This window comes from Paracoccus pacificus, assembly GCF_042680785.1.
Classification (GTDB): Bacteria; Pseudomonadota; Alphaproteobacteria; order Rhodobacterales; family Rhodobacteraceae; genus Paracoccus; species Paracoccus pacificus.
This window is the reverse complement of record NZ_JBHUEN010000003.1, coordinates 1-55800: the sequence shown is the minus strand read 5'-3', so window position 1 is coordinate 55800 and position 55800 is coordinate 1. Positions and strand designations below refer to the sequence as shown.

The following is a 55800-nucleotide window of genomic DNA, read 5'->3' as shown; positions in this document are numbered from 1 at the left end:
ACCGGGCCACAGAACCTGAAGCCGCGCTTTTTCAGTGCCTTTGACATGGCGATGGATTCGGGGCTGTCGACCGGATAGGGCTGGTCGGCGCGCAGGCCGTTCTGGATCGGCTGGCCGCCGACGAACGACCACAGATAGTCGGCAAACCCCTGTTCCGCCTCGATCTCCTGCCATATTTTCGCATTCGAAACGGTTGCTTCGATCTTGCCGCGATGGCGGATGATCCCGGGGTTCGCAAGGGCACGCTCGACCCGATCGGGGCCCCATTCGGCGATCATGTTGGGGTCAAACCCGTCGAATTCCTGCCAGAAGGCGTCCCGCTTGCGCAGGATGGTGATCCAGCTCAGCCCAGCCTGAAACCCGTCTAGGACAAGCTTTTCCCACAGCGCGCGGCCGTCGCGTTCGGGCACGCCCCATTCGGTGTCGTGATAGGCGACATAAAGCGGGTCGGTCCCGCACCAGGAACAGCGTTCGTTCATCTGACGTTAACCGGAAGTTGCAAAACTTCATCCGGTTTACCCGGAATTAGGACAAAATGGCCAGACTGCGCGAAAGTGACTGGAGGCTGGGATGTCCCGTTTTGATTCGACCGATGACCGAAAGTCATCTCCATTGGATTTCGCGATAGACCGTCAATCGCGCACCACGCTCGATTCCGTGCGCAGCGCGATCGACCGTGGCGACGCCTTTCTCGCCTATCAGCCCGTGGTGCAGGCGGACCGGCCGCAACGCCCCGCGTTTTATGAGGGGTTGATCCGGATCAGCGACGAAACCGGGCGCATGGTGCCGCTGCGCGATTTCATGCCGCAGGCGGAAACCACCGATCTGGGCCGGGAAATCGACTGTCTCGCGCTGGGGCTGGGGCTGCGCACACTGGCCGAAGAACCCTCGATGCGGCTGTCGATCAACATGTCGGCGCGGTCCATCGGCAACCCGGACTGGATGTCGACCCTGCGGCAGGGGATTCGCCGCGATGAGCGTCTGGCCGAGCGGCTGGTGCTGGAAATCACCGAAAGCTCGGCGATGGACATGCCCGACTTGACCCGCAATTTCATGACCGAATTGCAGGCACGCGGCGTGTCTTTCGCATTGGACGACTTCGGCGCCGGCTATACCTCGTTCCGCTATCTGCGCGATTTCAATTTTGACATGATCAAGATCGACGGTCAGTTCATCCGCGAAATCTCGGAACACCCGGACAATCAGGTGCTGACCCGCGCCCTGATGGCCATCGCGCATCATTTCGACATGTTCACCGTCGCCGAATCGGTCGAAACGGCCGAAGACGCCGCCTATCTGATCAATCTGGGCATCGACTGCCTGCAAGGCTATTACTTCGGCGCCCCGACCATCGTTCCGCCTTGGAAAGCGCCGGCCTCGGCGGCGGCGCTGAACCGCGGACGCTGAAATTCCGCGATGGGCCCCGACCCAGCAGCGGACCCGTTGGCCAACGTGGTGACCGACGCGGCGGACGGCGGATCTGCTGGACGGCGCGCGGCCCGCGCCAGGAAAAGCGCCATCGCAATGCCGCGTCACGGAAGGGCAGGTGACAGGCACCTTTGCCCCGGGCGGGGGTTCCATCTGCCAACCGGATCTGCCGGGCGCGGAGCCGACTGAGGGCGCCGTTACCGCGATCGGGGGAAAATTTCTCTGGCTATGGCGCGCTTGACCTCGGCAGCTTATATCGCATTGTCAAGGTGACGTCGGGTCCACAGGGCCATTTCAGCCGGAGGTAGGAGCTTACATGTCCAATATCGTTATCGTATCCGCAGGCCGCACAGCGGTCGGAAGTTTTCTGGGCGCCTTTGCCAATGTCCCGGCCCACGATCTGGGCGCGGCCGTTCTGAAGGCCGTCGTCGAACGCGCCGGCATTGATCCGGCCGAGGTTGACGAGACCATTCTGGGTCAGGTCCTGACCGCCGGTCAGGGTCAGAACCCCGCGCGTCAGGCGCATATCCACGCCGGTCTGCCGATCACCTCGCCGGCATGGTGCCTGAATCAGGTTTGCGGCTCGGGCCTGCGCTCGGTGATGCTGGGTGCCCAGCAGATCATGTGCGGCGACGACCGTATCGTCCTCGCGGGCGGTCAGGAAAGCATGTCGCTGTCGCCCCATGCGGCCTATCTGCGCGCCGGTCAGAAGATGGGCGATCTGGCGATGGTCGACACCATGATCAAGGATGGCCTGTGGGACGCCTTCAACAATTATCACATGGGGCAGACGGCGGAAAACGTCGCCGACCAGTGGAAGATCAGCCGCGAGATGCAGGACGAATTCGCGCTCGCCAGCCAGAACAAGGCCGAAGCCGCCCAGAAAGCCGGCCGTTTCGCCGATGAAATCGTGCCCTTCGTGGTCAAAAGCCGCAAAGGCGACGTGACCGTCGATCAGGATGAATACATCCGCCACGGCGCGACCATCGAGGCGATGCAGAAGCTGCGCCCGGCCTTCAAGAAAGACGGCTCGGTCACCGCCGGTAACGCCTCGGGGCTGAACGACGGCGCCGCCGCCGTCCTGCTGATGACCGAGGAAGAGGCCGCAAAACGCGGGCTGACCCCGTTTGGCCGGATTGCCGGCTATGGCACCACCGGCCTTGATCCGGCGATCATGGGCACTGGCCCGATTTCGGCAAGCCGCAAGGCGCTTGAAAAGGCCGGCTGGAAGGCCGCCGATCTGGATCTGGTCGAAGCGAACGAGGCTTTCGCCGCCCAGGCCTGCGCCGTCAACAACGACATGGGCTGGAACACCGATCTGGTCAACGTCAACGGCGGCGCGATCGCCATCGGCCACCCGATCGGCGCCTCGGGCGCGCGCATCCTGAACACGCTTCTGTTCGAGATGAAGCGTCGCGACGCCAAGAAAGGTCTCGCGACGCTCTGCATCGGCGGCGGCATGGGCGTCGCCATGTGCATCGAACGCGACTGATTTGACAACGGGTGCGCAACTATCTTGCGCACCCGGCCCACTCGCGCAATGCTGCCGGTTACAGGTTCTCAGGTAACCTGGCTCATAGAGGGGGGAAGTTATGTCCAAGGTAGCAATCGTCACCGGTGGTTCCCGCGGGATAGGGGCGGCCATTTCAACGGCCTTGAAGGACGCGGGCTATACGGTTGCGGCGAATTACGCCGGCAACGACGACGCGGCGGCCGCCTTTACCAAGGAAACCGGCATCAAGACCTATAAATGGTCCGTCGCCGACTACGACGCCTGCGCCGCCGGGATCAAACAGGTCGAGGCGGATCTGGGTCCCGTCGCCGTTCTGGTCAACAACGCCGGCATTACCCGTGATGCGATGTTCCACAAGATGTCCCCCGCGCAGTGGAAAGAGGTCATCGACACCAATCTGACCGGTCTTTTCAACATGACGCATCCGGTCTGGGGCGGCATGCGCGACCGCAAGTTCGGGCGAATCATCTCGATCAGCTCGATCAACGGCCAAAAGGGTCAGGCCGGTCAGGCGAATTATTCGGCGGCGAAGGCCGGTGATATCGGGTTCAGCAAGGCGCTGGCGCAGGAAGGCGCGCGCGCCGGAATCACCGTGAACGTCATCGCGCCCGGCTATATCGGTACGGAAATGGTCCGCGCCATCGACGAAAAAGTGCTGAACGAACGCATCATCCCGCAGATTCCAGTTGGCCGTCTGGGCGAACCGGAAGAGATCGCGCGCTGCGTGGTGTTTCTTGCCTCGGAGGATGCGGGCTTCATCACCGGATCGACGATTTCGGCCAATGGCGGGCAATATTTCAGCTGATCTTCGCCATCACTGAACAGACAGGGCCCGCAGCGATGCGGGCCCCTTTTTTGAACGGCGGGACTCTCGCGGTCCGGATGTCACAAGCGGAATTTCTCGGGCAGGATTTTCACGGGCAGGATAACGGCATGAACCGCGCCACACTTATCGGTTTTTCGGCGGTCCTGCTGTGGGCGCTTCTGGCGCTGTTCACCGTCGGCACCTCGCCCATGCCGCCGTTTCAATTGGCGGCGCTAAGTTTTGCAATCGGCGGGCTGGTCGGGCTGATCTGGACCGTCGCCCGGTCGAAGCTTTCGGCATTACGGGACGTGCCGCCGGGCGCCTATGTCTTTGGCACGCTGGGGCTTTTCGGCTATCACGCGCTGTATTTCTCGGCCCTGCGGCTGGCCCCGCCCGCCGAGGCGAGCCTGATCGCCTATCTGTGGCCATTGCTGATCGTACTGGGATCGGGGTTGCTGCCGGGCGAGAAGCTGCGGGTGCGGCATGTAGCCGGCGCGGTCATCGCATTCACGGGCGCGGCGCTGATCGTCGGGGGGCGCGAAAACGCCGGCGGCGGTATCTCCGCCGGGCACCTTCTGGCGCTGGGTGCCGCCGTGACATGGGCCGGCTATTCATTGGGTTCCCGGCGCATGACCAGCGTCCCGACCGAGGCGGTCACGGTCTACTGCCTGCTGACAGCCGTGCTTGCCGCCGGCGTGCATCTGACGGTGGAAACCCCGGTGTGGAATCTGACCACCGCCGGCTGGCTAAGCGCGCTGGCGCTTGGTCTGGGGCCGGTGGGACTGGCGTTCTTCACATGGGATATCGGCGTCAAACGCGGCGATATCCAACTGCTGGGAACGCTGGCCTATGCCTCGCCGCTTTTGTCGACATTGGTTCTGGTGACGGCGGGAATCGCGCCTGCGACAACTAAGCTTCTGGTTGCGGCGCTGCTGATCACGCTTGGCGCGATTCTGGCGGCGGGGCTGTTCGGCGGCGGAAACCGGGGCGGCCGCCGCCCCGATTCGCAAAAGACCCGCTAACTGGACAGGCGCCCGATTTCTTCCTTGAGCCGCAGCTTCTCTCGCTTCATCTGTGCCAGTTGAAAATCGTCGCAATTCGGGTTCCGTTGCTCTCTCTCAACGGCCGAGGATAGGTTTTCGTGCTTACGGCGCAATTCTTCGACATGCGATGCCACTGACATCAGGTCCTCCTGTGATAAAGCGGTCCATCGGGTGATTGCACCATATTGCCATCAATCTGTCATCTGATTTTCGGGACGATGTGCAATCCTTCGCCAACATGGCTTACGCCCATAGGTTGAGAGGCGCGCCGTCGCGCAAGATCGCGCTGGCCTGCGGGCTCAGGTCCTCGCCGTCGCGCAAATGCCGCTCGGCCGCATGCAGAACCAGCGGCGAAAGCAGTTGCAGCGCCCCCCGCGCGCCTTTGACCGCGCCCAGAATGACCCGCCCCGCCGGATGCCCCTGCCGGGCGGTCAGCGGCAGGATGCGAATCGCCCCGGCGCGGGTCTGGACCGCGGCAAGCAGGTCCGCCATACGCGCCGCCCTGTGGATCATGATCAGGCGGCCGCCCGGACGCAGCCGGCGCAGCGTCGCGTCCGCCCAAGCCGTCAGCGACAGCGATTCGCGGCGGGCGAGATCCCGCCCCTGACCCGGCGAGGCGGTATCGCGCCCATCGAAATAAGGCGGGTTCATCATCGCCAGATCGAAGGTTTCGGCGCGAAGCCCGGCCGGCAGATCGGTCAGATCGGCGGTTACGACCCGCAAATCTATGGCATTTCGTGCGGCATTCTGACGCGCAAGCGCCGCGTATTCGGGCTGAAGCTCGATCCCGGTCAGCGCCAGACCGGGCACCCGGTGGCCAAGGCACAGGCTGACCGCACCGGCGCCGCAACCGGGCTCCAGCACCCGGTCACCGGTTCGCGCCGGCACAGCGGCGGCAAGCATGACGGCATCCGCACCGGCGCGATAGCCGCTGACCGGCTGTTCGATCGCCAGCTTTCCGCCCAAAAAACCGTCGACCCGGGTTTCCGGCCCGGTTTTCTCAACTTTCGATGCCATGGTCGCGCAAGATCGCCTTGCCCCGGAAATGATCGCGGTCGGCGACCATAAGGCGTTGCTGGATGGCGCCGATACTGCCCTCCAGAATGCTGGCATGCTGGTCCAGATGGAACACCTCGATCCCTTCGCCGCGCAGGATGCTGGTGGCGATGGACAGGGTGACCGGATCGTTGCTGCGCAGCAGTTCTTTCATGCCGTGAACCTAGGCGACGGTTGCGGCCAAGTCGATACCGTGGCAATGGCATTGCATAGCGAAAGGTGAGACGCATGGGCGTAAGCGAAACTGTTGCAAAGCCGTTGGATCGGTTGGCGGCGACGCTGGGCGATGACATGGCGGCGGTGAACACGCTGATCCGGGACCGCATGGCCAGCCGCCACGCCCCCCGCATCCCCGAGGTGACGGCGCATCTGGTCGAGGCCGGCGGCAAGCGCCTGCGGCCTTTGCTTACGCTGGCGGCGGCACGGATGCTTGGCTATGAAGGCCCCTATCACGTCCATCTGGCCGCAACGGTTGAATTCATCCATACCGCCACGCTTTTGCATGACGATGTGGTCGATGAAAGCAGCCAGCGACGCGGCCGCCCGACGGCCAACCTGCTATGGGACAACAAATCCAGCGTGCTGGTCGGCGACTATCTGTTTTCGCGCAGCTTCCAGTTGATGGTCGAGACCGGCAACCTGCGGGTGCTGGACATTCTGGCCAATGCCAGCGCCACGATATCCGAAGGCGAGGTGCTGCAACTGACCGCCGCGCAGGATCTTGCGACCGACGAGGCGATCTATCTTCAGGTGGTCCGGGGCAAGACTGCCGCGCTGTTCTCGGCGGCGACCGAGGTTGGCGGCGTGATCGCCGGCGCGCCCGAGGCGCAGGTCAAGGCGCTTTACGCATATGGCGATGCGCTGGGGATCGCGTTCCAGATCGTCGATGATCTGCTGGATTATACCGGGACCGCGGAAACCATCGGCAAGAATGTCGGCGACGATTTCCGTGAACGCAAGCTGACCCTGCCGGTCATCAAGGCGGTGGCGAAAGCCTCGGCCGAGGAACGCGCCTTCTGGGTGCGGACCATCGAAAAAGGCGATCAGCAGGACGGCGATCTGGCCCAGGCGATGGCGATCATGAACCGCCACGCCGCGCTGGAGGCGGCGCGGGCCGATGCGCTCGACTGGGCGGCAAAGGCGCGTGACGCCCTGGCGCCCCTGCCCGACAATGCGTTGCGCGGGATGCTGTCCGATCTGGCCGGATTCGTCGTGGCCCGGGTCGCCTGACCGTATCGGGATCTTTGGCGTTGAATGAAAAAAAGCCCGGCATTCGCCGGGCTTTTCCGTTTTCGGTGGGAGGACGTCAGTTATAGGCGCGCTCGCCATGCGTGGTCAGGTCCAGCCCCTCACGCTCGTCCGATTCGGTGACGCGCAGCCCCATCACCGCCTTGATGATCATCAGCGCCACGAAAGACACCACGCCCGACCAGACCACGGCGGTCAGCACGCCGATGAACTGCGCGGTAAGCTGGCCGGAAGTCGAGAAGGCCGCGACCGAATCGGTCGCATAGTCATAGACCCCCGAGCCGCCCAGCGAAGGGTTGGCGAAGATGCCGGTCAGCAGCGCCCCGACGATCCCGCCGACGCCGTGCACACCAAAGACGTCAAGGCTGTCGTCGTAATTCAGCCACATCTTCAGCTTGACGACGGCCCACAGGCAGACAAAGCCCGCGACGACACCGATGAAGATCGCGCCGCCGGCGCCGACAAAGCCGGCGGCCGGGGTGACGGCGACCAGACCGGCCACCGCACCCGAAACCGCGCCCAGCATGCTGGGATGGCCGCGACCGATCCATTCACCCACCATCCAGGCAAGGGCTGCGGCGGCCGGGGCGACGATCGTGTTCAGCACCGCCTGCACGGTCAGGCCGTTCGATTCAAGGTTGGAGCCGGCGTTGAAACCGAACCAGCCGACCCACAGAAGGCATGCGCCGATCATGGTGAAGGTCAGGTTGTGGGGGGTGATCAGCTCCTTGCGATAACCAAGGCGCGGACCGACCACGATGGCGGCGACCAGTCCCGCGACACCGGCGTTGATATGGACCACCGTGCCACCGGCAAAGTCCAGCGCGCCCTTGCTGAACAGGAAACCCGCCGGCGCGTCATAGGCGCTGGGACCGCCCCACCACCAGACCATATGCGCCATCGGCAGATAGGCGAAGATGAACCACAGCACGATGAACACCAGCACCGCTGAGAACTTCATCCGCTCGGCCGTGGCGCCGATGATCAGCGCCGGGGTGATCGCCGCGAAGGTCAGCTGGAACACCACAAAGGCCAATTCCGGAATGACGACGCCTTTCGAGAAGCCTTCGACCACGGATTCGGTGGTGATCCCGGCAAGGAACATTTTGGACAGACCGCCGATGAAGGGCGTCGTCGCCGTCGCATCGGCCGCCGCGCCGACGCCGGTGAAGGCCAGCGAATAGCCGAACGCCACCCACAAAAGCGCCATCACGCAAAAGCCGATGAACACCTGCATCAGCACCGAAAGCATGTTCTTGGCCCGCACCAGACCGCCATAGAACAGGGCGAGCCCCGGAATGGTCATCAGAATGACCAGAATGGTCGAGACCAGCATCCATGTGGTGTCGCCCTTGTCCGGGACAGGTGTGGCGGCGGCAACCTCGGCCGCCGCGACGGTGGCGTCGGCGGCGTCCTGCGCGAATGCCGGCACGGCGGCCAGCGCCAGCATCGCCATCGCCATGAACGGGGCGCCGGAAAGGCGCAGTTGCGGTTTTGGTGTCATGATCATCCTGTCCTCGAATTACCGTCAATCCGGGCCTTCGCCCCCTAAGCATCAGCGCCAGAAGGGGCGGCGGTCCGATCCGCGGCAAGGTCGGCGCCCGGTCGCGGCACGGCCGATGCGGGCAATTGCCCGGCTTAGGGCAATCGCCGGGGGCTTTGCCCGTTTTATCGGCAGTCCGGGAATCACACGACTTCGCGCGCAACCGATGTCGGGACTTCGCTTTGCGCAGAAGATTCTGTAAAGTTGCGCGAAACCGGGCCGCGAGACGCCCGTTACTGGCATCGGCAGGATTAATGACGAAACCGACTACTCCGAAGCGGCCAATGGTCGCGGATCAGCGCTATTCCGGGCAATCAGCGGCGCAGAACTCGACCAAACCGGCGGCCAAACCCCCGGCCAAGCGCCGGCGCGGCACCGCACGGCCCAAGCGCGGCAACATGGTGACCCGTGGCATCACCGGGTTCGTCTCGCTGATCTGGCGGGTGGTCTGGGGGACGTTCTGGCGCACCGCGCTTGTCGTCGCGCTGATCATCGGCGCCGCCACGGCCTGGTACTATTCCCGCCTGCCCGAATTGTCGGCATTGCTGGACGGCCGCGCCCGCGGATCGGTGACCATGCTGGACGCAAGCGGCAACGTCTTTGCCTGGCGGGGGGAAACCTTTGGCGACGTGAGCTCGGACAAGATTTCGCCGGCCCTGAAACAGGCCGTTATCGCGACCGAGGATAAGCGGTTCTATGGCCATATGGGGATCAGCCCGCGCGGTATCGTCAGCGCTGTCCGCATCAACCTTGCCGCCGGCCGCGGCCCGCTTGAGGGCAACGGCGGCTCGACCATTACCCAGCAGGTCGCCAAGCTGCTGTGTCTGGGCGACCAATACGACCCCGCGAAATGGAAGAACGAAGCGGCTTATGAGGCCGACTGCCGCGTCGGCTCGGTCTGGCGGAAGGTCAAAGAGGTGCCCTTCGCTTTCGCGCTGGAAGCCAAGTACAGCAAGGACGAGATCCTGACGATCTACATGAACCGGTCCTATCTGGGCGCCGGTGCCCGCGGCTTCGAGGCCGCCAGCCAGCGTTATTTCGGCAAGGGCGCCAAGGACGTGAACCCGTCCGAGGCCGCGATGCTGGCCGGCCTGCTCAAGGCGCCGTCCTATTTCGCGCCGACGAACAACCTCCAGCGATCGCAGGACCGGGCCAATCTGATCCTTGGTCTGATGGAAGAACAGGGCTATCTGACCCCCGAGCAACTGGCGACCGCGCGTGAAAACCCGGCGGTCTTGTCCAAGGCCGCGGCGGCTCGCGCCGGCGGCTATTTCGCCGATTGGGTGATGGATTCAGGCCCCGGCTTTCTGACCAACGAGACGACCGAGGATGTCACCATCCTGACGACCTTTGACCAGCGCGTGCAGCGGGCGGCGGAACGCGCGCTGAAGCAGGTCCTCGACACCAAGGTCAAGGGCAACTCCAAGGCTCAGGCGGCGGTGGTGGTGATGTCCGCCGATGGCGCGGTCCGCGCGATGATCGGCGGGCGCGGCGCGGCGGCGGACGGGTCGTTCAACCGCGCGACGCAAGCGCTTCGCCAGACCGGATCGTCGTTCAAGCCCTTCGTCTACGCCGCCGCGCTGAACGAGGGGTATTCGCCGAATACCATCGTCGATGACGCGCCGCTGACCATCAACATTCCCGGATCGGGGCCGTGGTCACCCAAGAACTACACCCGAAACTACAAGGGTCAGGTGACGCTGACGCAGGCGCTCGCGGGCTCGCTCAACACCGCGACGATCCGCATTCAGGAAGAGGCCGGCCGCGATGCCGTCCGCCGCGTGGCCGAGGGTTTCGGCGTCGCCAACGACCTTGCCAGCGGCCCCGCCCTTGGTCTTGGCGTGTCGGAATCGACCCTGCTGGAGATGACCGGCGCCTATGCCGGCATTCGCAACGGCGGTTCCTCGGTCACACCTTACGGCTTGGTCGAGCTGCGGATCAAAGGCGATGACCAGCCGCTGATCGGCCAGACCGGCGGCATGGGCCAGCGGGTGATCTCGGAAAAAGCCGCAGGTGAACTGATCTGGATGATGGAAAAGGTGATCCAGAACGGCACCGGCGGACGCGCGAAACTGCCGGGACGAGAGGCCGCGGGCAAGACCGGCACCACCTCGAGCTATCGCGACGCATGGTTCATCGGCTTTACGGAACAATATGTTACCGGCGTCTGGATGGGCTATGACGACAACACGCCCCTGACTGGCGTGACCGGCGGCGGTCTGCCGGCCGAGATCTGGCAGGCGGTGATGGAGGCCATTCACGAAGGCCTTCCGCCCGAGCCCCTAAACGCGCTTGCGCCGAATGGCGGCGGCGACGTGATCGGATCGCGCGCGTCGCCTTCGGACGTGGCCGGCAGCGACCCGCTGGCGCAGGCGTTGGCCGAGGCATTGGGTCAGGGTCAGGCGCAGGCCGCGGCCAACCGGGGCGGCAGCGGTGGCGGCGCGCCTCGAACCCCCGGCAGCGTGACCAGCAGCGACCAGATCCCCGGACAGGCGCCCGCCCCCGCGCCAGCCGCGGCCGAGGATCCATTGACGCGCGCGCTGAATGAGGCCATGTCGGGCGGATGACAGGATGCTCGACCCGGCATTTCTGATCCCGGCAGTAATCTGGTAACTATTTTCAGCTAGACCGTTTGCGTATCGAATCGGGGATTGAATGGCGTTTCGGCCAAATACGGTGATCGGGTTGCGCGAATTGCGGTCGGCGCGGCGCAAGGCGCGGTCGCTCGTCCTGTCGGTCGGGATTTTTTCGGTCGCGGCCAACCTTCTGATGCTGACCGGCCCGCTGTTCATGCTTCAGGTCTATGACCGGGTGCTGTCCAGCCGCTCGGTCGAGACGCTGACCGCGCTGTTCGGTCTGGTCTGCTTTCTGTTTTTGCTGATGGGCCTCATCGACGTGGCCCGCAACCGCATCATGCATCGCGTGGGTGCGCAGTTTCAAAGCGCGATGGAGCTTCGGGTTTTCTCGGCCTCGCTTCAGGATGGCGCGGTCAGCGGGAATGGCGACGTCATTCTGGGCGGCATGCGCGATCTGGACGCGATCCAGCGCTTCATGACCTCGCCGCTGGTGCTCGCGCTGTTCGATCTGCCGTGGGCGCCGCTGTTTCTGGCGGCGGTCTACCTGTTTCACCCGTTTCTGGGCATCGTCGCCACGATAGGCTGCCTGCTTCTGGTGCTGACCACCTATCTGAACCAGCTTTTCAGCGAACATGCGCTGCAACGGGCGATGATCGCCTCGCGTCAGGCCGACCGGATGAACGACCTTTACCGGGATGAGGGTGAGGTCATCCAGTCGCTCGGCATGCGCTCGGCCGCGTTTCGCCGCTGGCGGAAGTCGCGCGACGAAGCGACGGCGGCAACGGTCGAGAACGCCGATCGCAGCACCAGCTTCAGCGTGTTTTCGCGGACCTTCCGGCTGTTTCTGCAATCGGCGATGCTGGCGGCGGGGGCGTGGCTTGTGTTGCGGCAGGAACTGACGCCGGGGGCGATGATCGCCTCGTCGATCCTGATGGGCCGGGCGCTGTCGCCGATCGAACAGATCGTCGGCGGCTGGTCCACCATTCAACGCGCCAAGGACGGCTGGAACCGGTTGGCCGACCTGCTGTCGCGCCGGCCGCCGCAGCCCGACCGCACCGCGCTGCCGCGTCCGCAGGGCGGGCTTCAGGTATCGAGCTTGTCGGTGGTGCCGCCGGGCCAGCAAAGCGCCACCCTGCGCAGCGTGAGTTTCAAACTGGAACCGGGTCAGGCGCTTGGCGTGATCGGACCCTCGGGTGCCGGCAAATCGACGCTGGCGCGGGCGCTGATCGGCGCATGGCCCCCGGCGGGCGGGACGATCCGGCTGGGCGGCGCCACGCTGGACCAATACGACCCCGATGTTCTGGGCCAGCTCATGGGCTATCTGCCCCAGCAGGTGACGCTGTTTGACGGCACGATCGCGGAAAACATCGCGCGCCTGTCCGCCTCACCCGATCCCGAGCGGGTGGTGAACGCGGCCAGGGCCGCCGCCGCGCATGAGATGATCCTTGAATTGCCGCACGGCTATGACACGCCCGTCACCCAGACCGGCGGCCGGCTGTCGGGCGGTCAGATCCAGCGGATCGGGCTGGCGCGCACGCTTTACTCGGACCCGGTGCTGTTCGTTCTGGATGAACCGAACTCGAACCTCGACAACGAAGGCTCGGCAGCGCTGAACGCCGCGATCCGCTCGATCAAGGCGCGGGGCGGGTCGGTGATCATCATGGCCCACCGCCCCGCCGCGATCCACGAATGCGAGATGCTTCTGGTATTGTCCGGCGGCGTGGTGCGCAGCTTTGGCCCGCGCGACGAGGTTCTGCGTCAAAGCACCCGCAACGCCGAGGAAATCGTGCGGTCCAAGGGTCTGGGCGGGGGGGTGACATGAGTGATCCTTCCAATCCGGGCGGCGGTCAGGGTGGCGGCCAGGGCGGCGGGCTGCCGGCCTTTGGCACGGCGCCGGTCGCGAAACTGCCGACGACGACCGGCAACCCGCCACCTCCGGCCAACGCCCCGCCGCCTTCGACCGCGATCCCCAAACCCGAGCCGATCCCCGAGCGGCCGGCTTGGTCGGCACGCGGCGCGGTGTGGCTGGGCATATTGTCCTTGATCCTTTTCGTCGGCGGCTTCGGCGCCTGGGCGGCGATGACCAGCATCGCCGGCGCCGTGGTCGCGCCCGGTCAGGTCGAGGTCGAGCAGCGCCGCCAGGTCGTTCAGCATCCCGAAGGCGGCGTTGTGTCCGAGATTCTCGTGCGCGAGGGGCAGCAGGTTCAGGCCGACGACATCCTGATCCGGCTGGACGGATCGTTGCTGAAAACCGAACTCGCGATCGTCGAGGGCCAGTATTTCGAACTGCTGGCCCGCCGCGGCCGGCTGGAGGCCGAGCGCGCCGACAGCGACACCATCACCTTTCCGCCCGATCTGATCGACAATGCCGCCGAACGGCCCGAGATCCAGACCCTGATGCAGGGCCAGACCAGCCTGTTCGAGGCCCGCCGCGAGACCCTGCGCCAGGCGATCGAGCAGCTGGACAAGCAGTCGGAACAGGTCGCAGCCCAGATCAACGGCATCGACGCCCAAAGCAAGGCGCTGCGTGATCAGCGCGCCTTCATCGACAAGGAACTGACCGATCAGCGCAGCCTGCTTGCAAAAGGTCTGGCGCAGCAGCCCCGTGTCCTTGCGCTTGAACGCGAGGCCGCCTCGCTGGACGGTGAGCTGGGGCAGATGATCGCCGCCCGCGCGCAGGCCGAGACCAAGCGCACCGAAATCGGCATCGTGCGGCTTCAGCAGATCTCCGAGCGGCGCGAAACCGCCGAGACGGATCTGCGCGAGATGGGTTATCGCGAGTTGGAACTGGCCGAGCGTAGACGCTCGCTGACCGATCAGATCGCGCGCCTCGACATCCGCGCGCCGGCATCCGGCATCGTCTATGAACTGAAGGTGACGACCCCGCATTCGGTGATCCGGGCGGCCGAACCGGTGCTTTATATCGTCCCGCAAGACCGGCCGCTGGTGATCAGCGCCCGGGTCGCGCCGATCAACGTCGACGAAGTCAGCGTGGGCCAGCCGGTGACGCTGCGCTTCGCCTCGTTCTCGTCGCGCACGACACCCGAAATCGACGGGCAGGTCAGCCGCATTTCCGCCGACGCGGTGGTCGATGAGGCGACGCGCATCCCCTATTACCGGACCGAGGTGACGCTGCTGCCGGACCAGATCGACAAGCTCGGCGGGTTGCAGCTTGTGCCGGGCATGCCAGTCGAGGTCTATATTCGCACCGGCGAGCGGTCGCCCATCGCCTATCTGCTGAAGCCGTTCACCGATTATTTCGTCCGCGCCTTCCGCGAGACCTGATGCCGCGGATGCCGGGACCGCGCATCGTGGCGGTGCCTCAGACGGAAACAACCTGCCACACGGTGATGCGAACAACCTACCATACGCCGGGGGCGAACAACTTGCCGTGCGGTGGCGCGGGCCAACCCCGCCGATGCCGAGGCGCCGCCTTGCCGACGGACGCCGCGGCGCGTAAAACATGGGCGCAATGAAAGGCACGCCATGACCTCATCCCGCCCGTCCGCGCCCCCTCGCCCCGTGGTTCTTTGCATTCTCGACGGCTGGGGAATTTCGGACCGGCCCGGGACCAGCGCGCCGGATCAGGCCGAGACGCCGAATTACGACCGTTTGCGCGCCACATGCCCCAACGCCACCTTGGTAACGTTTGGCCCGGACGTCGGACTGCCGACCGGGCAGATGGGCAATTCCGAGGTCGGGCACACCAATATCGGCGCCGGGCGCGTGGTCGCCATGGATCTGGGCCAGATCGACCTTGCGATCGAGGATGGCAGCTTTTTCACCAATACCACCCTGGGCCAATTCGTCGAGGCGCTTCAGGTCAGCGGCGGCACCGCGCATCTGATGGGCGTGATCTCAAACGGCGGGGTGCACGGCCACATCACCCATGTCATGGCGGCGGCGCGCGCCGTGGCCGAAAAGGGCGTGCCGGTGGTCATCCATGCGGTCACCGACGGCCGCGACGTGCCGCCGTCCTCGGCGCTTGGCTTCATGACCGAACTGACCGGCGGTCTGCCCGAAGGCGCGCGGGTCGGCACGGTCGTGGGCCGGTATTTCGCCATGGACCGCGACAATCGCTGGGACCGGGTCGAGCGCGCCTATGACGCCATGGTGCGCGGCAAGGGCCTGACGGCGCCCGACGCCGCCGCTGCGGTCGCCCTTGCCTATGATCGCGGCGAAACCGACGAATTCATTCAGCCGACCGTGATCGAGGGCTATGAGGGTGCCAAGAACGGCGATGGTTTCTTTTGCCTGAACTTCCGCGCCGACCGCGCGCGGGAAATCCTTTCGGCGATCGGCGATCCCGATTTCACCGCCTTCGATACCGCGATCCGGCCGAAATGGGCCTCGGTTCTGGGCATGGTCGATTACTCGGACCGCCATAACGCCTTCATGACCGCCGCCTATCCCAAGCGGCAGGTCGCCAATACGCTGGGCGCATGGGTGGCGGGCAAGGGCCTCAGCCAGTTTCGCATCGCCGAGACCGAGAAATATCCGCATGTCACCTTTTTCCTGAACGGCGGCAAGGAAACCCCGGAGCTTCGCGAAGAGCGTTTCATGCCCGCCTCGCCCAAGGTCGCGACCTATGACATGCAGCCGGAAATGGCGGCCGACGAGGTGACCGACAGGCTGGTCGAAGCCATCGACAGCGGGCGGTTCGACCTGATCGTGGTCAATTACGCGAACCCGGACATGGTGGGGCATACGGGCAGCCTGCCCGCCGCGATCCTTGCCTGCGAGGCCGTGGACCGGGGGCTTGGCCACATGCTGGATGCGCTTCGGCGCGCCGGTGGTGCCGCGGTGATCTGCGCCGACCACGGCAATTGCGAGGTCATGGTCGACCCCGTCACCGGCCAGCCGCATACCGCGCATACCCTTAACCCGGTGCCGGTCATCGTCGTGAACGGACCAAACGACGCCCGGCTGCGCGACGGGCGGCTTGCCGATCTGGCGCCGACGGTTCTGGACCTGATGGGTCTGGACCTGCCGCCCGAAATGACCGGAACCAGCCTGATCGTGCAAAACTGATGCGCCGCCTGTCCTTTATCGCCGCAATATGGTGCGTCGCCGCCGGCGCAGTCGCCGCGACCCCGGCGGGCGACGCCTCGGCCACGACCGAAGCCGCGCGCGATGCGATCGCGGCGGCGGAACAGCTTCGCTCGGCCATGGGGATGCTGGATCAGGCCCTGACCGCCGACGATCAGGTCGTCGCGCTGACCCAGATGATCCGCGCCTATGAAACCGGATTGGGCGCCCTGCGCGACGGGCTGCGCCGGGCCGGCGTCCGCGAACAGGAAATCCGCCAATCCTATGAGCTTCACCGCGATCGGCTGAGCCGCACGCTCGGCGCGATGACGGTGATGGAACGCTCGCCCGAGACGTTGCTGCTTTTGCATCCCGACGGCCCCGAGGCGACGGCGCGCGCCGGCATGATCATGGCCGCGGTCACCCCGACGCTGCGTGCCGAAGCCGATCGGCTGCGCGCATCGCTGGAGGAAATCGCCGTGATCCGCTCGCTGGAGCAAGCCTCGGCCCAAACGCTGAGCGAAGGGCTGATTCAGGTGCAAGAGGCCCGGCGCCTGCTGGCCAGCGCCGTCACCGACCGATCCTCGCTGCCCGTCCGCTTTCTGGAGGATCCGAAAGAGGTGCAGCAATTGCTGAGTTCGGCCGATACGCTGGATGCCTTCGCGACCGGGCTTGCCTCGCTTGAAAACGATGTCGGTGCGCCGACCGGGGATTTCGTCAGCGCGAAAGGTGCGCTGTCGATGCCGGTCACCGGCACGGTGCTGCGGAAATACCGCGAACCCGACGCGGCGGGGGTGCGCCGGCCCGGTCTGGTGATCGCGACCCAGCCCCGCGCTCTGGTCACGACGCCCTGGCCCGCAACCATTCGTTACCGCGGCCCCTTGCTGGATTACGGCAATGTGATGATTATCGAACCCGCCAAGGGTTATCTGTTGATCTTCGCCGGCATGGCGCAGGTCTTCGGTGCAACCGGCGACGTGCTTGCCGCGGGCGAGCCTCTCGGTCTTATGGGGGGGACCGAAGGGAAGGCAGAGGAATTCGGTTCGCGCTTTGTCGCGGATGCGGCCGCCGGTGGTGCGGCCGGACAAAGCGAGACACTGTATGTCGAGCTTCGACGCGACAAGGAAACGCTGGATCCCAGCGAATGGTTTACGCAGGCGCCGACGCCGGTCGCCACAAAGCAAAATTAGCAAGGTCAGGATGCCGTTATGAAGAAATACGTTCTTGCCGCGGTCGGCGGCACTCTGGCGGGGGCCTTGGTCACCGCGCAGCTTGCAGCCCCTTTGCTGGCGCAGGAGACGGATGCGAACGCCTCGGTCTATGAACAGCTCGACCTGTTCGGCAGCGTTTTCGAGAAGGTGCGCTCGGATTATGTCGAGCAGGTGGACGACAAGAAGCTGATCGAGGCCGCCATTAACGGCATGCTGACCTCGCTTGACCCGCATTCCTCGTATCTATCCCAGAATGATTACAGCGATATGCAGACCCAGACCCGCGGCAGCTTCGGCGGTCTGGGGATCGAGGTCAGTCAGGAAGAAGGGCTGGTCAAGGTCGTCTCGCCCATGGACGATACGCCCGCATCCGGGGCGGGGATCAAATCCGGCGATTACATCACCCATGTGAACGGTGAATCGCTGATGGGGCTGACGCTGGACGAAGCCGTCGACAAGATGCGCGGCCCGGTCGGCTCCGAGATCACGATCACCATCCTGCGCTCGGGCGAAAAGGAACCCTTCGACGTGACCATGGTCCGCGACACGATCAAGCTGACCGCCGTCAAGGCCCGGGTCGAAGATCACGCGGTCGTGCTGCGCATCACCACCTTCAACGACCAGACCTATGACAGCCTGAAGTCCGACCTTGAAAAATCGGTCAAGGACGCGGGCGGCATGGACAAGATCAGCGGCTTTGTCATCGACCTGCGCAACAACCCCGGTGGCTTGCTGAATCAGGCGATCAGCGTATCCGACGCCTTCCTTGAAAAGGGCGAGATCGTCAGCACGCGCGGCCGCAAGCCCGAGGAAAGCGAGCGTTGGAACGCCGAACCCGGCGATCTGGCGCAGGGCAAGCCGATCGTGGTCCTGATCAACGGCGGCTCGGCCAGCGCGTCCGAGATCGTGACCGGCGCGTTGCAGGATCATAATCGCGCCATCGTCGTCGGCACCAAATCCTTCGGCAAGGGCTCGGTCCAGACGGTCATGCCGATCACCGCCGACAGCGCCATCCGCCTGACCACGGCGCGTTATTACACCCCCTCGGGCCGGTCGATTCAGGCGATGGGCATCAACCCCGACATCGTCGTCGAGCAACCCGCACCCAAGCCCGAGGATGAGGCGAATGCCGACTCGCCGAAAAGCAAGTCGAGCTTTGGCCGCTCGGAAAGCGACCTGCGCGGGGCGCTGAACAACGACTCGATCAGCGATGAGGAAAAGAAGCAGATCGAGGATGAGGCGAAAGCGGCCGAAAACACCGCCAAGCTGCGGGAAGAGGATTATCAACTGGCCTATGCGGTCGATATCCTGAAGGGCCTCGCCGCGATCGACGTGAAGGGCGATCCGACCGAAAAGCGCGCCGATGCGAGCACCGCAAAGGACGCGGCGGCGCCGAAGGTCGAGAATTGAGCAAAAAGGACCGGATGACCGGCTCCGGCGGCCTTCCCTATCGGATGGGCGCCGGGGTGATGCTGATCAACGCCGACGGGCTGATTTTTGCCGGCCAGCGCATCGACGAAGGCCGCGGCAATTCCGGCAAGGGCGCCTGGCAGATGCCGCAGGGCGGTATCGACAAGGGCGAGGAACCGCGTCAGGCCGCATTGCGCGAACTGACCGAGGAAACCGGCGTCACCTCCGATCTGGTCGAGATTCTGGACGAAACATCGGGCTGGCTGACCTATGATCTGCCCGCCGATATTCAGGCGGTGATCTGGGGCGGCAAATACGCCGGCCAGCAACAGAAATGGTACCTGATGCGTTTCCTCGGCCGCGATGATCAGGTGGGGATCGGCACCGATCACCCCGAGTTCTCGGCCTGGAAATGGATCGACGCCGACAGCATGCTGGACACCATCGTCCCCTTCAAGCGCGAGGTCTATGCGCAGGTCATCGCCGCCTTCCGCCAGCACCTCGCCTGAAACGACGATCGCGCGGGACAGGTGCCCGCGCGATCGGATTCCTCCGGTCGTTCCGCCGGATCAGCGCCGCAACTGCCCCAGCAGGATCGAGGTCGGATAGCCGTCCGGCGTCACCCCGATCGAACGCTGATAGGCGCTGACCGAGGCCATGGTGCCCGACCCGAACAGCCCGTCGATCTCGCCCTGATAGAAGCCCTTGGCCATCAGCCGCTGCTGGATTTCCTTGCGCTCGGCGGTGGAAAGCGGCCGGTCGTTGCGCGGCCAGCTGCCCTGAACGCCCGCGCGCCCGGCGATCCTGTCGCCCAGAATGGACACGCCCAGCGCGTAATTGTCGCTGTTGTTATAGCGCAGGATCGCGCGGAAATTATCAAGGATCAGGAAGGCCGGCCCACGCGCGCCCGCCGGCATGATGATCGAGCCGGTCCCGCCCGGCAGACCGCCGCCGCCCATACGCCGCACCCCCTGCGACGCCCATGTGGCGGTCGACTTGCGGGTGCCCTTGCCGATCTGGCCCATATTGAACCCCGCCGGCAGTTGCACCTCGGCGCCCCACGGCTGGCCGCGCTGCCAGCCGCTGCGCGCCAGATAAGCCGCCGTCGACGCGAGTGAATCGGTCGGATCGTCCGACCAGATGTCGCGCCTGCCGTCGCCGTTGAAATCGACCGCATATTCCAGATAGCTGGTCGGCATGAACTGGGTGTGCCCCATCGCACCGGCCCAGGATCCCAGCATGTGCTGCGGATCGGTGTCGCCGGCCTGAAGGATCCGCAGCGCCGCGATCAGTTGCGTCGCGAACATCTCGCCCCGGCGGCCGTCATAGGCCAGCGTCGCCAGCGACGGGATGATCTGCATCTTGCCCCGGTTGGCGCCGAAATTCGATTCCATCCCCCAAACGGCCAGCACGATTTCACGCGGAACCCCATAGCGCGCCTCGATCGCGGCCAGCGTGCGGCCGTGCTGTGCCAGCATCTGCCGACCGGTCGAGATGCGCGCGTCCGAGGCGGCGCTGTCCAGATACAGCCAGACCGGGCGCGAGAATTCCGCCTGCTTGCGGTCCAGCCGGATGACCTCCGGGTTGTAACGCGCAATCGCCATCGCCCGGTCATAGGTCGCCGAGGACACGCCCGAGCCCAGCGCACGCGGCTTGAAGGCGGCGATCCAGCGCTGCAATCCGGCCTCGTCCCCCGGTGCGGCGGCGGGGATCGCGGCGGGCACCACCGGAGCGGCGTTCGAGGGCGTGCGGCTCATCGGTCCACCACAGGCGGACAGCGCCATAAGAATCGAAGTCGATACGAGAATGCGGGATTTGATCATCATGTCACTGCCTGTTGAACTGCGTTTCTTTGCTTGTTGAAAAGCAGTCTAACCCAAGCGATTCGGGATGAACAGACAGAGGACCGGCGCGCCGCGAATGTTTCGTGCCGGAAACGGCGGCGGCTTAATCGCCGTCTTCGGCGCCGGGGCAACCTTTGAAAAACGGTTCCATCTGGGCGATGATCACCGCGTCCTCATTAAGGGCCCGGTCCATCAGGGCGCGTTCCTCGTCGGGGATGTCGTCGCCCCCGGCCAGCCGTTCCTCGATCGTGCCGTGGCCGGTGACATCCAGCGGCGCCAGACCCGCCTCTTTCAGGATCGCGACGGTTTCGCGGACGGCCTCGGCCTCATCCTTGCCCGAGGCATAGCATAAAAGCCCCGCGCCGGTGGCCCCGTCCGGCAATCCGTCGCCCGTCTTGCGACCGACCTCGACCAGCAAAGTGTAAACCTGTCCGCTCATCGCAACTGTCCTTGTCCGCTTCGGCCCCGGCCCGATTACGGGCGGCGGCAAGACCGCGCCGATCAGCTTAACGGCAAACTCCGGCCCATGCACCGCGAAACCGACCGGCTTGAGTTTTTCCCGCATATCCTGTTCCTTGCCCCGGCGCAGGCCCAAACCCGGAGCGATCGTTGATGAGCAAAAGTGTCAAGCGCGTCCAGCAGGCGCTGTCCGAAGCCGGCATCACCGCCGATATCGTCGAGGTCGGTCAGGCCCGCACCGCCGCCGAGGCGGCCGAAGCGGCGGGTTGCCACGTCCACCAGATCGCCAAGTCGATCATCTTTCAGGATCAGAACAGCGGCCATGTGGTGTTGTTCCTGACCGCCGGCGGCAACAGGGTCTCGTCCGAGAAAGCCTCGGCCGTGGCCGGTGCGACGCTGGGCAAGGCCGACGCCGACCTGATCCGGGCCGAAACCGGCTTTGCCATCGGCGGCGTGGCGCCGGTCGGCCATCTGGTCCCGATCCGGGCCTATTGGGACCCGAAACTGTCCGAATTCGACACCATATGGGCCGCCGCCGGAACCCCGCGCCACATCTTTCCGATCGCGCCCAAGGATCTTTTGCGGATCACCGGCGCGACCCCTGCCGATTTCACGGTCTGACCCGGCCCCTCATCCCAACACGTCCGGCAGTTCCATACCCCGCAACGCCTCGGCCGCCGGCATGGCGCGCTTGCCCTCGCGTTGCAGCTCCAGAATTTCGATCGCGCCGGTCCCGCAGGCGATGACCTGAGGGGCCAGAACCGTGCCTGGCCGGCCCGCGCCCACCACCACCCGCGACCGCAACAGCTTGAGCCTTTCGCCCCCGGCCAGCGTCCACGCCCCGGGAAACGGCGACAGCCCCCGGATCTGCCGATCCACCGCGTCGGCCGGAAGGCTCCAGTCGATTTTCGCCTCGACCTTGTCGATCTTGGCGGCATAGGTCACGCCCTGATCGGGCTGCGGCACCGCCGCCATTGGCAGCGCGCCCAGAACATCGACGATCAGCCCGGCCCCGATCCGCGCCAGCCGGTCATGCAGATCGCCGCTGGTGTCGGTCGGGCCGATCGGCGTGCGCGCCTCGGCCAGCACCGGGCCGGTATCCAGCCCCGCCTCCATCTGCATGATCGCGACGCCGGTCTCGGGATCGCCGGCAAGAACGGCGCGGTGAATTGGTGCCGCCCCCCGCCAGCGCGGCAGGATCGAGGCATGGATGTTCAGACACCCCAGCCGCGGCGCATCAAGCACCGGTTGCGGCAGGATCAGCCCATATGCCACGACAACCGCGACATCGGCATCGAAAGCCGCGAACGCCGCCTGATCCTCGGGGGATTTCAACCGGGCCGGGGTCAGGACCGGCAGCCCCAGCGCCTCGGCCGCCGCATGCACCGGTGTCGGCCGGGCCTTCTGCCCGCGCCCCGCCGCGCGCGGCGGCTGTGAATAGACCGCCACGACCTCATGCGCCGCCGCCACGGCCTGCAATGCGGGGACCGAGAAATCAGGCGTCCCCATGAAGATCACCCGCATCTGCCGCTCCTTCTTTCTTGTCCAAATATCCCGCGGGGGTCCGGGGGCGCGAAGCCCCCGGGCGCGGCGTTCAGGCCCGCGCCAGCTTGGCCGATTTCGCGACCAGCATCTTGCGGCGCAGGGGCGACAGGTGATCGACGAACAGCTTGCCGTTCAGATGGTCGATCTGATGCTGCACGCTGGTCGCCCAAAGCCCGACGAAATCGCGATCCTCGATCTCGCCGTTCTCGTTCAAAAACCGCACGGTCACCGCCCGCGGCCGCTCGATCTGTGCCGAGACGCCGGGCAGGTTCGGACTGGCTTCCTCGTGCCGGCGCATCTGGACCGAAGCATGCAGCACCTCGGGGTTGGCCATCCGCACCACCTGACCGCGCTGGGTCGAGGCATCGACCACCGCCAGCCGCTGCATGATCCCGATCTGCGGCGCGGCAAGCCCGACCCCCGGCATCGCCTCCATCGTGTCGACCATGTCGTCCCAGATCATCCGCACGGTTTCGGTGATCGCGGCGACCGGTTCGGCCGGCCGATGCAGGCGCCGGTCGGCATAGGGCAGGACGGCGCGGCCGGTCACGCCTCGCGCGCCCGTTCGCGCTTCAGTTTCACCATCTTGCGGGTGAACATCTGGCGTTTCATCGGCCCGATATGGTCGATGAACAGCACGCCGTTCAGGTGGTCGAGCTCATGTTGCAGGCAGGTCGCCCAAAGCCCTTCGAAATCGCCGGTCTGGCGCTTGCCGCCCAGATCGGTCCATTCGGCGCGGACCTGCGCGGGGCGCGTCACCTCGGCGTAGAGATCGGGGAAGGACAGGCAGCCTTCCTCATAGGTATTCGGCTCGTCCGACTGCCACAGGATTTCGGGATTGATCAGCACCATCGGCTTCGGCGGCGCCTCGGGATCCTTGGTGCAATCCATCACGAACAGCCGCTGGATGACACCGACCTGAGGTGCGGCCAGGCCGACGCCCGGCGCCTCATACATGGTGGCCAGCATGTCGGCCGCCAGTGATTCGATATCGGGCGTCACGCGGCCAATGGGGCTGCACAGCTTTTTAAGCCGCGGGTCGGGGTGTAGGATGATCGGGCGCAGGGTCATCCGGCGGATTTAGTCGATGCCCGGCCGTCCCGCAATATCCGCCATCTTTCCCCGCATGACATGACTGCTATAAACAGGCGGCATGGATAGGATGGACAGGACGCAATGACCCCAGATTTCGACGAAGTCATCAACCGTATCGGTACGAGCTGCTCCAAATGGGATGAAATGCACAAGGCCTACGGGGTCAGCCCCGATGACGGCCTGTCCATGTGGGTGGCGGACATGGATTTCCGTCCCCCGGCGGCGGTGCAGGCCGCGCTGGAGAAAGCCGCGGATCACGGCATCTATGGCTATCCGGCCAGCACCGACCTGCCCTATCTGGACGCGATCCGCTGGTGGATGCAGAACCGTCACGGCTGGACGGTCGAACGCGACTGGATCCTGTCGGTGCATGGTCTGGTGAACGGCGTCGCGCTGTTGATCGACACGTTCACCAAACCCGGTGACGGCGTGGTCCTGATGACCCCGGTCTATCACGCATTCGCCCGCGTCATCCGCGCCTCGGACCGGGAACTTGTCGAACTGCCCTTGGCGATCGACGATCAGGGCAAGCTGGCGCTGGACTGGGACAACTGGAAAAACGCGCTGACCGGCAATGAAAAAATGCTGATCCTCTGTTCGCCGCACAATCCGGGCGGCCGGGTCTGGAGCAAGGAGGAATTGCGCGAGATCGCGGATTTCTGCGTAAAGCACGATCTGATTCTGGTCAGCGATGAAATTCACCACGATCTGGTCATGCCCTCGGCGCCACGCCATACCGTGACCGCCCTTGCCGCACCGGATATCGCGAACCGGCTGGTTACGCTCAGCTCGGCGACCAAGACTTTCAACATCGCCGGCGCGCATCTTGGCAACATGATCATCGCCGATCCCGATCTGCGGGCCCGGGTGCAAAAGCGCATGATGGCGCTTGGCATTTCGCCCGGCCTGTTCGGTCTGCGGATGGTCACCGCCGCCTATTCGCCCGAGGGCGCGGTCTGGGTCGACAGCCTGAACGAATATCTCGATCAGAACCGGCGCGTGTTCGATGACGGCGTTTCGGCGATTCCGGGTCTGCGGTCGATGCCGCTTGAGGCGACCTATCTCGCCTGGGTCGATTTCAGCGATACCGGCATGGCACCCGAGGAATTCATCCGCCGGGTTCAACAGGATGCCCGCATCGCCGCCAACCACGGCACCAGCTTCGGCCGGGGCGGCGAAAGCTTCCTGCGGTTCAACCTTGCCACGACGCGCGCCTCGGTGCGTCAGGCGGTCGAGCGTCTGCAAAGCGCCTTTGCCGACCTGCAATGAAGGGGCTGGCGCGGCTGTTCTCGATCCTGTCGCTGGCGCTTTTGGCGGCGGCGGTCTGGCTGTTCTTGCAGTCGCAGGGATCGCTGCCGTCGCGCCCGTCCGATACCGGCGACCCGGCGGCGACGGCCCAAAGGCCCGCCACCGGCACCGGCCCCGCCACCGGATCGGGGACCAGATCGGCGACCGGGTCGGGCAGCGCCCCGACCACCGCCAATCCTTCGGCCACGCGAACACCGGCTGCCCGGACGCCTTCTGACAGGCCGGCGCCGTCCTCATCGGGGCGACCGCCGCGATCCATGCCCGATGCGCCGGACCTGCCGCTGCCGATTCCGGAAAATCCGCGCCTGCTTCTGCCAAGACTGCCCGATATATCGGGGGCGCTTCGCGGTATTTTCGGGCGCAACCCGCCCTCGTCCCAGCGATCCGAGATTCCCGACCGGCCGATCACCGGACCGATCGACCGCATCGTGATCGAGAAATCAGCCCGCCGCCTGACCGCCTATCAGGACGGGCGGGCGATCCGTGAATTCCGGGTCGATCTGGGTTTTCAGCCCTTTGGCGACAAGGAAAAGCAGGGGGACGGCCGCACCCCCGAGGGCTTGTTCAAGGTGGACCGCCGCAACGACAAAAGCGCCTATCACCTGTCGCTGGGCCTGAACTATCCGCGCCCGCAGGACCGGGCGCGGGCCCGGCGCGCCGGTGTCGATCCGGGCGGCGACATCTTCATCCATGGCGAGCCGAACAAGCTGCCAAGCCGCACGCGTCTTGCGGCGGACTGGACCGCCGGCTGCATCGCCATCACCAACCCGCAGATCGAGGAACTTTTCCGCGCCACCGCCATAGGCACGGAAGTCGAGGTTAGACCCTGAACGACGGGGGTCTCAGGCGGCGCAGATCGTCACCACCGAATCGCCGTAGCGGCGCTGATCCAGCAGCTTCAGCCCCGGTGGCACAGCCGGCGGCCGGCCTTCTTCCCAGATGACGGTGGCGCCCGGCGCGATCCAGCCGCCCGCAAGCGCCGAAGCCATGGCGCTTTCGCCAAGACCGGTCGCATAGGGCGGGTCCAGAAACACCAGATCATAACCCGCGCCCCGGTTCTCGCCCAGTTTCGTGGCGTCGCGGCGCCAGATGTCGGTAACGCCCTGCGTCCGGGTCAGCTCGATATTGCGGCGCAAAAGCGCCCGCGCCGCCACCCCGTCGTCAACGAACGAGGCCCGCGCGGCGCCCCGCGACAACGCCTCCAGTCCCAGCGCGCCGGTGCCGGCGAAAAGGTCCAGCACGCTGGCGCCGTCAATCGCCACGTCAAGGCTGTTGATCAGCAGGTTGAAGATCGATTCCCGCACCCTGTCGGTGGTCGGCCGCAGATGCGCCGAGGCGTCGCCGGCACCCACCTCGGCCAGTTTGAGGCCACGGAACCTGCCGCCGATAATCCTCATTTCAGCAGGGTTTTCAGATCCGTGGCCGGATCGCCGACCAGATCCGGCGCGGCATTGCGGCCGGCGTCGATCAGGCGCTTGCCGACCATATAGGCACGGGCGTCGTTCAGCGCGTCGACCGCGATCAGCCGCCCGTCCCGCCAATACCAGACCGAGCCGCCATGTTCACCGTCGCCCGGGCGCCGCACCACCTGGTCAAAGCCGGCATTCAGCCCGGCGATCTGCAGTTTCGCGTCGAACTGGTCCGACCAGAACCACGGTTTCGGCTGATAGGGTTTTTCGGCCCCGAGCATATTCGCGGCGATCAGATCCCCCATGTCGATGGCGTTGCCCACGCTTTCCAGCCGCAACCGCCGCCCGTCATGGGGAAAGGACGCGCAATCGCCCGCCGCCCAGATCGCCGGGTCGCTGGTACGGCCGGTCCCATCCACCGCGATGCCGTTGTCGATGTTCAGCCCGGCGTCCCGCGCCAGCGCGACATCGGGGTCGATGCCGATGCCGACGACGATCAGATCGGCGGGAATCTCGCGGCCGTCGGCCAGCCGGACGCCCTCGGCGCGCTCGGTTCCGATCAGGCGATCCACCGCCGCGCCCTCGACGATCCGGACGCCCTGCGCGACATGCAGCCGGCGGATCATATCCGCGGTTTCGGCCGATGCGACGCGGCCGAGGATGCGCGGCGCGGCCTCGATCAGGGTCACCTCCATGCCCAGCTTGCGGCCGACCGCCGCGGCCTCCAGCCCGATATAGCCGCCGCCGATCACCGCAAGGCGACGGCCGGCCCGCATGTCGGGGGCCATGGTATCGACATCGGCAAGGGTGCGCACGGTGAACACGCCGCCCAGATCGCCCCCGATCGCGGCCGGCAGACGGCGCGGCACGGCGCCCGTGGTCAGGGCAAGCGCATCATAGCCCAGCGCGGCGCCGTCATCGGTCAGGACCTGCCGGCCGGCGCGGTCGATGCCCGTCACGGTTCGGCCGAGGCACAGGGTTATGTCCTGATCCGCCCAGAAATCCGCGCCCCGCAGCAGCAGGCGATCCAGCGCCATATCGCCAAGCAGATAGGCTTTGGACAGCGGCGGCCGCTGATAGGGGGCGACCGGCTCGGCCCCGATGACGGTGATCGGGCGCGTATCACCCAGCGCGCGCAAACGCGCCGCCATCGAGGCCGCCGCCTGCCCGGCGCCGATGATGACTGTTCCGGCCATGATCCTTCCCCTGCTCTGGCTCTTCCCGGTTCGGCTGCTATAGTCGCCTCCGAAGGTTTTCACAAATTCAAGGGGGCTGCCATGTCTATCGCCAAAGGATCAAAACTACCGCAGGCCGATTTGCTGAAACTGGGCGAGGGCGGCCCGGAAAAACTCGCGCTGTCCGAGGTGATCGGCGCCGGCCGCGCGGTGGTTTTCGCCGTTCCGGGCGCGTTCACCCCGACCTGCACCAATTCGCATATGCCGAGCTTCGTCAAAAACGCGCAGGCATTCCGCGACAAGGGCGTGCCGGTGGTCGCGGTGACCGTCAACGATCCCTTCGTCGCCGATGCATGGGCCAAGGCGACCGGCGCGACTGACGCCGGAATCACCGTTCTGGCCGATGCCGACGGCGCGTTCACCAAGGCCATCGGCATGGATTTCGACGCCGCGCCCGCCGGGCTTTACGGCCGGTCCAAGCGATATGCGATGATCGTCGACAACGGCAGCGTCGATGTGCTGGAGGTCGAGGATAAACCCGGCGTCTGTTCCGTCACCGGCGGCGATTCGATCCTGAAGCAGCTCTGATCGGTTCAGGGTCAATCCTGTTCGGGCCCGCCGTCGCCTGCGGCATCGCCGCCCCGGCGAAACGGGCCAAGATGGGTCAGGATATCCATTTCCTCATCCACCGCCGCGCGTTCGCTGTCCAGAAACTGGGCCACCGCGCGGCGGAAACCGGCATCCGCCAGCCAATGCAGCGAATGGGTCTGAACCGGCAGATAGCCGCGCGCCAGCTTGTGTTCGCCCTGCGCGCCCGCCTCGACCCGGGGAATGCCGCGCGCGATCGCCCAGTCGATGGCCTGATGATAGCAAAGCTCGAAATGCAGGAAGCGGTGATCCTCGATCGCGCCCCAGTATCGCCCGTAAAGCGCCTCGGGCCCGATCAGGTTCAGCGCCCCCGCGACCGCCTGCCCGTCGCGTTCGGCCATGACCAGAAGGCAGTCATCGCGCATCGTCTCATGCAGGCGCTGAAAGAAATCGCGGGTCAGATAGGGGCGCCCCCATTTGCGGCTGCCGGTGTCCTGATAGAATTGCCATAACGCATCCCAATGATCGGGCTGGATCTGATCGCCGGTCAACTGCCGGATGGTTCCGCCGAAACCCTGCGCGCGCGCCCGTTCCTTGCGCAGCGCCTTGCGCTTGCGCGACGACAGCCGGGACAGGAAATCGTCGTAATCCGCGTAACCGTCGTTCAGCCAGTGGAATTGCTGGGTGCTGCGGGTCAGCCAGCCGCCGGGCGCGTCGGCGGCCTCGGCCGCCTCGGCGGCGGTGCAGAAGGTGACATGGGCCGAGGACAGATCGGACTGCGCCGCGATCCGCGCCATCGCCGCCAGCAGCGCCCGCCGCACCTGCGGATCGGGTGACAGCAGCCGGGCGCCCGTCACCGGGGTGAAGGGCACCGCGCATTGCAGCTTGGGGTAATACTGGCCGCCCGCGCGCTCCCACGCATCGGCCCAGCCGTGGTCAAAGATGTACTCGCCCTGACTGTGGCTTTTGATATACATCGGCGCCGCGCCGACCAGTTGGTCACCGATCCGCGCGGCCAGATGCGCGGGCGTCCAGCCGGTGCGGCCGCCAACCGATCCCGAATCCTCCAAGGCGGCCAGAAATCTGTGGGCGGTAAAGGGGTTGCCGTCGCCCAACCGGTCCCACTCCGCCGCCGGTACGGCGGAAATGGCCGGAAGCACCGATATGGCAAGCTCGGTGGCGGGGTTCGGGGCGGCGGGGTTCAGATCGGCTTGCAAGGGCGTGTTTCCTGGTTCGGCGCCCCCGCAATATAGGCACCGAACCCGATCAGTTAAGCCGCAGGGCCGGGCATCGCGGCGGCATATCCTTCAAAAGTGATGTTATCGGCAACCTTGCGCGCCTCGGCCTCGGCCTCGGGCGAGCGGATCGTCCAGCACAGGATCGGCACCCCGTCCGCCTTCAGCGCGGTCACCCGCGGATTATGCAGGTCCTTGTGGTGGTGCGAGATGAAGCTGGCCCCGACCCGGTCGAAATCGCCGATCCGGGCCAGATGCTCGCGCGCGTCGGCATCCAGCATCGGCCAGTCGTCGGCCGGAAAGTCGCAGGTAACAAGGCCGACCGTGGCATCGGGCATCGCCTTGTGCATCGCGGCGACCGAATAGGGGTTGAACGACATGACCGCAAACGGCCCCTCATACCCCCCCAGAACCTCGGCGACGGTCTGTTCGAACGGCCCCACGTTCGGGCCCATCTTGCCGTCCTGATCCTTGATCTCGATCAAAAGCGGCACCCGGCCAGCCACGATCTCCAGCACCTCGGCAAGCGTCGGGATGCCCTTGTCATGGCCGGTCAGGATGGTCTTGCCCAATTCCTCGGCGCTGATGTCGGCAAGATAGCCCTGCTCATCGGCCATGCGCATCAGGTCATAGTCGTGAAACACCATCGGCACGCCGTCGGACGAGGGTTGCAGGTCGAATTCCACCCCATAACCGGCGGCGACTGCGGCCTCGATGGCGGCAATGGTGTTTTCCGGGCGTCCGTCGCGCTTGTCGTGATAGCCGCGATGGGCGATCGGCAGACGCAGGAAATCGGGATGAAGCGCGGACATCAGGCAACCTCGAAAATGGCTTCGATTTCAAGCGCGACACCGCGCGGCAGCGCCGGCGCGGATACCGCGGCGCGGGCGTGGCGGCCGGCATCGCCGAAAACCTCGACCATCAGGTCCGAACAGCCGTTCACCACCTCGGGCTGATCGCCGAAATCGGGGGTCGAGTTGACGAATCCGGTCAGTTTCACCACCCGCGCCACCCGGTCGAGCGAACCCAGCGCCGCGCGTGCCTGCGCCAGCAGCGCCAGCCCGCAAGCCCGCGCCGCTTGCGCGCCCGCCGCCACATCCATATCGGCGCCGAGCTTGCCCCGGATCAGCCCGTCGGGGCCGTTCGAGATCTGGCCCGAAACGTAAAGCAGATTGCCCGAGATCTGATAGGGGACGTAATTGGCGACCGGGGCCAGAGCCTCGGGCAGGACAATCTTCAGCTCGGCCAGCCTGGCATCATGGGACATTTGGCAGCTCCGTCATAAATCGGGCCGATCCTAGGACGGATCGGCCCGGAAGTGGAAGCCCCATCTGGACGCTTGCCCGCGGGACGATCAGCCGCGCAGAGGTTTCAGCGCCTCGGCCCAGCGGCCGAGTTCGGCGATCATCACATCGGCGCTGTCCTGAACGATCTTCGGCGCATCGAAACGGCCGTCCTTCAGATGTTCGAAGACCATCGGCACCGCCACCTGTTCGGGCAGCGGCATAACCTTGACGGTGGTCAGGATTTCCTTGGTGCCCTGGGTCGCGCGCATGCCGCCCGAAATCCCGCCATAGGACGCGAAGCCGGCCGGTTTGTAATTCCATTCCAGCGCCAGATAGTCGATAGCGTTGAAAAAAGCCGGAGGCGGCGCGAAATTATATTCCGGCAGAACGAAAACGAACGCATCCGAGCCGGCGACGATCTCGGACCACCGCTTGGTGTGCTCCTTGGTGTATTTCTGCGCGCGCGGGTGATGCGGCTCGTCCAGCAAGGGCAGGTCGATCTCCAGCAGGTCGGACAGAATCACCTCATCAAAGGCGCCGGGATTGGCCTTGGCGTATTCATAGAACCAATGGCCGACCGGCTCGCCATTGCGACCGGGGCGGGTGCTGGTGATGATGACGTTCAGTTTCATGGGTGCTTCCTTCGGGGTTTTCCGCACCCGACCTAGGCCTATCGCCGCGCCGCGGCAAGCATCCCGCCGGCGATCAGCAGAAATCGCTCAGCAACTCCCACCCATCAGGGCGACGGAACAGGTACAGATTGCCGCCGCCGCCATAGACGAACCTCCCCTTCATCGTGCTGCCGACCTGAAGGACGAACTCCGCTCCGTCAGTGTTCTGCGATGATTGTATCCATTGCGGCCAGCCACCGACAAGCAGCGGGCGGTCATCGTCGCCCGGATCGTTTGGATGATCGAAGAACCAGTCAGCATCGCCGGACCACGCGACGGCGTTCGGCACGCAATGAGCAAAGTCGTCCCAGTCCGGTCGTTGGGTGGTGCCGGTCTCGGCGTGCAGCTGGAACAAGGTGAAAGCGTCGCCGTCATTGGAATTGCGCCCGATTGCCGCCGGGGCGTTCTCGGGCGCAGAAAGTTCACGGATGATGAAATCGCGGCCTTCCATGAACTCGCCGAGATCCGGTTCAAGGCCAATCCAGAACAGCAGATAATCCGCACGGAAAGCGCCGCGTTGAGTCACCGGCAAGTCGGCCACACGGATCTGGAACAGCGGGCGCATCCTTGGCGCGTCTGCCGGCGCGGGCGCGATGAAGTTTCCACCCCACCAGCTTGCCAGTCGCGTGTCGGCTGGGCGCTGCCCGCCGAGCCGGAAGGCGGTGATCATCCGGTCCGAGGCGGCCAGAAGCGCCCTGGCCTCGGCCCATTCCCGTTCGGTCGGCTCTCGCTCGGTCATCGGTGATGCTCCTTCAGGCGACCAGCGCCTCGGCCCGCTTCAAATCGACGCTGACCAGCTGGCTGACCCCCTGTTCAACCATGGTCACGCCGAACAGCCGGTCCATCCGCGCCATGGTCACCGCATGGTGGGTGATGATCAGAAAGCGCGTGCGGGTGCGCCTGGTCATCTCGTCCAGCAGGTCGCAGAACCGGCTGACGTTGGCGTCGTCCAGCGGCGCGTCGACCTCGTCCAGCACGCAGATCGGGGCGGGATTGGCCAGAAACACGCCGAAGATCAGCGCCAGCGCGGTCAGCGTCTGTTCGCCCCCCGACAGCAGGCTGAGCGTCGACAGCTTCTTGCCCGGCGGCTGGCACATGATCTCCAGCCCGGCCTCAAGCGGATCGTCGGATTCGACCAGCACCAGACGGGCCTCGCCGCCGCCGAACAGATGGGTGAAAAGCGTGCGGAAATTGGTGTTCACCTGATCGAAGGCCGCCAGCAGCCGTTCGCGCCCCTCGCGGTTCAGGCTGCCGATGCCGGCGCGCAGCTTGCGGATCGCCTCGGTCAGTTCCTCGCGTTTGGCGCTGAGCTGGTCGCGTTCTTCCGCCAGTTCGCGCTGATCCTCGTCGGCGCGCAGGTTGACGGCGCCAAGCGCCTCGCGGCTGGCGCGCAGACGGGCGATGCGATCTTCTAGCTGCGTGGCGGGTGGGATCGCCTCGGGGTCGGTGTCCAGCCCGGCCAGAAGCGCCTGCGGCGTATCCTCGGTTTCCTCATGGATGCGGGCGCGGGCGGCGGCTTCGGCGTCGCGGGCGGCATCGGCGCGGGCCTCGCGCATGGCCCGGGCTTCGCGGGCGTCGGATGCGGCACGCTCGGCCTCGCGCTCGGCCTCGCCGGCACGGCGCAGCGCCGCGTCGGCCTCGGTCAGTGCCGCCTGCGCCCGGGTCAACCGCGCCTCGGCGGCGGCTTCGGCCTCCACCAGACTTTCGCGCCGCGCCGCCAGCGCCGCGGGCATCGCCTCGGCCGTTGTCAGTTCCGCCGCAGCCTCGGACCGCCGGCCTGCCAGTTCCTGCGCCCGCCCCCCGGCCTGATCCAGCCGCAGCTGCCAGCCCGAGCGTTCCTTGGCGATCTCCTGCAAACGCCGGGTGCGGGCGGTATCCTCGCGCCGCAGTTCCTCCAGCGCCGAACGGCGGCTTAGCGTGGCGATCCGCGCCGCCTCGACCCCGGTGCGGGCATGTTCGACCGCCGCCTGCGCGTCGCCGCGATCCGGCAGATCGGCAAGCTGCCGTTCAGCCTCGGCCAGCCGGGACCGGGCGTCGCCGGCATCGCCCTGATGGCGCGCGAGTTCCAGCCGCGCCGATTCGGCCCGCGCCTCGGCCAGCGAGACATCGGATTCGGCGCGAGTCGCGGTGCGGGCGGCATCGGACAACCCGCGCTCGGCCTCGCGCCGGGCGTCGCGGGCGGCTTTTTCCTGTGCGGTAATATCACCCAAGGCCGCGCTGGCCGTCTGATGGGCGGCGCGGGCGGCCTCGGCGCGCTGATCCGCGGCCTGCGATTGTCCCGTCACCTCGGCCAGTTGGTTCACCTTTTGCAGGTGCAGCGCGGCGGAAGACGAGTTTTCCCCCGCCATGACCCGCAGCCCGTCCCAGCGCCAAAGGTCGCCCTGCGCGCTGACCAACCGCTGACCGGGCCGCAGCGCGGCCTGCATCGCCTGCCCGGCCGCGGCATCGGCGACCAGCCCGACCTGTGACAGCCGCCGCACCAAAGCGGCAGGGCCATTCACATGCGGCGCGATCGGCTGCGCGCCCTCCGGCAAAGGCGCAGCGTCGTCATAACCGGGAAGCGTGCGCCAGCCGCCCTGTTCGTCGTCGGCCAGCCCGAGCCGCAGATCGTCGCCAAGCGCGGCGCCAAAGGCGATCTCATAGCCCTTGGCGACCCGCACCTTGTCCAGAATGGCGGCGCCGCCGCTGTCGTTGCGCTGCACCAGCTTTTTCAGTGCGGCGAGTTCCGCCGCCAGTGCCCCGGCCTCGCCCTCGGCCTCGGCGCGGGCGGTGCGGGCGGCGGATTCGGCGGCTTCGGCCTCGGTCCGCGCGGTCTCGGCGGCCAAAAGCGCGGCCTCGGCCTCATCGGTACGGGTCCGGGCGGCGGCCTGTTCGGCCTGCGCCTTGGCCAGCGTGGCCTTGGCGTCCGCGCCGGTCGCGGCGGCCTGCGCCTCGGCCGTCTTTGCGGCATCGGCGGCGCTTTCGGCACGGTCCAGCATGCCGCGCAGATCCGTCGACAGCCGCTCGGCCGATTGATGGCGCGCGGCCAGACGCGCCGCCTCATCGGTCAGTTCGCCCAGCTTCGCCTCGACCTCACGCAGCGCTTCGGACGCTTCTTCGGCGGCGGTCGCGGCGGCCTTCTGGCGGTCGTCATGACCCTGCCCGGCCTTTTCAAGCTCGGTCGCTTCCCACGTCAGCCGGCCGATGACCTCGCCCGCGTCGCGGTTCAGCGCGGTCTCCCGATCATGGTCGCGGTCAAGCTGGGCGATCCGCGCGGTCAGCTTGGTGATGGTTTCACGCGCCTGCGCATCCTGCGCATCCAGCCCCTCGCGCTCGATCCGGGCGCGGGACAGGACGGCGTTGGCGATGGTTTCCTCTTCGCGCAGCGGCGGCATCGCGGTCTCGGCCGCCTCGCGTCCCGATTGCGCCTTTCGCGCCCCGACCTCGGCCCGCGCGGCCTCTGCCACGGCCTCTGCCAGCGCGATCGCGGCCAGATCACGGGCACCCTCGGCCTCGGCCCAGCGGCGGTACAGCAAAAGCCCCTCGGCCAGCCGCAATTCGGCGCCGATCTCGCGGTATTTCGCCGCCGCGCGCGCCTGTCGCGCCAGCGCCGCCGCCTGCGTCGTCAGCTGCTCGATCACGTCGTCAACGCGGGTCAGGTTGGCTTCGGCCGCGTTCAGCTTCAACTCGGCCTCGTGCCGGCGCTGATACAGGCCCGAGATCCCGGCCGCTTCCTCGAGGATCCGGCGGCGGCTGCGCGGCTTGGCGTTGATCAGTTCGGAAATCTGCCCCTGCCGGACCAGCGCCGGCGAATGCGCGCCGGTCGAGGCGTCGGCGAACAGCATCTGCACGTCGCGGGCCCGCACCTCCTTGCCGTTGATCCGGTAGGCCGAGCCCGCATCACGGGTGATCCGCCGTGCGATGTCCAGCGCATCGGAATCGTTGAAACCCGCAGGCGCCAGCCGGTCACCGTTGTCGATGGACAGCGAAACCTCGGCATAGGCGCGGGCGCCGCGGCGGGCGGCACCGGCGAAGATCACATCCTCCATCCCGTCGCCGCGCATCGCGGTGGGGCGGTTTTCGCCCATCACCCAGCGCAGCGCCTCGAGCAGGTTCGACTTGCCGCAGCCGTTCGGCCCGACCACGCCGGTCAGCCCGTCGTGGATCACCAGATCGGTGGGGTCCACGAAGCTTTTGAAGCCGTTGAGCCGAAGTCGGGTGAAATGCACGGGTCGCGCCTTGCCTGTAGGGATTCGTCTTTTCAGACGACTGTCGCCCCAGCCCGGCATGCGAGTCAAGCAATCACGCAAAATCTGGTGGCGTTTAGGCGGTTATCCACAAGATTTACACGGATCCCCTAAAGCTGGGCGTTACCCGGATTTCGGGTCGATCAGCCAGTCCCGCTTGCGCAGATCGGGGAAAACCGTGGCCCAGATCGCCACCACGGCCAGCGTGCCCGCGCCGCCCAGGACGATCGCCGGGACAAGGCCGAACAGCGCCGCGGTGGCGCCCGATTCGAACTCGCCAAGCTCATTCGACGCGCCGATAAAGACCGCGTTCACCGCCGAGACCCGGCCCCGCATGTTGTCGGGCGTCTCGGCCTGCACCAGCGTCTGGCGGATGACCACGCTGAACACGTCCGAGGCGCCGAGCAGCCACAGGATCGCGAAGGTCAGCCACAGGTTATGCGACAGGCCGAGTGCAATGGTCGCAAGCCCGAACACCGTCGTGGCGATGAACAGTTTGCGCCCGGCGTTGCGCTGGATCGGGAACCGGCCCAGCAGGATCCCGACCATGGCCGCGCCCACCGCCGGCATGGCCCGCAATATGCCCAGCACGCTGGGGCCGGCGTGCAAAAGCTCGACCGTGATGATCGGCAACAGCGCCGTGGCGCCGCCCAGAAGCACCGAGAACATGTCAAGCGAGATCGCGCCCAGAATAACCGGATGCCGGCGGATGAACCCCAGACCGGCCAGCGCCTCGCGCCAGCCCGCCGGCGGCCGGTCGGTGCTGTCGTTCCGGCGGCGGATGAAGATGTTGGCGATCGCCGCCACGGCGTAGAATGCGGCCGCGCAGGCGAATGGCAGGGCGGTCCCCGCCACATACAGCATGCCGCCCAGCGCCGGCCCCGCCACCGTCGCGATCTGCCCGACCGAGGATGAAAACCCCATCAGCCGGCCAAGCTGCTGGCGGGGCACGACATTGCCGGCCATCGCCTGCGCCGCCGGACCCACAAACCCGCGTACCGCGCCAAGGACCAGATACAGGGCGTAGATGAAACCGATCCGGACCTGTCCCCCGGTCACCACGATCAACAGAAGCAGCGTCACCGCGGCGTTGATGGCCAGCCCGCTGGCCATGATGATCCGCCGGTCGTGACGGTCCGCCATGATCCCCGAAAACAGCATCAGCGGCAGGCGCGGCGCAAAGGCGATCAGCCCGACCAGCCCAAGCGACCATGCGCTTTGCGTTACCTCATAGACGGTCCAGCCGACCGCCACGTTCACGATCTGCGTCGCCGCGACCCACAGAAACCGTGAGACAAGGAAAAGCCGGGCGTCGGGGTTGCGCAAAAAACCGAAACTGCCGGCGCTGGCATCCGGCATGTCTGAAACGGGCATAAGGGTCCTTCCGCGAAAGGGCCGGCCGGATCGCGGCAGATCATCGGGGCGCGAGGGCCGGTTCAGCCCCGCAATAGCGGCTCGTGCGGCGCCGTCAATTCATCAGGGCAAGAATTTCGGCGGGACAAGAATTAAACGGCTTATGACCGGATTACGGCGGCTTGCGCCGGAAACGATCCCCGTGCCATGCCGCGCCGGCGTGACTCTGGCGCGATCCTGTGGCTAAGCTTGCCCGGAAAGGACCCGCCATGATCCCAGCCATCACCATCATCCTGTGCTTTCAACTTGGCGGCGAGATCGCATCGCGCGCGCTTGGCCTGACGCTGCCGGGGCCGGTGATCGGGCTGGTCGCGCTGGTGCTGGCCTGTCTGGCGTGGCCGCGACTGGCCGACATGCTGCGGCCGGCAACCTCGGTCCTGCTAGCGAACCTGTCGCTGCTGTTCGTGCCGGCCGGGGTCGGCGTGGTGGCGCATCTGGATCTGATCAGAAGCCACGGGATCGGGCTGGCGGTCGCGATCCTTGGATCGACCGCGCTTGCGATCGCGGCGGGGGCCTTGGTGTTCGTGGCCGTCGCGCGGCTGACCGGGGCGGAACAGGATGAGTGACCCGGCGCTGATCTGGAGCTATCTGACCCAGGGGCCGCTGCTGTGGCTGACCGCGACGCTGATCGCCTATCTGGCCGGCGACTGGTTGTTCCGGGCCAGCGGGCGAAACTCGGTGGTCAATCCAGTGCTGATCGCGGTGATCATTCTGGGGCTGGTCCTTTGGTTCAGCGGCACCGATTACCAGACCTATTTCGAGGGCGCGCAATTCGTCCATTTCATGCTGGGCCCGGCCACCGTCTCGCTGGCGCTGCCGCTTTACGACAACCTGCCCCGGGTCCGCAAAGCGGTCTGGCCGATGCTTGCCGGGCTGGCCGCCGGATCACTGACCGCCGTCGTCTCGGCCCTGCTGATCGCGCGCTGGTTCGGGCTGGACCAGCAGGTGCTGGCCTCGCTCGCGCCGAAATCGACCACCGCGCCCGTCGCCATCGGCATCGCCGAGGCGATCGGCGGCCAGCCGTCGCTGACCGCGACGCTGGTACTGCTGACCGGGATCAGCGGCGCGGTGATGGCGACGCCGCTTCTGAATCTGCTGCGGATCCATGACGGCCGCGCGCGGGGGTTCGCGACCGGGGTCGCGGCCCACGGCATCGGCACCGCCCGCGCCTTTCAGGTCAATCCGACGAACGGGGCATTCGCCGGCATCGGCATGGGGATGAACGCGGTGCTGACCGCGCTGATCGCGCCGGCGTTGCTGCACCTGATCGCGCGTTAGGCTGGCCCGCACGGCGCCTGCGATCACCCAAGGATCGCGTATCCAGGCGCCCCGACCACGGCCGCAATGACAAGGCCCGCACCCCAGATGCGGGCCTTTGCCGGATTTCCGTAACTGTCGAGATGCGCTTTCCGGACCGATTTCGCCACGCGAGCGATCCGATCGCGCAGGGCGTCCGCCCTCAGGCCGGAACCGAGGGGGGATAGAAAACCCCGCCGGGCGAAAGCGTGAAAATCTCGCACCCGTTCGCGGTCACGCCGATGGAATGTTCAAACTGCGCCGACAGCGACTTGTCGCGGGTCACGGCGGTCCAGTCGTCGGCCAGCGTCTTTACCTCGGGGCGGCCAAGGTTGATCATCGGCTCGATGGTGAAGAACATGCCTTCCTCGAGCACCGGGCCTTTGCCGGGGCGGCCATAGTGCAGCACGTTCGGCGGCGCGTGGAATACCCGGCCAAGACCGTGGCCGCAGAAATCGCGGACCACCGACATGCGCTGACTTTCGGCATAGCTCTGGATGGCATAGCCGATGTCGCCGAATGTCGCGCCGGGCCGCACGGCGGCGATGCCGCGCATCAGCGATTCGTGCGTGACCTGAATCAGCCGCTCGGCCTTGCGGTTGGCGGTGCCGGCCACATACATCCGGCTGCTGTCGCCATACCAGCCATCGACGATGACCGTCACATCGACGTTCAGAATGTCGCCATCGGTCAGGATCTTTTCGCCCGGGATGCCGTGGCAGACCACGTGATTGACGCTGATGCAGCTTGCATGCTGATAGCCGCGATAGCCGATGGTGGCCGAGATCGCGCCCGCCGCTTCGACCCGGGCGCGAATGAAATCGTCAAGCGCCGCGGTCGACACCCCCGGCACGACAAGCGGGCCGACCTCATCCAGAATTTGCGCGGCCAGCCGTCCGGCCACCCGCATCCCGGCGAAATCCTCGGCCGGATAGATTCTGATACCTTCTTTCGTGACGCGCCCGTCGCCGTCCATATCGCGTTCCGCTTGCTGAGTCTGATGTGTGTTTCTGCGCTACAGATAATCGCCGATGGCCTCTTGTTCCAGACCTGATCGCAGTCCTATACCTGCCTTGACCCGCCATATGATAACGGAAATCGCCATGGAATCCACGAATCCGACCGCCGCGATACTGGTCATCGGGGACGAAATCCTTACCGGCCGCACGCGCGAGGGGAATGCCTGGCATCTGGCGGGCGTGCTGGCCAATGCCGGATTCGACCTGAAAGAGATGCGCGTGGTGTCCGATGACCACGACAGGATCGTCGAGGCGATCCGGGCCTTGGACAAGTCGCTGGGCGGCGCATATGACCATCTGTTCACCTCGGGCGGTATCGGGCCGACGCATGACGATGTTACCGCCGATGCGGTGGCCGATGCCTTTGGCGTGGGCATCGGCATCAACGAACAGGCGCGGGCCGCGATGCAGGCGCGCTATGACAAGCTGGGGTTGGAGCTGACCGGCAACCGCCTGCGCATGGCCCGCATCCCCGACGGCGCCGAGCTGATCGAAAACGCCGCCTCGGCCGCGCCGGGCTTTACGCTGGGGGGCACCCATGTCATGGCCGGCGTCCCCGAGGTGTTCAGCGCCATGGTCGACGCGCTGATCCCGCGTCTGGTCGGCGGCCGTCCCTTGGTCAGCCGCGAGGTCGAGATCATGCGCGGTGAAAGCGATGTGGCCGAGGATCTGGCCGAAATCGCCCGGCAGAACCCCAAGCTTTCGCTGGGATCCTATCCCTTCACCCGCGAGGGCCGCTATGGCACCAAGCTGGTGGTACGCGGTCTGGACGAACCGGCGGTTGAAACGGCCTTTGCCCAGTTGTGCCAGCGGATCGGCGTGACCCCGTGATCGACCCCGGGCTTTCGGCGGCGTTCGAGGCGACATGGCCCGCCGCCGAATACGCCCGCTTCGGTGGTATCGTGATCGGTCGCGGCGCGGGCGGCGGCGGCCGGGTCAGTTCGGGCCGCGCCGTATCCCCGGACTGGACGGCGGGTGATCTGGATGCCGCTGTCGGGCAGGCGCGCGCGTGGCGGCAACCGCCGATGTTCCGCGCCCCCGATGACGACGAACGGCTGATCGCGGCACTGAGGGACATGGGCTATGTGCGCACGATGCCGACCTTTGTCATGCATATCGACGCGGCCAAACTGACCGGCACCGAACTTCCGCGCCTGACGGCTTTCGCGATCTGGCCGCCGCTGGCCGTGCAGCGCGACATCTGGAGCGCCGAGAACATCAGCGCCGGGCGGCAGGCAGTGATGGACCGGGTGGCGGACCCCCATTGCGCAATCCTTGGCCGGATCGAGGATCGGGCCGCGGGGGCGGGTTTTCTGGCGGCCCATGAGGGTGTCGCCATGCTGCACGCGCTGGAGATCCGGCCCGAATACCGCCGCAAGGGTCTGGCGGAATGGATGGTGCGATTCGCCGCGCAATGGGCGGTAAAGAACGGCGCCTCTCGGCTGGCGCTGGCGGTGTCGCGCGGCAATGCGCCTGCGGTGGCGCTGTATCGCAAGATGGGTTTTGCCGAGGCCGGCGAATACGCCTATTGGCAGCCGGCGCCGCAGCCGTAACGCCCTGTGACGGCGGCCCGCAGCCGCGGCGCCATCAGAATTGCCCGTCGGCCAGCCGGCGCAATTCGCGCTTTACCAGATCCAGTTCGGCCCGCAGGGTGGCGATCTCGGCCACCAGATCCTGATCCAGCGGCTGACCCGCGATGACCGAGACCTGCCCCAGCGACTGGCCCGAGATGGCCTCGGCGTCGGCGCCCTGCCGCGTCTCGACCAGCAGAAAGGTCTGAATACCGTCCTGTATCGCCGCCGCCGGCAGCGGCGCGGCAATGTCCCAATCCTTGTCGGCCGCCGTCACGCTCGCCTCGGACACGGGCCGGCCATTCAGCGTCACGACCAACCGCTGCGGCGGGGCGCCCGCCGTCAGCCGTCCGCGCCAGACGCCGTCGCGTATTCCAAGATTCTCAAAACGGCTCATCGACCGGAAACCCTTCAGACACCAAAAACCCTTCAGACATCGGCGCGCGGGTGGCGGGATATGACGATGTCGCGCAACTCGACCGCGTTCATTCTTGGCCTTTCGAATATGACGTCCACCCACATTTTCGACAGCCGCTTTTCGTTGAGCTCGGAATAGGCCAGATCGAATTCGGCGACGGCCAGATCGGCGGCGCCCTGCGCTGCGGGCTGAAAACCCTGCTGCATCGAATCGGTGTTGGGACCGTTTTCGATGTTCAGCCGCGCATAGGCGGTCAAGGGCCGCTCGGCCCAGATCCGCATATCGGCGCGCACCACGAAATCGGGACCAAGACCGGTCAGCACCGCGGCCGGAAGGTCTATGGATAACGAGACGAACTGCCCCTCGCAGCCCAGCGCCTCGATCGACAGCCCGAAGGGTGGCAGGTCATCGGCGCGGCTGCGGGATTGCCGCAGGATCAGCGCCGCCTGCGGATCGTCGTGCCAGATCGTCGCGCCCTCGGCCAGACGGGTGCCGCTGGCCGGGCTGACCAGACTGGACGGGTGCATCGGCTGCTGAAACAGATCGCTGCGCCAATGCCAATCCGTCGCGCCGGGCAGATGGTCGGCATTCACCGGCGCCGGGCGCAGCGCCGCCACGGTCGTATTGGCCAGAAACCGGTCAAGCACCTGCCGCAGCGAGACCGCCTCGGAGCGCAGCCTGCGCAGCCTTGAGGACCCAAGATCGCCCGGATCCGCCGCAAGCGCCGTCCAGCGCGCATCGCCGCGACGGCGCGTCACCCGGTCGATCCAGCCTTCGCGATTGCCTGTCAACAGCGACCCCTATTGATCCATATAGACATGGGTTTCGGCATCGGCGCCGGGATGGGTCACGGCGCCCTGCCGCGCGCCACCGACCAGCCGGGCATATTTCCACAGCGCCCCCGAAGCATAATCGGTCGGTCGCGGGCCTTTCCATTCGGCCTTGCGCCGGGCCAGTTCCTCGTCGCTCAGATCGACGCTGATCTCGCCCTTGATGGCGTCGATGGTGATCATGTCACCGTCCTTCAAAAGCGCGATCGGACCGCCATGGGCGGATTCGGGGCCGACATGGCCGACACAGAAACCGCGCGTCGCGCCCGAGAACCGGCCGTCGGTGATCAGCGCCACCTTCTTGCCCATGCCCTGACCCGACAGGGCGGCCGTCGTGGCCAGCATCTCGCGCATGCCGGGGCCGCCGGCGGGGCCTTCGTTGCGGATGACGATGACCTCGCCTTCCTTGTAGCCGCGCTTCTGGACCGCGTCGAAAGCATCCTCCTCGCATTCGAAAACGCGGGCCGGGCCGGTGAAAACCTGATCCTCGGGCTTCATCCCGGCGACCTTCACGATGGCGCCCTCGGGGGCGAGGTTGCCCTTCAGCCCGACAACGCCGCCGGTCTTGGTGATCGGGGTGTCGATCGAATGGATGACCTTGCCGTCGGCCTCGCGGTCGATCAGGTCAAGCTCCTCGCCGATGGTCTTGCCGCTGGCGGTCATGCAATCCTCGTGGATCAGCCCGGCGCGGCGCAATTCGCGCATCACCACCGGCACGCCACCGACCTCGAACAGGTCCTTGGCGACATATTCCCCACCCGGCCGCAGGTTCACGAAATAGGGGGTATCGCGGAAAATATCGGTGACGTCGAACAGGTCGAAGTCGATGCCGGCCTCATGCGCGATGGCCGGCAGATGCAGACCGGCATTGGTCGAGCCGCCGGTGCAGGCCACCACCCGCGCCGCGTTTTCCAAGGCCTTGCGCGTCACCACGTCACGGGCGCGGATGTTCTTTTCGATCAGGTTCATCACCGCCTCACCCGAGGCCAGCCCGTATTGATCACGGCTTTCGTAGGGCGCCGGCGCGCCCGAGCTGTTCATCAGCGCAAGCCCGATCGCCTCGCTGACGCAGGCCATGGTGTTCGCGGTATACTGCCCGCCACAGGCGCCGGCCGAGGGGCAGGCGACGCGTTCCAGAATCTCCAGCTCGGCATCCGACATATTGCCGGCGGCATGCTGGCCCACGGCCTCGAACACGTCCTGAACGACGACATCCTTGCCGTTCAGCTTGCCCGGCAGGATCGAGCCGCCATAGATGAAGACCGAAGGCACGTTCAGCCGCACCATGGCCATCATCATGCCAGGCAGCGACTTGTCGCAACCCGCCAGCCCGACCAGCGCGTCATAGCAGTGCCCGCGCATGGTCAGTTCCACCGTGTCGGCGATGGCGTCGCGGCTGGCCAGTGACGACCGCATGCCCTCATGCCCCATGGCGATGCCGTCGGTCACGGTGATCGTAGTGAATTCGCGCGGGCAGCCGCCGCCCTTCTTGACGCCCTGTTTCACCGACTGGGCCTGACGGTTCAGCGCGATGTTGCAGGGCGCGGCCTCGTTCCAGCAGGTGGCGACGCCGACCCAGGGGGAATGAATCTCATCCTCGGAAATGCCCATGGCGTAGAAATAACTGCGGTGCGGCGCGCGCGACGGACCTTCGGTCACGTGGCGGCTGGGCAGCTTAGCCTTGTCGAAGCGGGCGTTTTTCATGGCTGTTCCCTCGGCTGGCAATGGATCGCTAGCATCGTGGATAATCGCGCGGGCGCAAGTGAACAAGGTCACGCGCGCCGGAATCCCACCCTATGCGCGGATATCCGGGTTGGCCATGGCAGCCGATTTTCGTGCCAAAGTGGCAAGCGGCGGTTTCGGCCTGTCGGTGCAGGCCGGAAAAAAGGCCGAAAAGACAGGCCAGGCCGGCAAAACCGTTGGGCGCGTTCGGGGGAAAGCCGGGTCGACGGCGGCCAAACGGAGGCCCCGCAGCCCGAATCTTAGCTTTTTGATACAACGGACAGTGACGAAAAGGGCGCCCGGGGCCGCCCCCGCGCGCACCTTTCCAAAAAACATATCCCGGGGCATCACCCCCGGGATACGCATTTCGCCGCACATTCAGCCGTCGTGCGGTTACTGGTCGGACAGGGATTTGGCCAGACGCATCAGGCCAATCGCTTCGGCGCGATAGCCGAACGGATCGGCGCCCCGCGATTCCACGCCCAGCGCGATCGCATCGTCCCAACCCCAATCGCCCAGATATTTGGCCCCGGTCAAAAGCTGCCCGAACCCCGCGATGCTGGCCGCAAAGCGGGCATCCGCATCGGCCGGGCCGGCATCGGCGGGGATCGGGGTTTCGATCAGCCGGCTGACACTCTGGCCCGGATCCTTGTACCGCAGACGCAGAAAGCCCAGCTCGCTCCCTTTGTCGCCGGCGGCGGCATCCGCCCCCGCATTTTCCCCCGTGGTCGACGTGCCGGACCCATAGCGCAGCGCATCGTTCCGCAACGCCGGGCTGCCGAGGCGGGTGATCTCGTAAAGCGCGGTGACGGTGTGGCCCGCGCCGATCTCGCCCGCGTCGACCTTGTCATTGTTGAAATCCTCGCGCGCGAGGGTGCGGGTCTCATAACCGATCAGCCGGTATTCGGCGACCGTCGCGGGGTTCCATTCGACCTGAATCTTCACGTCGTCGGCGATGGGGAACAGCGCCCCCGAAAGCTGATCGACCAACACCTTCTGCGCCTCTTGCAGGGTGTCGATATAGGCCGCCTGACCATTGCCGTTCTGGGCCAGCGCCTGCATCGTCGCATCGTCCAGATTGCCCCGGCCAAAGCCCAGAACCGACAGGTAGATGCCCGATTCCCGCTTGCGCCCGACGTATTTCTCAAGCGCGTCGGGGTCCGAGATACCGACGTTGAAATCGCCGTCGGTGGCCAGCAGGATACGCGAAACCTCACCATCCGAGGCCATGGATTCAGCGGTGCGATAGGCCAGCTCCAACCCCTCGGCCCCGGCGGTCGAACCGCCCGCTTCAAGCTGATCCAGCGCGGCGAGGATCTTGGTGCTGTCCGCGGCCTTGGTCGGGGGCAGAACCTCGCCGGCCGAACCGGCATAGGCGACCATGGCGACCTGATCCTCGGGGCGAAGCTGACCAAGCATCAGCCGCAGCGACTGCTTCAAAAGCGGCAGCTTGTCGGGGTCCTGCATCGACCCCGAAGTGTCGATCAGAAACACCAGATTCAGCGGCGGTCTTTCGGCGACCGCCGGCATCCGCCCCTGCAACCCGATGCGCACCAATTGGGTATCGGCATTCCACGGCGTTTGCATGACCGAGACCGAGGCCTTGAACGGCGCCTCGGCCTCGGTCGGGGCCGGGTAGTCATAGGGAAAATAGTTGATCATCTCCTCAATCCGCACCGCATCGGGCGGCGGCAGGGCCCCCGCCATCAGCGACGAACGGACGACGCCGTAGGACGCGGTGTCGACGTCGATCGAAAAGGTCGAAACCGGATCCTCGGCCGTCACCTTGACCGGATTCTGATCGGCATTGGCGAAGGCCTCGGTATCCCCGACCACGGGCGGCATGATGACCATCTCCGGGCTGATGTAATCCGAGGTCTGACCGCCATAGGGGGCGACGGCATTGCCGTTCACACCGGGCGTCGGCATTGCCATGCGCCGGGTCGCGTTCGGGGCCGGCATCGCCTCATCCGCGGCGGCTTCGGCGGCGACATTCGCCGAAGCATCCGCATCGCCAGACAGCGGTTCCGGCATCGGGCCGGTTTGCGGGGGCTGGGTCGGCGCGACCTGCACGGGCGGTGCGGGTGGCGTAGCGGGCGGCGCGGTCGGCGTCACGGTAACCGGACCGGTTGTCGTTGGCGCCGGGGTTACCGGCTGCGGCGCATCGCCCTGCGTGGCGTTTTCCCGGGAACGCGCGTCCTGCGCGACGACGGTTTCCGCCGGCTCTTCCCGCGTCGCCGTGGCGGCGGGCGGCGGCGTCTCACCGGGCATCGGCGCACGGATCTGCGGCATGATGATGAACAGCCCGATGCACAGCGCCGCAACCGAGGTCGTGGCGGCAAGGGCCGATCGCGTGTTGAGTCTGGACAGCATGATGCGAACTCCTTTCAGAAAACCCGCCTGTTTCTGGGGGCGGTCCTGATTGGGACGCATCTGGTCGGCCGATCCTTGGTGGAGGTCGTCGAAATTTTTCATCGCCGTCGCCAGCGCCCGGGCCCGGGCATCCGGGTCGGGCACGGGGGCGGCCTCGCGCAGGGCGCGCTCCAGCCGGTCAAGGTCGTCTTGCGGTTCACGGGTCATAGCGTTGTTTCCTCATTGGCGAGGATGCGGAGTCGTTTCTTCACCTCGGACATCCGCCACGCGACGGTGCCTTCGGACAGGTTCAGGACCTCGGCCGCCTCGGCCTGGCTCAGCCCCTCGCCCAGCGTCAGGGCAAGCGTATCGACCAGATCCTCGGGCAGGCGGGCCATGGCGGTGTTCAGCCAGTCCAGCATCTCGGCCGTCTCACCGATTTCGGCACGGCGGTTGATTTCCCATTCCCCCCAGCCGATGGCGGCGCGGCTGCGCGTGGCGGCGCGGCGCCGGCGATCATGCGCGGCATTGACCACGATGCGGTAAAGCCAGGTCGAAAACCGCGCCTCGCCACGCCAGCCTTTCAGCTTGGCAGGCAGGTTGGCGCAGACATCCTGCGTCAGATCCTCGGCCTCGGTCCGGTCGCCGGTCAGCCGCCAGCACAGACCGAACAGCCGGTCGTAATGCCGGTCCAGCAACGCCGCGAAGGCATTGCGGTCGCCATTCGCGGCGGCCTGCGCCAAGGTTGCATCACAGGTGTTCATCAACATCACTTACATAAGACGCAACCACCGCATTGTTCCTTGGCCGCAACGCCGAAATAGTTGAACATGCCCGGGTGGCAAAAGCCAACGGCCCATTTGCGCCGCGCTGACGTGCCCATGTCAGGCGGACGGCCCATTCCCCGGAGCGGAGCACAGGACATGCCGATCACCATCACCGCATTCAAAAACTCGCCGGACGGCGGTCAGGGCATGGCGCGGGACATGCGGGTCCGCTGGGCGCTGGAAGAGGTCGGGCAGCCCTATGAGGTGCGCCTGCTGACATTTCCGCAGATGAAGCAGCCCGGACATCTGGCGCTGCAACCCTTCGGTCAGATTCCAACCTATGAGGATGGCGATCTGAGCTTGTTCGAATCCGGCGCGATCATTCTTCACATCGCGCAGACATATGCCGGTCTTTTACCCGATGACGCCAACGCCCGGGCGCGGGCGATCGCGTGGATGTTCGCCGCCCAGACGACCGTGGAACCGCCCATCGTCGAACGCGAGGCCGCGATTCTGACCGAGGGCGACAAACCGTGGCACGACCAGCGCATGATCTTTCTGGACGAGCGGATCTGTACCCGGCTGGACCAGCTTTCACGTTGGCTGAACGGGCGCGACTGGTTGGAGAATGATTTCAGCGCCGGCGATCTGATGATGGTTTCCGCGCTGCAACGGCTGAACGGCGAAGGTCTGCGCGAAAGATACCCCGATCTCGAGCGTTACGTGGCGCGCGCCGAGGGCCGACCCGCCTTCAGGCGCGCCTTTGATGCGCAATTGGCGGTGTTCATCGCCAGCCAGTCCGCCGGCTGACCCGGCGCCATCGCCGCGCGGGTCGCCCGGCCCGGTCGAACGCGCATCGCCGCCCGCCGCGATGAACCCGCCTGCCCCACCCCTCACGGTCTGACCTCGCGGCAGCGTCACGGACCGAGCCGCGCGGCCCCGTCAGATCACCGTGACGGATGATGTTGACGTCTTGCCGCACAGGTGCCGCAGCGTTAGGACGGGTCCGTTCCCGCATTTGCCCCGAAGCGCCCCCGCTGCCACCCGCAAATGCCGGATCGACGCGCCATCTGAAGGAGATCGCCATGCCCGCCTATCGTTCCCGCACCACCACTCACGGCCGCAATATGGCGGGCGCACGCGGATTGTGGCGGGCGACTGGGGTGAAGGACAGCGATTTCGGCAAGCCGATCATCGCCATCGTCAACAGCTTTACCCAGTTCGTGCCCGGCCATGTCCATCTGAAGGATCTCGGCCAACTGGTCGCGGCCGAGGTCGAGGCGGCAGGCGGGATCGCCAAGGAATTCAACACCATCGCCGTCGACGACGGCATCGCCATGGGCCATGACGGGATGCTGTATTCGCTGCCCTCGCGCGAGATCATCGCCGACAGCGTCGAATATATGGTCAACGCCCATTGCGCCGATGCGATGGTCTGCATCTCGAACTGCGACAAGATCACGCCCGGCATGCTGATGGCGGCGCTGCGGCTGAACATCCCGGTGGTCTTCGTGTCGGGCGGCCCGATGGAGGCCGGCAAGGTCGTGTTGCAGGACGGCAAGGTCAAGGCGCTGGATCTGGTCGACGCCATGGTCGCGGCGGCCGATGATTCGGTGTCCGAAGCCGACGTGCAGGCCATCGAGCGTTCCGCCTGCCCGACCTGCGGCTCATGTTCGGGCATGTTCACCGCGAATTCGATGAACTGCCTGACCGAGGCGCTGGGTCTGGCGCTGCCCGGCAACGGCTCGACGCTGGCCACCCATGCCGACCGCAAACGGCTGTTCGTCGAGGCGGGGCATCTGATCGTCGATCTGGCCCGGCGCTATTACGAGGGCGACGATGCAAGCGTGCTGCCGCGCAACGTCGCCAGCTTTGCGGCTTTTGAAAATGCGATGACGCTGGACATCGCGATGGGCGGCTCGACCAATACCGTGCTGCACCTGCTGGCCGCCGCGCATGAGGCGCAGATGGATTTCACCATGTCCGACATCGACCGGCTGTCGCGCAAGGTGCCGGTGCTGTGCAAGGTCGCGCCGGCCAAATCCGACGTGCATATGGAGGATGTGCACCGCGCCGGCGGCATCATGGCCATTCTGGGCGAGTTGGACCGCGCCGGCCTCTTGGACACATCCGTCGGCAGCATCCACTCGGGCACGCTGGCCGATGCGCTGAAACGCTGGGACGTGGCCCGGACCGAGGCGCCCTCGGTTCATGAATTCTATCGCGCCGCGCCGGGCGGCGTGCCGACGCAGGTCGCGTTTTCGCAGGATCGCCGGTATGACAGCGTTGATCTGGACCGCAAGGCCGGGGTGATCCGCGACGCGGAACACGCTTTCTCCAAGGATGGGGGTCTGGCGGTGCTGTATGGCAACCTTGCCGAGGATGGCTGCATCGTGAAAACCGCCGGGGTGGACGACTCGATCCTGACCTTCACCGGCCCGGCGCATATCTTTGAAAGCCAGGATGACGCGGTTTCGGGCATTCTGACCGGCAAGGTAAAGCCGGGCGAGGTCGTGCTGATCCGTTACGAAGGCCCGCGCGGCGGCCCGGGGATGCAGGAAATGCTGTATCCGACCAGCTACCTGAAATCGAAAGGGCTGGGCAAGGATTGTGCGCTGGTCACCGATGGGCGCTTCTCGGGCGGATCGTCGGGGCTGTCGATCGGCCATGTCTCGCCCGAGGCTGCCGAGGGCGGCACCATCGGTCTGGTCGAACAGGGCGATCTGATCCGCATCGACATCCCCAACCGCGTCATCGCGCTTGAGGTTGACGATGCCACGCTGGCCGCCCGGCGCGAGCGGCGCGAGGCCGAGGGCTGGAAGCCGCGGAAGCCGCGCAACCGCAAGGTTTCCACCGCGCTGCGGGCCTATGCGGCATTGACCACCAGCGCCGCAAAGGGTGCGGTGCGGGTGGTCCCGGATCATCACTGACCGCCGATCCGCCCCCGGTCTTTTGCGGGCGGGGCGCGCGGGGGAACGATTGGAACGGGCCGTGGTTTTCGGGCATGGGCGCCGGAGGCTCAGGTTGCTTGATGGCTCTGCGACCGGGCCGGAATAGCGGAACCCTGTCTGACCCGGCGGCGGCGCGAGGCGCCCGTGGATGAGCTTGCCACCGGCGCGGCTTGGTTTTTGACCGCCGGAGCTCAGCCCGCCTCGGGCCGGGTCTGCGCCAGCAGTTTCACGACCCGGGTCAGCCCGCGTTCGTCGTGATTGGCAAAGCCGATGCGAAACGCTTCGGGCGCGGTCGCGACATCCAGCGCGAAGTGCAGGCCCGGCGTGATCCGAAGCCCATGGCTCCGGGCCCGACGGGCCCAGCATTCCGCGCTGACGCCGGCACGCAGCCGCGCCCAAAGCGCCAGACCGCCGGCGGGCAGGTCGAAACCGACCTCGTCAGCAAGGTCGCCGGCTAGAAGCCGCGCCAGATGCTCGCGCCGCCCGCGATAGATCCGGCGCGCCTTGCGGGCGTGGCGGCGCAGGGTGCCATCCTCGATCAGTTGCGCCAGCGCCTGTTCCAGCGGCTGGTCGCCCTGCCGGTCGATGGCCTCGCGGTATTGGGCCATGCGGTCCAGCAGATCGGCGCGCGCGGTGACATAGCCAAGCCGCAGGGTCGGCGCCAACAGCTTGGACAGCGAGCCGATGTGAATGACCGGCAGTTCCGGCCGGGCGCGCGTGGCCAGCGGCAGGACCGGGCGGCCGTCGAAACGATATTCGTGGTCGTAATCATCCTCGATGATCACCAGCCCGCGCCGCTGCGCCAGATCCAGCAGATGCAGCCGCAGCGCCGCCCCCATCGTCACCGTGGTCGGATATTGATGATGCGGGGTCACATAAACCGCCTTCAGCGCCGGAACGCGGTCGGCAAGCGCGTCCAGCCGCGCCACGTCCATGCCCCCCGCATCGACCGGCACCCCGATCACCCGCGCCCCGGCCGCGCGGAACGCCGTCCACGCCAGCGGATAGCCCGGTTCCTCGACGGCGATGCATTCACCCGGCGCGATGACGGCGGCGGCGGCAAGGAACAGTCCCATCTGGCTGCCGCGGGTCAGCAGCAGATCATCGGCATTAACGGTCAGCCCGCGCTCTGCCCAAAGATAGCCGGCCAGGGCCGCGCGCAGCACCGGCGTGCCCCGTGGGTCGCCATAGGCCGACCCGCACAGAAAACCCGGGGCGGCAAGCGCGCGGCGAAAGGCGCGGACCAGTTCGGTCCGGGGCATGAGACGCGGATCGGGCCCGCCGTCCGAGACATGCAGGGCGGGCGGAAACGGCACCGGCATTCCCGGGGACGGCGGGTCGGGTCGAACCGCCTCGGCACGCGGTGTCGCCATCGCGGGCAGGTCGCGGGCGACGAAGGTGCCGCGTGACGGCTCGGCCACCAGCCAGCCCTGCATGGTCAGTTCATGAAAGGCCGCGTCGACGGTGTTGCGGTTCAGCCCCAGACTGCGCGCCAGCGCCCGGGTCCCCGGCAGCGCATCGCCCGGTTTCAGCCGGCCGCGTTCGATTTCGCGGATGATCGAGGCGGCGAGGTTCAGGAATACCGGCTTGTCGCCCGTCCCCGTCAATTCGATCGTGATTTCGCCCCGCTTTCGCATCCGGCCTATCCGATTTCTGAAAACCGGCACTCCGCAACAGGCCGGGTTGTCGGTATCGCATGATCCGACCGCCACGGCAATTCCGCCATGGTGGCGGGGAAAAGGAGCCGCTCATGGCCGAAAAAGTCGTCTTCTATCACGCCGGTTGCCCGGTTTGCGTCGATGCAGAACAGCGTTTCGCCGGGGCTCTCGACAAGAACCTGTATCAGGTCGAGGTGGTGCATCTGGGCGAACAACCCGCCCGTCTGGACGAGGCGGAACGGGCTGGGGTCGCCTCGGTGCCGGCGTTGGTGATGGACGGGGCGGTCTATCACATCAATCACGGCGCGGATCTTTCGGCTCTGCGCTGACCGGGGCCCGGGTGGGAAGCGACCTGCATGTTGAAGACGGCTCTGGCCATCCGCCACGTTCATTTCGAGGATCTTGGCAGGTTCAACGCGGTTCTGACCGCTGCGGGCTACCGGATCGACTATCTCGACGTTGATGTTGATAGGTTCGCGCGGATGGATCCGGTTCTGCCCGATCTTCTGGTCATGCTGGGGGGTCCGGTCGGCGTCAACGACGGCGACGCCTATCCGTTCCTTGCCGAGGAACGCCGGATACTGACCAAGCGGCTGGCGGCCGGTCGCCCGACGCTGGGCATCTGCCTTGGGGCGCAGCAGATCGCGGCGACCCTTGGTGCGCGCGTCCAGCCGATGGGCCACAGGGAAATCGGCTTCGCAGCCGTGGGCCTGAGCCCGGCCGGCGCCGCCGGTCCGCTTCGCCACCTAGGCGGTGTCCCCGTGCTGCATTGGCACGGGGACACCTTCGACACACCGCCGGGCGCGGAAAATCTGGCGTCGACACCGCTTTGCGCGACGCAGGGCTTTGCGCTTGGCCAGAATGTGCTGGGCCTGCAGTTCCATCCGGAAACTGATCTTTGCGCCGGGATCGAGCCATGGCTGATCGGCCACGCGGCCGAACTGGCGGCGGCGGGGATTGATCCGGCGATGCTGCGGACCGAGGCCGCACGGATCGGCCCCGATCTGCGCCATGCCGCGCGGCGGATGCTGGCCGAGTGGCTTGAGGGGTTGGCGGCATGAACCGCGACGACGCATTTCATGATCCGGCGCCCGATCTGGCCCGAAACCTGGCCCTCGTCCGCCGCCGGATCGCCGCCGCCGCGTTGCGTAGCGGGCGCGCGCCCGAGGCGGTGCGCTTCGTGCTGGTGACCAAAACCGTGTCGGCCGATCGGATAAGGCAGGCCATTGCCGCCGGGGCCACCGATCTGGGCGAGAACAAGGTGCAGGAGGGATTGGCCAAGGCGCAGGATCTGGCCGACACCCGCGCGCGCTGGTCGATGATCGGTCATCTGCAATCGAACAAGGCCCGCGACGTGCTGCGCTTCGCGTCCGAGGTGCAGCCGCTCGACCGCCTGTCACTGGCGAAGCGGCTTGAAAACCGGCTTCAGCAACTGGGCCAACCGCTTGATGTGCTGGTGCAGGTCAACACCTCGGGCGAGGCCAGCAAATACGGCCTGACCCCAAGTGCCGTGCCGGGCTTCCTGAAGGAACTGGCCGCCTTTGATGCCCTGCGCCCGCGCGGCTTCATGACGCTTGCCACCTTCACCCCGGACGAGGCCGAAGTGCGCCGCTGTTTCCGCCTGCTGCGCATGATCCGCGACCGCGCGCTGGAAGACGCCCCGCAGGGTGCGGCGCTGGCCGATCTGTCGATGGGCATGTCGGGCGATTACGAATGGGCGATCGAGGAAGGCGCCACCATCATCCGCGTCGGGCAGGCGGTCTTTGGCCCGCGCCCGCTGCCCGATTCCCATTACTGGCCCGGCGCGGCGGGGACGAGGTGAGCTGCATGCAGACCCACCCCGGCGCCACGCGCAAGACCCGGCCCGCTGTAACGGGCCGGGCCGCTTGGGCTGCGGGCAGGCGTTCAGGCCGCCAGTTGCCCGACGCTCGCCATATCAATGCCAAGCGCCGCGGCCACACCTTCGCCATAGGCCGGATCGGCGCGCCAGCAATTGCGGATATGGGCATGCTGGATTTCGAGACGCGCCGGGCCGATGGCGCGGGCGGTATTCTCGAACAGCACCTGTCGCTGTTCCGGCGTTATCAGCCGGAACAGGGCGCCGGGCTGGGTATAGTAATCCGTGTCCTCGCGGTGGTTCCAGTGATCGGCCGCGCCCTCGATGCTCAGCGGCGGTTCGCGGAAATCGGGCTGCTCGTTCCATTCGTCCCGCGTGTTCGGCTGATAGCCGATCCGCCGGCCCTGATTGCCGTCGACCCGCATCGCACCGTCGCGGTGATAGGAATGATAGGGGCAGCGCGGTGTGTTGACGGGGATCATCGCATGGTTCACCCCCAGCCGGTAGCGTTGCGTATCGCCATAGGAAAACAGCCGCCCCTGCAACATCTTGTCGGGCGAGAAGCCGATGCCCGGGACGACATTACCGGGATTGAAGGCCGCCTGCTCGACATCCGCAAAGTAGTTTTCCGGGTTGCGGTTCAGCTCCAGCACGCCAACCTCGATCAGGGGATAATCCTGCTTCGACCAGACCTTGGTCAGATCGAACGGGTTGACGCGATAGCTGCCGGCCTCACGCTCTGGCATGATCTGGACGAACAGCGTCCATTTGGGGAAATCGCCGCGCTCGATCGCGTCGAACAGGTCGCGCTGATGGCTTTCGCGATCCTGCCCGATCAGCGCGGCGGCCTCGGCATCAGTCAGGTTCTTGATCCCCTGCTGGGTGCGGAAGTGGAACTTGACCCAGAAACGCTCATTCCCGGCATTGATGAAACTGAAGGTGTGCGAGCCGAAGCCGTGCATGTGCCGATAGCTGGCCGGGATGCCGCGATCGGACATGATGATCGTCACCTGATGCAGCGCCTCGGGCAGGCTGGTCCAGAAATCCCAGTTGTTGTCGGCGTCGCGCATATTGTGGCGCGGGTCGCGTTTGACGGCGTGATTGAGGTCGGGAAACTTCAGCGGGTCGCGCATGAAAAAGACCGGGGTGTTGTTGCCGACCAGATCCCAGTTGCCTTCGTCGGTATAGAACTTGATCGCGAAGCCGCGAATGTCGCGTTCCGCATCGGCCGCGCCGCGTTCGCCCGCGACGGTCGAAAAGCGCAGGAACAGTTCGGTCTTCTTGCCGATCCCGGAAAAGATCCGGGCCTTGGTGAAGCGGGTGATGTCCTGCGTCACCGTGAAGGTGCCGAAAGCGCCCGACCCCTTTGCGTGCATCCGGCGTTCCGGTATAACCTCGCGATCGAAATGGGCGAGCTTTTCCAGAAACCAGACATCCTGCAACAACATCGGCCCGCGCGGCCCGGCGGTGATGACGTTCTGGTTGTCGACGACCGGTGCCCCCGACGCGGTGGTCAGCGCGTTCTTCTTTCTGTCATGTGCCATGGTCTTCTCCTCGGTCGGCATTTCGGATGGCGGCTTGGGGCGCGAATGCGCCGCCTTGCCTTACGGGCCAAGGATTTCAGCTTCGCGGCCATAGGTGAAATAGATGGTTTCGTCATCTCGCTTTGGCGCTTCCTATCCTTTTGCGCAGACCTTCGGCCGTGTCGCTAAGATCGCTGTCGGGCCTGTCGCTGCGCGATCTGGAATATGCCGTCGCGGTGCGCCGCTTCGGGCGGTTCAACCGCGCGGCCGAGTTCTGCGGCGTCAGCCAGCCGACGCTGAGCGGCCAGATCCGCAAGCTTGAGGCGCTGATCGGCGTCACCCTGTTCGAACGCTATGGCCGCCGGATCACGCCCACGGCCGAGGGGCAGGCGGTGCTGGATCAGGCCGAGCAGATCGTCGCCCAGTCCAAGGCCCTGTTCGAGATTGCGGCCTGTCCGGAACCACACCGGGGCCCGCTGCGGCTGGGCGCGATCCCGACGCTCGGCCCCTATTTCCTGCCGCATGTGATGGGGCCGATCCGCCGCGCCTATCCCGAGCTTTCGCTGCGCATCCACGAAGGTAAGACCGACGAGCTGGTCAACCTGCTGAAGGAACGCAACCTCGACGCGATACTGGTTTCCTCGCACGACAGCGATGCGCGGCTGCACCCCGAGCCTGTCAACGGCGGCGTAAAACCCAGCCACTGGGCGGCGCAAAAGTCGGCCACCCTTGCGCGCGGCT

The 55800-nt window shown here is 66.2% G+C and carries 53 protein-coding genes (1 of these 53 only partly in view); 26 read left to right on the top strand and 27 right to left on the bottom strand.

The window, feature by feature from the left end; genetic code table 11:
- Positions 1-479, bottom strand: the 5' portion of a protein-coding gene (locus ACFSCT_RS00385) for a DNA-3-methyladenine glycosylase I (protein WP_379139310.1). 100 nt of this gene lie to the left of the window's left edge; 479 of the gene's 579 nt are visible here — the first part of the coding sequence; the start codon lies at positions 477-479; its stop codon lies off the left edge, out of view.
- Between the two features lie 91 nt (positions 480-570).
- Between ACFSCT_RS00385 and ACFSCT_RS00380 the strand changes: the two genes are divergently transcribed.
- The 4 genes from ACFSCT_RS00380 to yddG all read left to right on the top strand — a co-directional run bounded on the left by ACFSCT_RS00380 (position 571) and on the right by yddG (position 4768).
- Positions 571-1407, top strand: a complete 837-nt coding sequence (locus tag ACFSCT_RS00380) for an EAL domain-containing protein (RefSeq protein WP_379139309.1) — start codon at positions 571-573, stop codon at positions 1405-1407.
- Positions 1408-1744: 337 nt separating this feature from the next.
- Positions 1745-2920, top strand: coding sequence for an acetyl-CoA C-acetyltransferase (locus tag ACFSCT_RS00375; protein WP_379139308.1), 1176 nt, complete (start codon positions 1745-1747; stop codon positions 2918-2920).
- A 100-nt stretch (positions 2921-3020) separates the two neighbouring features.
- Positions 3021-3746 (top strand): acetoacetyl-CoA reductase, encoded by a 726-nt coding sequence (gene phbB, locus ACFSCT_RS00370; protein ID WP_379139307.1) that lies wholly within the window; start codon positions 3021-3023, stop codon positions 3744-3746.
- Positions 3747-3874: 128 nt separating this feature from the next.
- Positions 3875-4768, top strand: a complete 894-nt coding sequence (yddG, locus tag ACFSCT_RS00365; RefSeq protein ID WP_379139306.1) for an aromatic amino acid exporter YddG — start codon at positions 3875-3877, stop codon at positions 4766-4768.
- On the opposite strand, the gene ACFSCT_RS00360 is transcribed toward yddG, so the two are convergent.
- The 3 genes from ACFSCT_RS00360 to ACFSCT_RS00350 all read right to left on the bottom strand — a co-directional run bounded on the left by ACFSCT_RS00360 (position 4765) and on the right by ACFSCT_RS00350 (position 5999).
- Entirely contained in the window at positions 4765-4929 is a 165-nt protein-coding gene (locus ACFSCT_RS00360; protein WP_379139305.1) for a YdcH family protein, read from the bottom strand. The genes yddG and ACFSCT_RS00360 overlap by 4 nt on opposite strands.
- Before the next feature lie 103 nt (positions 4930-5032).
- Positions 5033-5806: a tRNA1(Val) (adenine(37)-N6)-methyltransferase gene (locus ACFSCT_RS00355; RefSeq protein WP_379139304.1), complete on the bottom strand. Its 774-nt coding sequence runs from the start codon at positions 5804-5806 to the stop codon at positions 5033-5035.
- Complete coding sequence (locus ACFSCT_RS00350; RefSeq protein WP_379139303.1) at positions 5790-5999, bottom strand: putative signal transducing protein; 210 nt, start codon at positions 5997-5999, stop codon at positions 5790-5792. Before ACFSCT_RS00350 ends, ACFSCT_RS00355 begins: the two co-directional genes overlap by 17 nt.
- 74 nt (positions 6000-6073) lie before the next feature.
- Between ACFSCT_RS00350 and ACFSCT_RS00345 the strand changes: the two genes are divergently transcribed.
- Positions 6074-7075 (top strand): polyprenyl synthetase family protein, encoded by a 1002-nt coding sequence (locus ACFSCT_RS00345; protein ID WP_379139302.1) that lies wholly within the window; start codon positions 6074-6076, stop codon positions 7073-7075.
- A gap of 76 nt (positions 7076-7151) precedes the next feature.
- On the opposite strand, the gene ACFSCT_RS00340 is transcribed toward ACFSCT_RS00345, so the two are convergent.
- Entirely contained in the window at positions 7152-8597 is a 1446-nt protein-coding gene (locus ACFSCT_RS00340; RefSeq protein WP_379139301.1) for an ammonium transporter, read from the bottom strand.
- A gap of 293 nt (positions 8598-8890) precedes the next feature.
- On the opposite strand from ACFSCT_RS00340, the gene ACFSCT_RS00335 reads away from it, so the two are divergent.
- The 7 genes from ACFSCT_RS00335 (at position 8891) to ACFSCT_RS00305 (ending at position 19370) form a co-directional block, all read left to right on the top strand.
- Complete coding sequence (locus ACFSCT_RS00335; RefSeq protein WP_379139300.1) at positions 8891-11203, top strand: transglycosylase domain-containing protein; 2313 nt, start codon at positions 8891-8893, stop codon at positions 11201-11203.
- An 88-nt stretch (positions 11204-11291) separates the two neighbouring features.
- Positions 11292-13034: a type I secretion system permease/ATPase gene (locus tag ACFSCT_RS00330; protein WP_379139299.1), complete on the top strand. Its 1743-nt coding sequence runs from the start codon at positions 11292-11294 to the stop codon at positions 13032-13034.
- Positions 13031-14497, top strand: a complete 1467-nt coding sequence (locus ACFSCT_RS00325) for an HlyD family type I secretion periplasmic adaptor subunit (RefSeq protein ID WP_379139298.1) — start codon at positions 13031-13033, stop codon at positions 14495-14497. Before ACFSCT_RS00330 ends, ACFSCT_RS00325 begins: the two co-directional genes overlap by 4 nt.
- Positions 14498-14698: 201 nt before the next feature.
- Positions 14699-16243 (top strand): 2,3-bisphosphoglycerate-independent phosphoglycerate mutase, encoded by a 1545-nt coding sequence (gene gpmI / locus ACFSCT_RS00320; RefSeq protein ID WP_379139297.1) that lies wholly within the window; start codon positions 14699-14701, stop codon positions 16241-16243.
- Positions 16243-17430 (top strand): murein hydrolase activator EnvC family protein, encoded by a 1188-nt coding sequence (locus ACFSCT_RS00315; protein WP_379139296.1) that lies wholly within the window; start codon positions 16243-16245, stop codon positions 17428-17430. The genes gpmI and ACFSCT_RS00315 overlap by 1 nt, the downstream gene beginning before the upstream one ends.
- 18 nt (positions 17431-17448) lie before the next feature.
- The gene (locus ACFSCT_RS00310) at positions 17449-18861 is read left to right on the top strand and encodes a S41 family peptidase (RefSeq protein ID WP_379139295.1); all 1413 of its coding nucleotides are present in this window, start codon (positions 17449-17451) and stop codon (positions 18859-18861) included.
- 14 nt (positions 18862-18875) lie between these two features.
- Entirely contained in the window at positions 18876-19370 is a 495-nt protein-coding gene (locus ACFSCT_RS00305; protein ID WP_379139294.1) for an RNA pyrophosphohydrolase, read from the top strand.
- A gap of 60 nt (positions 19371-19430) precedes the next feature.
- On the opposite strand, the gene ACFSCT_RS00300 is transcribed toward ACFSCT_RS00305, so the two are convergent.
- Together ACFSCT_RS00300 and ACFSCT_RS00295 are read right to left on the bottom strand one after the other, a co-directional pair.
- Positions 19431-20687: a lytic murein transglycosylase gene (locus tag ACFSCT_RS00300; protein WP_379139293.1), complete on the bottom strand. Its 1257-nt coding sequence runs from the start codon at positions 20685-20687 to the stop codon at positions 19431-19433.
- Between the two features lie 121 nt (positions 20688-20808).
- Positions 20809-21144, bottom strand: coding sequence for a hypothetical protein (locus tag ACFSCT_RS00295; RefSeq protein WP_379139292.1), 336 nt, complete (start codon positions 21142-21144; stop codon positions 20809-20811).
- Positions 21145-21317: 173 nt separating this feature from the next.
- Here ACFSCT_RS00295 and ACFSCT_RS00290 point away from each other — a divergent pair, with 173 nt between their 5' ends.
- Positions 21318-21785: a YbaK/EbsC family protein gene (locus ACFSCT_RS00290; protein ID WP_379139291.1), complete on the top strand. Its 468-nt coding sequence runs from the start codon at positions 21318-21320 to the stop codon at positions 21783-21785.
- 9 nt (positions 21786-21794) lie between these two features.
- Here the strand turns inward: ACFSCT_RS00290 and fmt are convergent, their stop codons facing one another.
- From fmt to def (ACFSCT_RS00275), 3 genes are all read right to left on the bottom strand, one after another.
- Positions 21795-22688 carry a methionyl-tRNA formyltransferase gene (gene fmt / locus ACFSCT_RS00285; protein ID WP_379139290.1) on the bottom strand — a complete coding sequence of 298 codons (894 nt, stop codon included), beginning with the start codon at positions 22686-22688 and terminating at the stop codon, positions 21795-21797.
- 70 nt (positions 22689-22758) lie between these two features.
- Positions 22759-23259 (bottom strand): peptide deformylase, encoded by a 501-nt coding sequence (gene def / locus ACFSCT_RS00280; RefSeq protein ID WP_379139289.1) that lies wholly within the window; start codon positions 23257-23259, stop codon positions 22759-22761.
- Positions 23256-23780 (bottom strand): peptide deformylase, encoded by a 525-nt coding sequence (gene def, locus ACFSCT_RS00275; RefSeq protein ID WP_379139288.1) that lies wholly within the window; start codon positions 23778-23780, stop codon positions 23256-23258. The genes def (ACFSCT_RS00280) and def (ACFSCT_RS00275) overlap by 4 nt, the downstream gene beginning before the upstream one ends.
- 105 nt (positions 23781-23885) lie before the next feature.
- Between def (ACFSCT_RS00275) and ACFSCT_RS00270 the strand changes: the two genes are divergently transcribed.
- Together ACFSCT_RS00270 and ACFSCT_RS00265 are read left to right on the top strand one after the other, a co-directional pair.
- A complete protein-coding gene (locus tag ACFSCT_RS00270) occupies positions 23886-25073 on the top strand; it encodes a MalY/PatB family protein (RefSeq protein ID WP_379139287.1) in 1188 nt (395 codons plus the stop codon).
- Positions 25070-25942, top strand: a complete 873-nt coding sequence (locus ACFSCT_RS00265) for a L,D-transpeptidase family protein (protein WP_379139286.1) — start codon at positions 25070-25072, stop codon at positions 25940-25942. The genes ACFSCT_RS00270 and ACFSCT_RS00265 overlap by 4 nt, the downstream gene beginning before the upstream one ends.
- A gap of 12 nt (positions 25943-25954) precedes the next feature.
- Here ACFSCT_RS00265 and rsmD read toward each other — a convergent pair whose 3' ends face one another.
- Both rsmD and ACFSCT_RS00255 read right to left on the bottom strand, forming a co-directional pair.
- A complete protein-coding gene (gene rsmD, locus ACFSCT_RS00260) occupies positions 25955-26509 on the bottom strand; it encodes a 16S rRNA (guanine(966)-N(2))-methyltransferase RsmD (RefSeq protein ID WP_379139285.1) in 555 nt (184 codons plus the stop codon).
- Positions 26506-27717 (bottom strand): NAD(P)/FAD-dependent oxidoreductase, encoded by a 1212-nt coding sequence (locus tag ACFSCT_RS00255; protein ID WP_379139284.1) that lies wholly within the window; start codon positions 27715-27717, stop codon positions 26506-26508. Before ACFSCT_RS00255 ends, rsmD begins: the two co-directional genes overlap by 4 nt.
- 81 nt (positions 27718-27798) lie before the next feature.
- Here ACFSCT_RS00255 and ACFSCT_RS00250 point away from each other — a divergent pair, with 81 nt between their 5' ends.
- On the top strand, positions 27799-28284 hold the full coding sequence (locus tag ACFSCT_RS00250) for a peroxiredoxin (protein WP_379139283.1): 486 nt from the start codon (positions 27799-27801) through the stop codon (positions 28282-28284).
- 11 nt (positions 28285-28295) lie between these two features.
- On the opposite strand, the gene ACFSCT_RS00245 is transcribed toward ACFSCT_RS00250, so the two are convergent.
- The 7 genes from ACFSCT_RS00245 to ACFSCT_RS00215 form a co-directional block, all read right to left on the bottom strand.
- Positions 28296-29501, bottom strand: coding sequence for a GNAT family N-acetyltransferase (locus ACFSCT_RS00245; protein WP_379139282.1), 1206 nt, complete (start codon positions 29499-29501; stop codon positions 28296-28298).
- A gap of 53 nt (positions 29502-29554) precedes the next feature.
- Complete coding sequence (locus tag ACFSCT_RS00240) at positions 29555-30331, bottom strand: glycerophosphodiester phosphodiesterase family protein (protein WP_379139281.1); 777 nt, start codon at positions 30329-30331, stop codon at positions 29555-29557.
- Positions 30331-30786, bottom strand: a complete 456-nt coding sequence (locus tag ACFSCT_RS00235) for a RidA family protein (RefSeq protein ID WP_379139280.1) — start codon at positions 30784-30786, stop codon at positions 30331-30333. Before ACFSCT_RS00235 ends, ACFSCT_RS00240 begins: the two co-directional genes overlap by 1 nt.
- A gap of 87 nt (positions 30787-30873) precedes the next feature.
- A complete protein-coding gene (locus tag ACFSCT_RS00230; RefSeq protein WP_379139279.1) occupies positions 30874-31437 on the bottom strand; it encodes an NADPH-dependent FMN reductase in 564 nt (187 codons plus the stop codon).
- Between the two features lie 73 nt (positions 31438-31510).
- Entirely contained in the window at positions 31511-32146 is a 636-nt protein-coding gene (locus ACFSCT_RS00225; protein ID WP_379139278.1) for a hypothetical protein, read from the bottom strand.
- A gap of 82 nt (positions 32147-32228) precedes the next feature.
- Positions 32229-35684, bottom strand: a complete 3456-nt coding sequence (locus ACFSCT_RS00220) for a chromosome segregation SMC family protein (RefSeq protein ID WP_379139277.1) — start codon at positions 35682-35684, stop codon at positions 32229-32231.
- Between the two features lie 141 nt (positions 35685-35825).
- Positions 35826-37076 (bottom strand): MFS transporter, encoded by a 1251-nt coding sequence (locus ACFSCT_RS00215; protein ID WP_379139276.1) that lies wholly within the window; start codon positions 37074-37076, stop codon positions 35826-35828.
- Positions 37077-37324: 248 nt separating this feature from the next.
- Between ACFSCT_RS00215 and ACFSCT_RS00210 the strand changes: the two genes are divergently transcribed.
- A complete protein-coding gene (locus tag ACFSCT_RS00210) occupies positions 37325-37681 on the top strand; it encodes a CidA/LrgA family protein (RefSeq protein ID WP_379139275.1) in 357 nt (118 codons plus the stop codon).
- Positions 37674-38393, top strand: coding sequence for an LrgB family protein (locus ACFSCT_RS00205; RefSeq protein ID WP_379139274.1), 720 nt, complete (start codon positions 37674-37676; stop codon positions 38391-38393). Before ACFSCT_RS00210 ends, ACFSCT_RS00205 begins: the two co-directional genes overlap by 8 nt.
- A gap of 181 nt (positions 38394-38574) precedes the next feature.
- On the opposite strand, the gene map is transcribed toward ACFSCT_RS00205, so the two are convergent.
- Positions 38575-39387, bottom strand: coding sequence for a type I methionyl aminopeptidase (gene map / locus ACFSCT_RS00200; protein WP_379139273.1), 813 nt, complete (start codon positions 39385-39387; stop codon positions 38575-38577).
- Positions 39388-39514: 127 nt separating this feature from the next.
- On the opposite strand from map, the gene ACFSCT_RS00195 reads away from it, so the two are divergent.
- Complete coding sequence (locus ACFSCT_RS00195) at positions 39515-40261, top strand: competence/damage-inducible protein A (RefSeq protein ID WP_379139272.1); 747 nt, start codon at positions 39515-39517, stop codon at positions 40259-40261.
- Entirely contained in the window at positions 40258-40983 is a 726-nt protein-coding gene (locus ACFSCT_RS00190) for a GNAT family N-acetyltransferase (protein ID WP_379139271.1), read from the top strand. The genes ACFSCT_RS00195 and ACFSCT_RS00190 overlap by 4 nt, the downstream gene beginning before the upstream one ends.
- Before the next feature lie 34 nt (positions 40984-41017).
- On the opposite strand, the gene ACFSCT_RS00185 is transcribed toward ACFSCT_RS00190, so the two are convergent.
- The 5 genes from ACFSCT_RS00185 to ACFSCT_RS00165 form a co-directional block, all read right to left on the bottom strand.
- Positions 41018-41398 carry a hypothetical protein gene (locus ACFSCT_RS00185; protein ID WP_379139270.1) on the bottom strand — a complete coding sequence of 127 codons (381 nt, stop codon included), beginning with the start codon at positions 41396-41398 and terminating at the stop codon, positions 41018-41020.
- A gap of 32 nt (positions 41399-41430) precedes the next feature.
- The gene (locus tag ACFSCT_RS00180; RefSeq protein ID WP_379139269.1) at positions 41431-42210 is read right to left on the bottom strand and encodes a DUF6478 family protein; all 780 of its coding nucleotides are present in this window, start codon (positions 42208-42210) and stop codon (positions 41431-41433) included.
- Between the two features lie 9 nt (positions 42211-42219).
- On the bottom strand, positions 42220-43953 hold the full coding sequence (gene ilvD, locus ACFSCT_RS00175; RefSeq protein WP_379139268.1) for a dihydroxy-acid dehydratase: 1734 nt from the start codon (positions 43951-43953) through the stop codon (positions 42220-42222).
- Positions 43954-44364: 411 nt separating this feature from the next.
- Positions 44365-46344 carry a vWA domain-containing protein gene (locus ACFSCT_RS00170; RefSeq protein ID WP_379139469.1) on the bottom strand — a complete coding sequence of 660 codons (1980 nt, stop codon included), beginning with the start codon at positions 46342-46344 and terminating at the stop codon, positions 44365-44367.
- A 203-nt stretch (positions 46345-46547) separates the two neighbouring features.
- Positions 46548-47087 carry an RNA polymerase sigma factor gene (locus ACFSCT_RS00165; RefSeq protein WP_379139267.1) on the bottom strand — a complete coding sequence of 180 codons (540 nt, stop codon included), beginning with the start codon at positions 47085-47087 and terminating at the stop codon, positions 46548-46550.
- Between the two features lie 159 nt (positions 47088-47246).
- Here ACFSCT_RS00165 and ACFSCT_RS00160 point away from each other — a divergent pair, with 159 nt between their 5' ends.
- Both ACFSCT_RS00160 and ilvD (ACFSCT_RS00155) read left to right on the top strand, forming a co-directional pair.
- Positions 47247-47900: a glutathione S-transferase family protein gene (locus tag ACFSCT_RS00160; protein WP_379139266.1), complete on the top strand. Its 654-nt coding sequence runs from the start codon at positions 47247-47249 to the stop codon at positions 47898-47900.
- Between the two features lie 275 nt (positions 47901-48175).
- Entirely contained in the window at positions 48176-50020 is a 1845-nt protein-coding gene (gene ilvD, locus ACFSCT_RS00155; protein ID WP_379139265.1) for a dihydroxy-acid dehydratase, read from the top strand.
- Positions 50021-50232: 212 nt separating this feature from the next.
- On the opposite strand, the gene pdxR is transcribed toward ilvD (ACFSCT_RS00155), so the two are convergent.
- Positions 50233-51678: a MocR-like pyridoxine biosynthesis transcription factor PdxR gene (gene pdxR, locus ACFSCT_RS00150; protein WP_379139264.1), complete on the bottom strand. Its 1446-nt coding sequence runs from the start codon at positions 51676-51678 to the stop codon at positions 50233-50235.
- Positions 51679-51791: 113 nt separating this feature from the next.
- Here pdxR and ACFSCT_RS00145 point away from each other — a divergent pair, with 113 nt between their 5' ends.
- Genes ACFSCT_RS00145 through ACFSCT_RS00135 form a run of 3 tightly spaced genes read left to right on the top strand, consistent with a single transcriptional unit; the run spans position 51792 to position 53521 of the window.
- Positions 51792-52028 carry a thioredoxin family protein gene (locus ACFSCT_RS00145; protein WP_379139263.1) on the top strand — a complete coding sequence of 79 codons (237 nt, stop codon included), beginning with the start codon at positions 51792-51794 and terminating at the stop codon, positions 52026-52028.
- A gap of 27 nt (positions 52029-52055) precedes the next feature.
- Positions 52056-52760: a glutamine amidotransferase gene (locus ACFSCT_RS00140; RefSeq protein ID WP_379139262.1), complete on the top strand. Its 705-nt coding sequence runs from the start codon at positions 52056-52058 to the stop codon at positions 52758-52760.
- On the top strand, positions 52757-53521 hold the full coding sequence (locus ACFSCT_RS00135) for a YggS family pyridoxal phosphate-dependent enzyme (protein ID WP_379139261.1): 765 nt from the start codon (positions 52757-52759) through the stop codon (positions 53519-53521). Before ACFSCT_RS00140 ends, ACFSCT_RS00135 begins: the two co-directional genes overlap by 4 nt.
- A gap of 83 nt (positions 53522-53604) precedes the next feature.
- Here the strand turns inward: ACFSCT_RS00135 and ACFSCT_RS00130 are convergent, their stop codons facing one another.
- Positions 53605-55080, bottom strand: a complete 1476-nt coding sequence (locus tag ACFSCT_RS00130; RefSeq protein WP_379139260.1) for a catalase — start codon at positions 55078-55080, stop codon at positions 53605-53607.
- 158 nt (positions 55081-55238) lie between these two features.
- On the opposite strand from ACFSCT_RS00130, the gene ACFSCT_RS00125 reads away from it, so the two are divergent.
- Positions 55239-55800, top strand: a 562-nt coding sequence (locus ACFSCT_RS00125; protein WP_379139259.1) for a LysR family transcriptional regulator, incomplete at its 3' end; no start/stop codon positions are given.

Excerpts from the sequence above, each read along its gene's own strand:
- ilvD (WP_379139265.1), top strand. The coding sequence starts at position 48,176 with ATGCCCGCCTATCGTTCCCGCACCACCACTCACGGCCGCAATATGGCG.
- def (WP_379139288.1), bottom strand. The coding sequence starts at position 23,780 with ATGACCCTGCGCCCGATCATCCTACACCCCGACCCGCGGCTTAAAAAG.
- ACFSCT_RS00335 (WP_379139300.1), top strand. The coding sequence starts at position 8,891 with ATGACGAAACCGACTACTCCGAAGCGGCCAATGGTCGCGGATCAGCGC.
- ACFSCT_RS00185 (WP_379139270.1), bottom strand. The coding sequence starts at position 41,398 with ATGAGCCGTTTTGAGAATCTTGGAATACGCGACGGCGTCTGGCGCGGA.
- ACFSCT_RS00345 (WP_379139302.1), top strand. The coding sequence starts at position 6,074 with ATGGGCGTAAGCGAAACTGTTGCAAAGCCGTTGGATCGGTTGGCGGCG.
- ACFSCT_RS00290 (WP_379139291.1), top strand. The coding sequence starts at position 21,318 with ATGAGCAAAAGTGTCAAGCGCGTCCAGCAGGCGCTGTCCGAAGCCGGC.
- ACFSCT_RS00315 (WP_379139296.1), top strand. The coding sequence starts at position 16,243 with ATGCGCCGCCTGTCCTTTATCGCCGCAATATGGTGCGTCGCCGCCGGC.
- ACFSCT_RS00355 (WP_379139304.1), bottom strand. The coding sequence starts at position 5,806 with ATGGCATCGAAAGTTGAGAAAACCGGGCCGGAAACCCGGGTCGACGGT.
- ACFSCT_RS00135 (WP_379139261.1), top strand. The coding sequence starts at position 52,757 with ATGAACCGCGACGACGCATTTCATGATCCGGCGCCCGATCTGGCCCGA.
- ACFSCT_RS00195 (WP_379139272.1), top strand. The coding sequence starts at position 39,515 with ATGGAATCCACGAATCCGACCGCCGCGATACTGGTCATCGGGGACGAA.
- ACFSCT_RS00250 (WP_379139283.1), top strand. The coding sequence starts at position 27,799 with ATGTCTATCGCCAAAGGATCAAAACTACCGCAGGCCGATTTGCTGAAA.
- ACFSCT_RS00265 (WP_379139286.1), top strand. The coding sequence starts at position 25,070 with ATGAAGGGGCTGGCGCGGCTGTTCTCGATCCTGTCGCTGGCGCTTTTG.
- ACFSCT_RS00295 (WP_379139292.1), bottom strand. The coding sequence starts at position 21,144 with ATGAGCGGACAGGTTTACACTTTGCTGGTCGAGGTCGGTCGCAAGACG.
- ACFSCT_RS00235 (WP_379139280.1), bottom strand. The coding sequence starts at position 30,786 with ATGTCCCATGATGCCAGGCTGGCCGAGCTGAAGATTGTCCTGCCCGAG.
- pdxR (WP_379139264.1), bottom strand. The coding sequence starts at position 51,678 with ATGCGAAAGCGGGGCGAAATCACGATCGAATTGACGGGGACGGGCGAC.
- ACFSCT_RS00340 (WP_379139301.1), bottom strand. The coding sequence starts at position 8,597 with ATGACACCAAAACCGCAACTGCGCCTTTCCGGCGCCCCGTTCATGGCG.
- ACFSCT_RS00270 (WP_379139287.1), top strand. The coding sequence starts at position 23,886 with ATGACCCCAGATTTCGACGAAGTCATCAACCGTATCGGTACGAGCTGC.
- ACFSCT_RS00380 (WP_379139309.1), top strand. The coding sequence starts at position 571 with ATGTCCCGTTTTGATTCGACCGATGACCGAAAGTCATCTCCATTGGAT.
- ACFSCT_RS00170 (WP_379139469.1), bottom strand. The coding sequence starts at position 46,344 with ATGCTGTCCAGACTCAACACGCGATCGGCCCTTGCCGCCACGACCTCG.
- ACFSCT_RS00130 (WP_379139260.1), bottom strand. The coding sequence starts at position 55,080 with ATGGCACATGACAGAAAGAAGAACGCGCTGACCACCGCGTCGGGGGCA.
- ACFSCT_RS00140 (WP_379139262.1), top strand. The coding sequence starts at position 52,056 with ATGTTGAAGACGGCTCTGGCCATCCGCCACGTTCATTTCGAGGATCTT.
- ACFSCT_RS00230 (WP_379139279.1), bottom strand. The coding sequence starts at position 31,437 with ATGAAACTGAACGTCATCATCACCAGCACCCGCCCCGGTCGCAATGGC.
- ACFSCT_RS00215 (WP_379139276.1), bottom strand. The coding sequence starts at position 37,076 with ATGCCCGTTTCAGACATGCCGGATGCCAGCGCCGGCAGTTTCGGTTTT.
- rsmD (WP_379139285.1), bottom strand. The coding sequence starts at position 26,509 with ATGAGGATTATCGGCGGCAGGTTCCGTGGCCTCAAACTGGCCGAGGTG.
- ACFSCT_RS00330 (WP_379139299.1), top strand. The coding sequence starts at position 11,292 with ATGGCGTTTCGGCCAAATACGGTGATCGGGTTGCGCGAATTGCGGTCG.
- ACFSCT_RS00240 (WP_379139281.1), bottom strand. The coding sequence starts at position 30,331 with ATGTCCGCGCTTCATCCCGATTTCCTGCGTCTGCCGATCGCCCATCGC.
- ACFSCT_RS00300 (WP_379139293.1), bottom strand. The coding sequence starts at position 20,687 with ATGATGATCAAATCCCGCATTCTCGTATCGACTTCGATTCTTATGGCG.
- fmt (WP_379139290.1), bottom strand. The coding sequence starts at position 22,688 with ATGCGGGTGATCTTCATGGGGACGCCTGATTTCTCGGTCCCCGCATTG.
- ACFSCT_RS00205 (WP_379139274.1), top strand. The coding sequence starts at position 37,674 with ATGAGTGACCCGGCGCTGATCTGGAGCTATCTGACCCAGGGGCCGCTG.
- ACFSCT_RS00360 (WP_379139305.1), bottom strand. The coding sequence starts at position 4,929 with ATGTCAGTGGCATCGCATGTCGAAGAATTGCGCCGTAAGCACGAAAAC.
- phbB (WP_379139307.1), top strand. The coding sequence starts at position 3,021 with ATGTCCAAGGTAGCAATCGTCACCGGTGGTTCCCGCGGGATAGGGGCG.
- ACFSCT_RS00375 (WP_379139308.1), top strand. The coding sequence starts at position 1,745 with ATGTCCAATATCGTTATCGTATCCGCAGGCCGCACAGCGGTCGGAAGT.
- ACFSCT_RS00325 (WP_379139298.1), top strand. The coding sequence starts at position 13,031 with ATGAGTGATCCTTCCAATCCGGGCGGCGGTCAGGGTGGCGGCCAGGGC.
- ACFSCT_RS00310 (WP_379139295.1), top strand. The coding sequence starts at position 17,449 with ATGAAGAAATACGTTCTTGCCGCGGTCGGCGGCACTCTGGCGGGGGCC.
- ACFSCT_RS00210 (WP_379139275.1), top strand. The coding sequence starts at position 37,325 with ATGATCCCAGCCATCACCATCATCCTGTGCTTTCAACTTGGCGGCGAG.
- ACFSCT_RS00305 (WP_379139294.1), top strand. The coding sequence starts at position 18,876 with ATGACCGGCTCCGGCGGCCTTCCCTATCGGATGGGCGCCGGGGTGATG.
- gpmI (WP_379139297.1), top strand. The coding sequence starts at position 14,699 with ATGACCTCATCCCGCCCGTCCGCGCCCCCTCGCCCCGTGGTTCTTTGC.
- ACFSCT_RS00160 (WP_379139266.1), top strand. The coding sequence starts at position 47,247 with ATGCCGATCACCATCACCGCATTCAAAAACTCGCCGGACGGCGGTCAG.
- ACFSCT_RS00350 (WP_379139303.1), bottom strand. The coding sequence starts at position 5,999 with ATGAAAGAACTGCTGCGCAGCAACGATCCGGTCACCCTGTCCATCGCC.
- map (WP_379139273.1), bottom strand. The coding sequence starts at position 39,387 with ATGGACGGCGACGGGCGCGTCACGAAAGAAGGTATCAGAATCTATCCG.
- ACFSCT_RS00225 (WP_379139278.1), bottom strand. The coding sequence starts at position 32,146 with ATGATCACCGCCTTCCGGCTCGGCGGGCAGCGCCCAGCCGACACGCGA.
- yddG (WP_379139306.1), top strand. The coding sequence starts at position 3,875 with ATGAACCGCGCCACACTTATCGGTTTTTCGGCGGTCCTGCTGTGGGCG.
- ACFSCT_RS00145 (WP_379139263.1), top strand. The coding sequence starts at position 51,792 with ATGGCCGAAAAAGTCGTCTTCTATCACGCCGGTTGCCCGGTTTGCGTC.
- ilvD (WP_379139268.1), bottom strand. The coding sequence starts at position 43,953 with ATGAAAAACGCCCGCTTCGACAAGGCTAAGCTGCCCAGCCGCCACGTG.
- ACFSCT_RS00255 (WP_379139284.1), bottom strand. The coding sequence starts at position 27,717 with ATGGCCGGAACAGTCATCATCGGCGCCGGGCAGGCGGCGGCCTCGATG.
- ACFSCT_RS00165 (WP_379139267.1), bottom strand. The coding sequence starts at position 47,087 with ATGAACACCTGTGATGCAACCTTGGCGCAGGCCGCCGCGAATGGCGAC.